The following is a 53707-nucleotide window of genomic DNA, read 5'->3' on the forward strand; positions in this document are numbered from 1 at the left end:
GTTGTCCCGCTGGAATTCCTGCGCGGCCATCAGGAACTCCTCCGCGCGCTCGCGTTCCACGAGATACGACAGATTGGCCACCCATCCGGAACTGTCGGGCCCGGGCGCCGAGGCCGCCGCCGTGTCCGCCAGCGCCCGGTGCACCTGCTCGCGGTCGAGCTCCTCGCGCCGGCGCACCGCCGCGACGATCAGCTCACCCAGGCGCAGCTTCTCCTCCTGGCTCCCGCCGCCGGCGGCCTGCTGGGCGGCGCCCATGGCCCGCAGCTCGGGGTCGTCGGCCAGGACCTGGTGCAGCACCGCCTCCTCGTCGTGCTCGGCCTTCACGTTGTACTCGGCCTTGCCGTCGACCGCGTCGAGCCGCTCCAGATAGTGCTCCTCACGGTCGGCGAGCGCCGCGGCCACCGTCTCGTCGTCGGCCGACACGCCGCCGAACCGCAGGGGCAGCACGGTCCCCGCCGCAGCCGCCTCAGTCAGGACGTGCTGATGCGCGAGCAGGTCCCGGCGCTTGGGCCGCAGACCCTCCGGCGCGTCGCTGACCAGGGCGGCGAGCCTGCCCCGGCCGAGCACCCGCACCGGCCGGGGCGGATCGCCGACGCCGCCGGTCCTGGAGGCGCGTTCCAGCTCGGGGGAGTTGCGGGCGATCCCGTAGACGTACGTGTTCACTCCTGCTCCTCCTTCCGGCGGGCGCCGCCGCTGCGCCTGGCCCGTGGCCTGGACTCCTTCTCCTCGTCGTCGTCGCTGCCGCCGCCGAAGACGTCCGAGATGCTCTGCGCCGCTCCGGCGAGGGCGCCCTTGGACTTGCCGCGGGCCCCCGACTCGGTGATCTCGCCCACCAGATCGGGCAGCCCCGGGTCCTTGCGGTTCCCCGCCTCCAGGTCGAGGCGGTTGCACGCCTCCGCGAACCGCAGATACGTGTCGACGCTCGCGACGACGACGCGCACATCGATCTTCAGGATCTCGATGCCGACCAGTGAGACTCGGACGAACGCGTCGATCACGAGCCCGCGGTCGAGTACGAGTTCCAGCACGTCGTAGAGTCCGGAAGTTCCGCGGCTGCCCGCGCTTTGCTGTGCCGGGACAACGGTCATTGCTGTGATGCCCTCCCTGTGTCGAGCCCTGTGTCGTCGAGCGCTGCTTGTCGAACGGTGTGTTGTCGAGCGGTGTGTGCGGGGGCGCCGGCTGTCTCCTCGGCGCGCGCCGGTACGTGAGCCGGGCACAGTGGCCGGACTCAGGAGGAGGGGCGGTCCGCCCGTCCGCGTTCGTAACGCCGCGTCCGCCGGTAGGACGTCAGTTCGCCGTCGCTGTCGACCTCGACCTCGTAGGAGGCGAGGAGACTTGTCGTGTCGGGGACGCGGGCCAGCTCGAGCACTTCCACCACGAGCTGCCAGCCGTCCGGTGTTCGGGCGAACGACGACACACTTTCCGCGGCCATTCCCGTCAGCTCCGCGAGCTGCTCCCGGGCGGTGCGGAGCACGTCGACCGATCTGATACTCCGGCGCCGGCGCTGCGATGCGCCGTCGGTGTCGTGGGTGTTGTCGATGGTGTCGATGCCTTCGTCGGGTTCGTTGGGTTCGTTGGGTTCGTTGTGTCGGCTCTCTGCGGTACGTCCCATGGTTGCCTCAGGGCGCGGGTATCCGGAGCCGTCGCTCCCAAACCCCGACCGGTCACAGAGAGTATTTATTACTGTTCATCCTTAAACAGTTATTCGTCCCGATATGCACCAATGCAGTGCCGGACCAGGGGTACCCGCACGGAGACAAGATCGGCATCGTCTGACGCAGGAGGAGTCTTGAGTGACATCTACGGCCCCGACCGCAGGGACCAGAACAAGACCGCGGCAACAGCGAGCGCAGCGCAGGAGAAGGCGGCGCAGGGTACGGAGGTGGTCACGGAGCACGCCTCGAGCGTGGCAGGCACCGCCAAACAGCAGGCGGCGGGAGTGGCCGGCGAGGCCCGCTCCCAGGCCAGGGATCTGGCGGGCCAGGTAAGCGGTCAACTGCGCGACCAGGCACAGTCCCAGACCCACACGCTGGCGGCCAACCTCCAGCGGGTCTCCGACGACCTGAGGCAGATGAGCGACCACGCCCGGGAGGGATCCGCGGCGGCCAATGCCGTGCGCCAGGTGGCGGACGGCGGCGGCCGAGTGGCCTCCCGGCTCGAGGAGCGGGGGCCCGAAGGGCTGCTCAGCGACCTCGAGGGCTTCGCCAGGCGCCGGCCCGGCGTGTTCCTGGCGGGTGCCGCGCTGGCAGGCTTCGCCGTCGCCCGCGCCGGCAAGGGCGTCAGCGCCGCCGGCTCCGACGGCGGCGGCCGGAGCGATTCCGGATCGGAGCCGTACGGCGGCGACCGCCCGGCGCAGCGCCTCGCACCGGCCGGCACGGCCGCCGGCGACACCCGTTCCGAATCGTCCCGCGCCGGATTCGGACAGCCGGATCCCCAGGACACGTACGGACAGTCGCAGCCGCCGCACTACACCCCCGGCAGCACCCGCGGGGAGCCCGGGCCGGTGACGCCGCACACCCCGCCCGCGTACCCGCGCAGCCGGGACGACGGAATCCCGCCGGTACAAGGGAGTTGAGCCGTGGCCACCATCTATACGGACAAGGCGCCGCCAGCGACGGACCGCCGGACGCGGCCGGGCAGCCCGGTCGAACCGGAGTCCGTCCAGCCGTCCGCCGGCGAACCGACGGTCGGTGAACTGGTCGGCGAGATCAGCAAGGACGTGTCACGACTCGTCCAGGAAGAGATCCAGCTGGCCAAGGCGGAGATGAAGGAGGAGGCGACGAAGGCGGGCAAGGCCTCCGGCATGCTCGCCGGCGCGGGCTACGCGGGGCACCTCGTGCTCCTGCTGGGCAGTCTGACGGTCGTCTTCGCGCTCGCCAACGTCATGGACTGGGCCTGGGCGGCACTGATCGTGACCGCAGTCTGGGCCGTGGTGGGCACGGTGCTCTTCGTCCGCGGCCGCAAGCAGATGCGGAATGTGAACCTCAAACCCGAGCAGACCGTCGAAACCCTGAAGGAGGACGCCCGATGGGTACGCAACCCGACGAGCTGAGAAGCGAAGTGGAACACACCCGGGCACATCTGGCCCGCAATGTGGACCTCCTGGCCGACCGGGTGGCACCCCGCAGGATCGCCCGCCGGAAGGCCGATTCGGCCCAACAACGACTCAGGGGCATCAAGGAGCACATGATGGGCTCGGCCAAGGAAACCAGGAGCGGCATGTCCTCGACCGCGCACAGTGTCGCGGACACCGCGGGACAGGGCGCCGACGAGATGAGCGAGAAGGCGAAGGCCACAGCGGGCAGGGCGAAGGACACCGCGACCGGCAAGGCCAAGGACACCGCGGGCAGGGCCAGGGAGACCGCCGGCCAGCTCGGCAGCACCGCTCAGCAGGCGCCCGCCCGGATGAAGCAGCGCACCCAGGGCAGCCCGCTCGCCGCAGGCGTCATGGCCTTCGGCGCGGGCATGCTGGCAGCGGCGTTCCTGCCGTCGTCGAAGGCGGAGGAACGTGTCGGTGAGCAGCTGCGCGAGCACTCGGGCGAGCTCCTCGAACCGGTCAAGCAGACCGCCCAGGAAGTGCAGGAAGGGTTGCGGGGCCCGGCCAACGAGGCCGTGGAGGCTGTCAGGTCGGCGGCGCAGGACGCGGCGCGGACGACGAAGGACGAGACCCGCAGCGCCGGGCAGGACACGGCTCAGGACTTGCGCGCGGTGGGCAAGGACGAGACCCAGCGGCGCGAACCGTAGTCGTACGCGTACACGGGCCCGTCCCCCAGGGCGCTCGTACGGAACGGCCGGCCGTTGTCGTCGATCCGTACGGTGCCGGTCCTTCCGCCACTGGACCACCGCAGCTCCAGGTGCCAGTCGCAGTCGCACGTGACGGCACTGCCCGCGACCAGCAGCACCTCGGGGTCCGCGGCCGAGATCCGGTACGGGAAGGAGACGGCGGGGATCGGCTCACCGGCATCGTTGCCCGCCTTCGGGCGGGCAACGGGCCGTGGCGTGTCCAGGTTTACGTCGAACAGACGGGGCGTCAGCGACCCGCCGCATCCGTTGTCCATGCGGTACGCGGCGCGCTGCTCAGGGGCCCGCCGCTCGGTGACGCGTACATGGAGCGATTCGAGCACCACGGCCCGGCGGCCGTTGCCCTGCAGCGTGATCCGGACCTGGGTGTCCGCCCCGTGCACCGAACCCAGCGACCGGGCCCACCGCTCGGCGTCGGCCGCGGCCGGCGGCGCCGGGACACGAGCAGGGTCGCGGCGCACGAGGTAGATGTGGCCGCAGTTGTTCTGCCAGACGTGATCGTCGGTGACCCAGGTGAAGGGCGCCGCCTCCGCGGGCGGGGGCGGGGACGAGGGCGCGCCGGGCGTGCGCGGGGTGGTGAAGCCCCCGAAGTCGAGCAGCAGGGCGAGGGCGACGACGGCAGCGCCCAGGGCGGCGGCATACGCGGGGCGACGGCTGCGCCGTAACGGGGGCGGTGGTGGCGCGGTGACGGCGGTGTGCCCGGCCCGCTCAGCCTCCATCGGGCGGGAGCCTGCCGGATCGCCCCCGGCCGCGGCGGCTTCCGTCCCACCGGCGACGCCGTCCGCGAACGAGTCGCCCGCGTCTGTGTCCCCGGCGCCCGCGCCCGTCGTGCCCGCCCTCCCCCCGCGTTCCTGGCGCTCGTTCCGCTCCGCGTCGGCCAGGACCCACAGCCGGTGCAGGGCCACCAGTTCCTCGCCCCGGCACCCGCAGAGCCCGGCGAGGCGCTCGACGGGAGCGAACTCCGTCGGAAGCGTCCGCCCCGAGCAGTACCGGTGCAGCGTCGACGCGCCGACACCCGCCCGGCGCGCCAGCGAGCCGTACGTCCGTCCCGAAGCCTCCCGCAGCTCGCTCAGCCTCCGTGCGAACGCCTGCCCCGCCGTGTCCCTCGGCCCTTCCACCACTCCCGCTCCTCCCCGCCGCCCGTTTCAGGAAGCGTTTCACCCCACTCGACAAAGCCCACGTCAACGGGGGTGGAATGGTTCCACCGTCCCCCGACGGCCGTCGGTCCTTGCAACCGCCCCGTACGCGGCGCACGCTGGCGACCGATCAGCAAGGGAACCACCGGCAACGGACCGACCAGGGGGAAACACCTGCCATGAAGCACATCCGCACCGCCGCCGTGACGACCGCGGCCGTGGCCATGACCGTCGCGTCGCTCACGGCGACCTCGGCCACCGCCGCATCCGCCCCGGCGTTCCTCTCCGCGTCCGAACTGCCCGCGTCCTCGACTCCGTGGACCGCCGACCCGGTCCGGCCGGGCCCACCCGAGTACTCCATGTGCACGGAGGGGGTCGCTCCGCCGGCCAGGACCCGGCACCGCGAATTCAGGACCGAGCTGGACACCACCGCCCGCCAGACGACCACGGTCGCGCCCACCGTGGCCAAGGCCAGGGCCCTCGCCGCCCAGCTCCGCCGCTCGGTCGCGACCTGCCTGGAGCGGCTGGAGGCCCAGTATCCGGACATCGAGGGGGAGACGCTCCACCACGGCGTGATCGACGTCGAGGAGGGCGCCCACGTCTACAGCATCGACACGGCCCATCCCGAGGTCGGCGCGACGGACATCGCGCTCCTCGCGGTCGGCCGTGACGGCCGCACCGTGACCGTCGTCGAATGGGGCCGGCTGGGCGACCTCGACGGCGCTCCGCTGGCGGGCTTCAAGCAGACCGCCCGTACCGCCGTCGCCAAGCTCCACTGAACCCGGCTCCCGGACCGGTCGCACCGCCCCGGGTCCTGCCCCCGCACCACGGGGGTTGGGGCAGGACCCGGACCGGTGGTGCGGCACGACACGACGCTGCCCGGCCGGTCGGCACTCCCACGGGAGTGGCGACCGGCCGGGCAGCGTTTCCGGCCGGCTACTTCGACGGGTAGATGTCGCCGCCGCCCATGCTGCTCTCCTGCTCGCTCTGCGACTCCAGTCGCTGCGCCTTGTCCTGCAGCCGCTTGCGCTCCTGCGGGTCCGTGGCACGCTCCGCGGCCTGCTTCAACTCCTGCGCCTTCTCGCGCATCTGACGGGCACGGCCGCCGGACTCACCTGCAACGCTCATGATCATCGCTCCTTGCGGTAACTCGGAAGAGCGGGCCCGACCAGCGAACCAGCGACCGGCGGAAACCGCATCCCGTAGCGTCACTCACCGTGACCGCCGCGCGTCCGCACCGTCTCCGGCAGGTCGCCCGATGGGCCCAGCGACGGGCGCGCTGCGCCGGAGGGAACGGCTCGGTGTGACAATCTCGCCCCGCTGCGCTTTCTGCGGAAGGAGAGGGACCATGCGCCGCTTGACGTGGCTTCGGCCGTCCCGAGCCGCCCTGCTGCCGGTGTGCGGGGCGGCGGTGCTCGCCGCCGTGGTCACGGTGGCGTGGCCGGAGCCGGACGGGCCGCGGAAGACGGGCCCGGACGGCACCGCCGTCGCCGACCGGGGCCCCGCCGACACCGCGGACTCGCCGCCACCGGCCGCCGGGCGTGCCGTCAGGAACGACGCGGCGAGGATCGCCGACCTGGTGAACGCCGAACGCGTCAAGGCGGGTTGTGCCCGGCTGTCGGTGGACCCGAGGCTGGAGAAGGCGGCCCGCGCCCACGCCGACGACATGGCCGCCCGCGGCTACTACCGGCACACCGGCCCTGACGGCCGCGACGGCGGTGACCGGATGACAGCCGCCGGCTACGCCTGGAGCCGGTGGGCGGAGAACATCCACAAGGGCCCCACGGACCCCTCGGCCGTCGTCACCGGCTGGCTGCGCAGCCCCGCCCACCGCGACGCCGTCCTGGACTGCCGCTTCAAGGACGTGGGCATCGGCGTGAAGCACGGGCCCGGCGGCCCCTGGTGGGTCCAGGACCTGGGCTCGCGCCGAGGGGGTCGATAGCCGGGGGGATCAACAGCGGCGCTCAGTAGTAGCCCTTCTGCCCGTCGAGCAGCTCCCGCATCGTGTCCATGTGACCCGCGTGCCGGGACGTCTCCTCGACCATGTGGATCAGCATCCAGCGCAACGACGCGGCGCCGGAACGGAAGTCGGGATGCCGTCCGGCCTCGTCGAGCGAGTGCGCGGCGATGATCTCGTTCGAGACGGCACACTGCCGCGCGTACTCGTCGAGCAGCCGCGCGAGCGGAATGCCGTCGACCCGCATGTCCGCGTCCTCGGGCTCCTTGGTGAACTGCGGTCCTTCTGCCGGGCCGCCCAGGAAGAGGACCTCGAACCAGGTGTGCTCCACCCAGCGGAGATGGGACACCACACCGGCCATGGTCATCTGCGGCGACGACGGCAGCACGGAACGGTGGGCGTCCTCCTCGGACAGCCCTTCACACTTGTAGTGGACGATCGCGCGCTGCAGGTCCAGCCATCCGACGAGCTGGGTGCGCTCATCCGCGGTGAACGGCGGTCGTATGCGGGGTGGCAGCGTCATGGGCGCCGACGGTACCGGTCCGGGCGTCGTCGGCGCACCTCTTTTCCGGTCGCCCCGGGGAGGCGGCGACGACGCCGCCCGCGGCCTTCGCCCGGCCGGTGCCCGTCCCACGGGAGCGGTCGGCGGCGGTGCCCACGGCGACGGCGTTCGCGGTGACGATCACGGCGACCGCCGGCCACGACGCCGGGTCGAGGTGCTGGCCGAGCACGACCGTGCCGATCAGCGCCGCGAAGACCGGATTGACGCTCATTGAAGATGCACGTGGACGACTGGCTCGGCACCATCGCCACCGGCCGCTGCGTCGGTGTCCCCCCGCAGGCGACCGCCGCGCAGTACCGCCGCGACGGCATCACCTACCGGCCCCTGCGCGACGCCGGCCCCGTCCCCGTCCACCTCATCTGGCGCCGGCACGACCCCCATCCCGCGACCCACGCCGCCGTCGCCCTGCTCGCGGAGCTGTACGCCAAGAACGGCTGACGCGCGCGGCCCTGCGCGAGCGAGGGGCGTGCGGCGTCGTCACAACGACGCTGCACGCCCCTCGGTCAGTGGGCCCGGTCGCGCCGCCTCACGGCGCGATCTCGATCAGCAGGTCACCGGCCTCCACCTGCTGGACCTCGCCGATGGCGACCCGCCGCACCGTGCCGGCGCTCTGCGCCGTGATGGACGCCTCCATCTTCATCGCCTCGATGGTGGCCACGGTCTGACCCGCGCTCACCGACGCGCCCTCCGCGACCTGGAGGGTGACCACGCCCGCGAACGGCGCCGCCACGTGACGGTCGTTGCCGCGGTCCGCCTTCTCCGCCGCCTTCACCGTCGTCGCGACGGAGTTGTCGCGCACCGACACCGGGCGCATCTGGCCGTTCATCCGGGTCAGCACGGTGCGGAACCCGCGCTCGTCGGCCTCGGAGATGGCCTCCAGCTCGATGATCAGCGTCACGCCCGGCTCCAGGGTGACGGTGTGCTCGCTGTCCGGCTCGAGCCCGTAGAAGAAGTCCTTCGTCGACAGCACCGAGGTGTCGCCGTAGTGCTCCCGGTGGGACTCGAACGACTTCGCGGGGCCGGGGAACAGCAGCCGGTTGAGAGTGGAGCGCCGCTCGTCGCGCAGGCCCCGCAGGTCGTCCTCGGACAGCCGCGGCGGCTCGGCCTGGGGCGGCCGCGCCTCCAGCGCCCGGCTGCGGAACGGCTCCGGCCAGCCGCCGGGCGGGTCGCCCAGCTCGCCGCGGAGGAAGCCGATGACCGAGTCCGGTACGTCGAACTTCTCCGGCGACGACTCGAAGGCGTCCGCCGAGACACCGGCGCCCACCAGGTGCAGCGCGAGATCGCCCACGACCTTCGACGACGGCGTCACCTTCACCAGACGGCCCAGCATCCGGTCCGCCGCCGCGTAGTACTCCTCGACCAGTTCGAACCGGTCGCCCAGGCCGAGCGCGATGGCCTGCTGCCGCAGGTTCGACAACTGGCCGCCGGGGATCTCGTGGTGGTAGACACGGCCGGTCGGCGAGGCGAGCCCCGACTCGAACGGCCGGTACACCTTCCGCACCGCCTCCCAGTAGGGCTCCAGGTCGCCCACGGCCTGCAGGGACAGACCGGTCTCCCGCTCGGTGTGGTCGGTGGCCGCGACCAGCGCCGACAGCGACGGCTGGCTGGTCGTGCCCGCCATCGACGCCACCGCGGCGTCCACGGCGTCGACGCCGGCATCGATCGCCGCGATCAGGGTGGCGAGCTGGCCGCCCGCCGTGTCGTGCGTGTGCAGGTGCACGGGCAGGTCGAACCGCTCCCGGAGCGCCGTCACCAGCGTGCGCGCGGCGTGCGGACGCAGCAGGCCCGCCATGTCCTTGATGGCCAGGACATGGGCCCCGGCCTCCACGATCTGCTCGGCCAGCCGCAGGTAGTAGTCCAGCGTGTAGAGCTGCTCCGCCGGGTTCGACAGGTCGGCCGTGTAGCAGAGCGCGACCTCGGCCAGCGACGTCCCCGTGGCCCGTACGGCGTCGATCGCGGGACGCATCTGCGAGACGTCGTTCAGCGCGTCGAAGATCCGGAAGACGTCCATGCCGGTGGCTGCGGCCTCGGCCACGAACGCGTCGGTCACCTCCGTCGGATAGGGCGTGTAACCCACCGTGTTGCGGCCCCGCAGCAGCATCTGCGTGCAGACGTTGGGCACGGCCTCGCGCAGCGCGGCGAGCCGCTCCCACGGGTCCTCCGCGAGGAACCGCAGCGCCACGTCGTAGGTGGCGCCGCCCCAGCACTCGAGGCTGAGCAACTGCGGTGCGGTACGGGCCACATGGGGCGCCACGGCGAGCAGGTCCCGGGTGCGCACCCGGGTCGCCAGCAGCGACTGGTGGGCGTCGCGGAAGGTGGTGTCCGTGACGGCGACGGCGGTCTGGGCCCGCAGCTCCTCGGCGAACCGCTGGGGTCCGAGGGCGGCCAGCCGCTGCCGGGAACCGTCGGCCGGCGGTGCCGTGAGGTCGGTGGCGGGCAGCTTGTCCGCCGGCTCCACGACCGAAGGCCGCGGCCCGTGCGGACGGTTGACGGTCGTCTCCGCGAGGTGGCCGAGGATGCGGCTGCCGCGGTCGGCCGGCGGCCGGGTCCGCAGCAGGTGCGGCCGCTCGTCGATGAACGACGTGGTCACCCGGCCGGCCTGGAAGTCGGGGTCGTCCAGCACGGCGCCGAGGAACGGCAGGTTGGTCGCCACGCCCCGGATGCGGAACTCGGCGATGGCCCGCCGGGCCCGCCGGACGGCGTTCGTGTGGTCGTGCCCCTCGCAGGTCAGCTTGACCAGCAGGGAGTCGAAGTGGGCGGAGACCGACGCGCCGGTGTGCACCGTACCGCCGTCGAGCCGTACGCCGGGGCCGCCGGGGGAGCGGTAGGCCGCGATGGTCCCGGTGTCGGGCCGGAAGCCGTTGGTCGGGTCCTCGGTGGTGATCCGGCACTGCAGCGCCGCACCCGTCAGCGTGATGCTGTCCTGCGTCAGGTTCAGTTCGGGCAGCGTCATGCCGGAGGCGATACGCAGCTGCGCGATCACCAGGTCGCGTCCGGTGACCTGTTCGGTGACCGTGTGCTCGACCTGGATGCGCGGGTTCATCTCGATGAAGACGTGGTTGCCGCGCCCGTCGACGAGGAATTCCACCGTGCCGGCGTTGACGTAGCCGATGTGCCGGGCGAACGCGACGGCGTCGGCGCAGATGCGCTCCCGCAGCGCGGGATCGAGGTTGGGCGCCGGGGCGATCTCGACGACCTTCTGGTGACGCCGCTGCACCGAGCAGTCCCGCTCGTAGAGATGCACGACGTTGCCGTCGGCGTCGGCCAGGATCTGCACCTCGATGTGCCGGGCGTCGATCACGGCCTGCTCGAGGAACACCGTCGCGTCGCCGAAGGCGGAGCGCGCCTCGCGCATCGCGGCCTCCGCGGCCTCCCGCAGGTCGGCGGGCTGCTCGACCCGCCGCATCCCGCGGCCGCCGCCGCCCGCGACCGCCTTGACGAACACGGGGAAGCCGATGTCGTCGGCCGCGCGCACCAGTTCGTCCACGTCGTCCGTGGGAGCCGACGACTTCAGTACCGGGACGCCGGCCTCACGAGCGGCCGCCACCGCCCGGGCCTTGTTGCCGGTCAGGTGCAGTACCGACGCCGGCGGCCCCACGAAGGTGATGCCGGCCTCCTCGCACGCGGCGGCCAGCTGCGGGTTCTCGGACAGGAACCCGTAGCCGGGGTACACGGCGTCGGCTCCCGCACGGCGCGCGGCCTTCACGATCTCTTCCACGGAGAGGTACGCGCGCACCGGATGGCCGGGCTCGCCGATCCGGTACGCCTCGTCCGCCTTCGCCCTGTGCAGCGAGTTCCGGTCTTCGTGCGGGAACACGGCCACCGTCGAGACACCGAGCTCGAATGCCGCTCGGAAGGCCCGGATCGCGATCTCACCGCGGTTGGCGACCAGTAGTTTGCCGAACATCTCGCTCCGTCTCTGTGGTGGCCGCACGGATGCCCGGGCGACCGCTGTGTGACATGGGAACGCTCCGTTGCGCTCAGCGTAGGGCCCTGGCTACCAGGAACAATGCCCGGGCAGCCAGGGCGTGCGTCACTTTTCCTGAGATCGGTTCGATCACGGCGCCTTTCCCGAGAGCGGTTCGGTCACGGCGCCCGGTGCGGGCGGGCGCCGGTGTCAGCTCCCCGTCGCTCCGGCGGTGGGACGCGGTCCGTCCTGCGGCGCGCGCCCGTCCGGAACCAGACCCTCGGCGACGAGGCCGGCGAGGACCGCTTCGCCGAGGGCGTGCACGGCGGACTGGGGCCGGACCATCACCGTGAACTCCTTGATCAGCCCGGCGTCGTCGAACTGGAGCAGGTCCATGCCGTGGATCTGCCGGCCGTTCACGGTCGCGCGGAAGAGCAGGACCTCCGACGGCGACACGGTCCCGTCGGCGCCCGTCTCGGCCGTGCCGGTGCAGTGCCCGACGTAACGGAAGTCCTCGAAGGTACGCAGCAGCACCCCGAAGAGGCCCAGCACCATCGGTTTGCCCTCGAAGGGCGTGAACTTCACGGGGCTGTAGAGGCGGACGTCGTCGGTGAACAGGCCGTCCAGGGCGGCCGGGTCGCGGCTGTCGACGGCGGCGCGGAAGCGGTCCGCTGCGGTCACGGCATCTCCTTCGTAGTCCTACATCTGCGTAGTCATCGATATGACTAGTAAGATTCATGAGTATCATCCTCGGTGTGCCTGTGGACAGAGGCAGAGCGGACCGAGGCAGCGAGGAGGCGATGGGATGGCACTGCGCCACGCCGCGCTGGCGGCGCTGCTCGACGAGGAGTTGAGCGGCTACCAGTTGGCGAAGTCGTTCGACCTGGGGGTGGCCAACTTCTGGCACGCCCAGCCGCAGCAGCTCTACGCCGAACTGGCCCGGCTCGAGAAGGCCGGACTGGTCACCGGCCGGGAGGTGGTGCAGGACAACCGCCCCAACAAGCGCCTGTTCAAGGTCACCGACGCCGGTCTGGCCGAGCTGGAGCAGTTCACGGCCGCCGCCGCCAGACCCTCCTACATCCGCGAGGACCTGCTGGTGATGGTCCAGGCCGCCGACCACGTCGACACGGGGAACCTGATCGCGCAGCTCACCGAACGCGCGATCTTCGCCCGGGCGAAGATCGAGCTGTTCGAGCGGCTGCTGCACACGATGCGGGGCGAGCGCACCGAGGACGAATTCCTGCGCCACGGCAGGCCCGTCGGCCCCTATCTGACCTGTCTGCGCGGCCTCGCCTTCGAGGAGGGCAACCGCGACTGGTGCGAACGCGCGGCCCGGGTCCTGCGGGAGAGGCGGTCCGCCCATGACCGGCACTGAGCCGCGATTCCTGCGGTACGTGGCCCTCGGCGACAGCCAGACCGAGGGCATGGGCGACGGCGACGACACGACCGGCCTGCGCGGCTGGGCCGACCGGCTCGCCGAGCACCTCGCACCGCATAACCCCGGCCTGCGGTACGCCAACCTGGCCGTCCGCGGCCGCCTGGCCGGGCAGGTCCGCACCGAGCAGCTCGGCCCCGCGCTCGCCCTGGGCCCCGACCTGGCCACCGTGGTCGCCGGGGTCAACGACCTGCTGCGGCCGCGGTTCGACGCCGACGAGGCCGCAGGCCACCTGGAGGCCATGTTCGCCGCGCTCACCGCGCAGGGCGCCCTGGTCGCCACGCTGACCTTCCCCGACCTGGCGCGGATCACCCCGCTCGCCCGCCCGCTCGGCCCCCGCGTCACCGCTCTCAACGACCGCATACGGCAGGCCGCCCGGCGGCACGGGGTCGTCGTCGCCGAGACCGGCCACCATCCCGTCGTCACCGACCCCCGCCTGTGGAGCGCCGACCGGCTGCACGCAGGGCCCCTCGGCCATGAGCGGATCGCCGCCGCGGTCGCGCACGCCCTCGACCTGCCCGGCAGTGACCTCTCCTGGACGCACCCGCTGCCCCCGGCGGGGACCGCCGCCCCCACCGGACGGCACGCCGTCGCCGTCGAACTGCGCTGGGCCGCCGCGTTCCTCGGGCCGTGGCTTCGCCGGCGTGTGCGCGGTCGCTCGTCCGGCGACGGCCGCACCGCCAAGAGGCCGCACCTGCTGCCCGTGGGGACACCTGGCCACGCCCGCGGGGCCGCCTCGCCGACCGGGCACGCCTGACTAGCGGTCGCCGTCCTCGGGGGAGACGCCGGGCCGGCGCAGGGTCGAGATCACCTCGTTGTCGGAGACCTGGGCGAACTCCTCGTACCACTCACCGACGGACCAGAAGACGTCCGGCCGGTGCAGGCACACCAGGTCGTCGGCCTCCGCCCGCACCGCCGCTGCCGCGTCACGGGCGCACACGGGCACGGCCAGCACCAGATGGGCCGGGCCCTGCGCGCGCGGGTGACGCAGCGCGGCGCGTGCGGTGACCCCGGTGGCGAGCCCGTCGTCGACGACGATCACGCTGCGTCCCGCCACCGCCGGAGCGGGCCGGCCGTGGCGGTACACGTCTTCACGGCGGCGCAGTTCCGCCCGCTCGAGGGCGACGTCGTCGGCCAGGTCCGCCGCGGAGAGGTTCAGCATCCGGAGGGACTCGTCGTCGAAGAGCGGGGGCTCGTCTCCCGCGATCGCGCCGATCCCCGTCTCCGGGCTGCCGGGCGCGCCGATCTTGCGGACCACCACGATGTCCAGGGGAGCGCCGAGAGCACGGGCGACCTCGGCCGCCACCGGCACACCGCCGCGCGGCAGGGCCAGAACGAGGGGATCGATCAGGTCCCGGTGCGCGGCCCACTCGACGAGTCGGGCCGCCAACTGCCGGCCCGCGTGCCGGTGATCGAGGAAGCGCATCGGCTTCGCCTCCCTTCAGCGGTCCGCATGTCGACACCCGGTCGGGTCTCCGAGCCGGGGTGTCGCAAACGTCCGCCGGTGTGGGCCGGTGTTACGTGGTGGGGCGCTGCCGGTCGCCGCCGCGCCGGCGCAGCCGGTCGGTGTGGCGGGTGACGGAGTCGACGCGGGCGGCGAGGTCGGGGTGGCGCGTCTCAAGGTGGGGGTGGGCATCGATGAGGGGGCGGAGGAGGGCGGCGGGGTCGTTGTCGCCGAGCGCTTCGGCCAGGGGTGCGCGGGAGGTGGTGGGCAGGTCCGTGAGCGTGGTGATCTGGCCGGCGAGCTGGCGCAGGTCCGAGGCGTTGCTCCGGGCCCAGGCTGTGACCGTGCGGTCGGCGGCGCGGCGGTCCCTGGTGGCCTGCACGCGCTGTTCGCCGGTGGTGCCCGCGTCGCCGGGGCGCAGCCGCAGATAGCGGCGCTCTGCGGCCTGGCGGCTGGCCACGCCGAGGGGCGGGGCGAGCTCGGCCCAGCTGGCGCCCGCCTCGCGTGCCGCCTCGATGAGGCCCGGCTCCCACCCGGCCAGCTGGTCGCGCACCTGCCGCAGCAGGAGCAGCGCGGCCAGCGCCTGCCGGGAACTGGCCTGCTCCGGCGGCGGTTCCTGTCCGGGCCGCGGGGCCTGGGCGGCGCGCACGGCCTCGTCGATGGCCGTCAGCGCCGCCGCCGCGGCGAGGAACGAGGCGGGGGTCGGCCCGGGCTCGCGGGGCTGCTCGGCTGCGTTCACGGGAGTCCCTTCGCGGTACGTCGTCCTTCGATGCCGTCGTCTTCCTGATGACACCTTGCCCGTCATCCTTTAGGTGACGCTTCGGTTGTCATCGTTTGGATGACATGCTACAACGGAGTCAGGTGCAGCGCATTGGCAGTAACTGCCTGAACCGACTGGAGGTGTTTTCGCGATGTTGATGCGCACCGACCCCTTCCGCGAGATCGACCGCCTCACCCAGCAGCTCCTGGGGACCAGTGGCACGTGGTCGAGGCCCTCGGCGATGCCGATGGACGCCTACCGGGAGGGCGACGAATATGTGATCGCTCTCGACCTTCCCGGTGTCACGAGCGATGCGATCGACATCGACGTCGAACGCAACATGCTGACCGTCAAGGCCGAGCGCCGGCCGGTCACGAAGGCCGACGACGTCCAGATGGAACTGTCCGAACGGCCCCTGGGCGTGTTCTCCCGCCAGGTGATGCTGGCCGACACCCTGGACACGGAACACATCAAGGCCGACTACGAGTCGGGTGTCCTGACACTCCGGATCCCGATCGCCGAGCGTGCCAAGCCCCGCAAGATCACCATCGGCGGGGAGGCCGGCCGCAAGGAGATCAGCGGCTGACCGCGCCCGCCCGCGCCGTGGCGGAGGACGGGAACCGGTTCCCCCTCCCGTCCCGCCCTCCGCCCTCCGGCCGGGAGAGGAAGGGGCTTCGATGACGATGCGATGGGACGTGTTCCTCGAACAGGTGCAGGAACGCGGTGAGTACACCACACGCCAGGAGGCGGAACGGGCGGCACGCACCGTGCTCGCCCTGCTGGGCGCGCACCTGGTGGGCGACGTGCGGGCCCGGCTGGCCGCCCGGCTCCCGGAGACCTTCGCGCTGATCCTGCTCAACCCGCTGCAGGCCGCCGAACCGCTGTCACCCGAGCGGTTCGTCCGTGCCACCGCGGCATGGATCGACGGTGCCACCGAACAGACCGCGACGTGGGACGTCAGCGCCGTGCTGAGCGTGACCGCCGACGCCGCGGGCGAAGAGCTGACCCGCCGCATGCTGCTCCAACTGCCCCCGGGCTACGACCTCCTCTTCGGCCGCCCCGCACACGACGACCGGCCCGGTCCGGTCCGCGGGTGACCGATGTCCGGCCGGGTGCCGCGCGCCCGGCCGGCGGCGGCCCGGCACGCGTGACCGCCGACGAGTCCGGCACCCGTGACGAGAACGATCCACGACGACGAAACCCCGCGACGAGAACAACCCGCGACGACCAACACCCGCGACGACCAAGTCCGCGACGAGCAACACCGCGACGAGAAAGGCAGACATCCGACCATGCTCACCCAGCAGGGACCGACCCCGACGACGCCGGGCATGACGTTCGACCAGATGCTGGAACGAGTCCGCTACGAAGGCGCCTACCCGACGCGTGAGCGGGCCGAGGACACCGTTCGCGCCGTGCTGGCCGCACTCGGGCGTCAGATCACCGGGGACGAGCGCGTCGACCTGGCTGCCTGCCTCCCGCTCGAGGCCGCCCGCGCCTTCACCTCCCAGATCCCCGCCACGCAGCCACTCACCGGCTGGGGCTTCGTCAAGGACCTCGCCACCCGCATCGGCGGCACCCCGGCCACCGCGCGCTGGGACACCGGAGCCGTCCTCCACGTCGTCACGCAGCTCGCCGGCCCCCGCCTCATCGACCGTGTCCTGGCGCAACTGCCCGGCGGGTACGGCCTGCTGTTCGGCCGCGCCGAACTCACCCGGGCCGCCTGACCGGCCGGCCGGCCCCGCGCCGTCGGTGGAGCACCGCTGACCTGCCGCCGCACCTTCGGCCGAGCGACCACTCGGGCGAAGGTGCGGCGACAGGTGTACGGGCCGGCACGGGGCCGGCGGTGGTTCAGTTACGGGGCGCCTGGTACAGCCCGCGGCCGGCACGGTGTGCGCGGGACGTGGCGACGAGGCGGTCGAGGGTGCTGCGCACGGTGTTGATGCTGCCGGTGGAGTCGTCACGGCCCAGCGCCTGGGCGACGTCACGCGCACGCAGCGGTGTGTCGGCGTTGCGGGTCAGGACGGCGACCACCTGGTCGGTCAGCCCGGAGGCGTCCGCCAGGGCGGGGGCCGCGGTGTCCTGGCTCTTCGCCGGGGCCTTCTTCTTGTCCTGCGCGGGGGCAGCCTTCTTGGCCTGGGCCTGCTTCCCCGCCTTCTTGGCCTGCGGCTGCTTGGCCGCCGCCGTCTTCGCCGGGCGCTTGCCCGCCGCCTTCGCGGTGCGCGCCACCGGCTTGGCCTTCTGCTCTTCCTTCTGTTCGGCCGGCTCCTCGGGCGCGGGAGCCGCCACGGGTTCTTCCGCGGGCAGCGGCTCGGACACCGGCTCCTCCGCGACCGCCGGCGGCGAGTCGATCACGGTGGCAACGACGCTCTCCGCCTCACGGGGCGCCGGAATGGGAGTGGCGGACAGCGCCTGCAGCGCGGCGAGGGCGCCGCGCACCGACTCGAGTCGCTCGGTGACCGAGGCGAGTTCCTTCTCGAGCGTCTGCTGGTACTCCTCCAGCTGCGGCAACTCCGCCTGGAGCAGCGCGGTCGCCTCGGTGATGCTGCCTGCCGGGTTGGTCGAAGACGTCATGTTGATCTCCCGAATTGCGGGGCCGCACCCGCGGTTGGATGTGGTTGCTGTGATGCAACGGTACTGCCCTTGCGTTGTCATTGGTGCCGAAGACGGCGCGAGGAACCCCTCGACCACCTGCCGATGTCGGCCGAACCCCCTGCAACGAAGGGCTCCTCCCCGGCGAGGTGGGCGCGTAGGGTCGCGGTGTGACGCACACCGAACCGCGTGGCGATCTGCGCCCACCGAGTCTCAACACCGATGAGAAAACAACGCTGTTGGCCTTCCTGGACTACCTACGGGAGTCCGTCGCCGCCAAGGCTTCCGGCCTCTCGGAGACGGTGGCCCGCACCGCCGGAGTCCCGTCCGGAACCAGCATCCTCGGCCTGGTCAAACACTTGACCGCCGTGGAGTTCAACTGGTTCACCCACGCCTACGCCGGCACCGATGCCCCGCTGCGGGACGACGAGGCCCGGCCTGACGACGACGAGACCGTCGAAAGTCTGCTCGCCGCCTACCGGCGGGCGGTCGAGGAGTCCAACGCAATCATCGACGCCTGCGAGGACTTGGACGGACCGGGAGCCCGGTCGCTGCGTGAGACACCGCCACCGTCGATGCGTTGGGTCCTGGTACACATGATCGAGGAGACCGCCCGCCATGCCGGCCACGCCGACATCCTCCGCGAGCAGATCGACGGATCCGTCGGACGGTGACGCCGCTCAGGCACCACCGCCCGGGCCCGGTCAGACCTTCGCGCCACCGGCGAGACCCGCCTGCACCGGCTGCGACGGCAGCCCGAGTGCGGTCCGGATACGCACCTCCTGCTCCCTGCCCGCGGTCTTCTCCACCTCACGAGCGTGCCGGCCGAACGCCTCGGCGTTCTCGGCGCGCGAGGCCCGCTCCCAGTGCACGGAGCCTGCGGCCAGCCGAGCGGCGAGTTCCGACGCGACCGCGCCCACCTCCGGCGGCAGGCCGGCCTCCCGCAACCGCGACGCGGTCGCCTCCTGGGCCTCCGCCATCCGGCCCGCCCACTCCCGCGCCGTGGCCAGGTCCTCGGCAGGGCTCTTCCGCGGAGCGTCCAGCAGTACGAGATGGCGGGGCTTCTGCGCGGTCAGATAGGCGACCTGATCCGGAGTGAGAGCGGAGCCGTCGTTGCGGAGCGAGGCCGTGAGGCTGCCCTGTGGCCGGCCCGCCCAGCACAACACCGAACGGACGCCGCGGTCCCACCCGGACCGGTCGGGCTGGTAGAAGAACGTCTGGAGGCGCCCGTACTCGTAAGGGTCCATCGCATAGTCGAGCAGCAGACCCGCGCACCGCTCCCGCGAGGTGGCCGACATCTCCGTGAATCCCGGGTACCCCTCGCGGTCCGGCAGCCGGAACGACCCGAACGCCTCGGCGACGTGGGGTTCGTCGCACCGCTTGCGCGTCGCGCTGACGTCGCTCAGCGACTCGCGGTCCTGCCGCAGCAGCCCCGATCCCGGGTCGAAGCAGTCGCCCACCGTCAGGTCGAAGACGGTCATGGGCCGGCCCGCGACGGTTGGACGGCTGCCGTCCCAGTCGCCGGTGCTGCCGGCCCATACGGAGAAATGGACCAACCCCGAGGCCATGACACCGGCCGCCAGGACGACCACGCCCGAGACGGTGACTCCCGCTGTCGCGAAACCCTGGCCGCGCCGGTTCCGCCGGCGCATCCGCACCAGGGCGGCGATGCCGAGAACGAGGGCCAGCGGCGCGGGCACCACCAGCAGCGCCAGCACGAAGGACGCCAGCGCGAGTCGGCTCAGCGGGGGAGGGGGCGGCGGCGGGGGCACGGGCACGGTGTCACCCGCGCCGAACGGGTCATACGGGTGTCGGTACGGGGGCGGCATGGTCACGAGCAAGTCCCTTTCCGTCGGCGCCCCTGGCCGGGGCCGCTTGCGAAGCGACAGAAGGGGCGCCCTGACCGGACCTGACCGCGCACCGGCCCCCGGACACGGAGCACCGGCCCCGGACACGGAGCACCGGCCGCGGCACGGAACGCCGGTCGCACCGCCGAGCCGCCGGCCCGCCTGTCTGCGGGGCCCACAGTGGCACACGGCGCACACCGGAGACATTGCACGATCCCGGAAGCCTTTACGCCCCGTTGATGCCGAGCCGCCCGCTCTGGCCCCGCCTTGCCGGCACCGGACGCCGATTCTCCGCAGGGCGTCCCGGGCAGGGCGCCTGCCCGGGTGGCAACAGCCCACGATGGACAGGACGCTGGGGAGCGTCGTAGGTTCGTCCGCGCCGGTTGCCGAGTCCCGGCAAGCAGGACCACCAGATGACGGCGGCATCCGGGGCTCCCCGCGACGGTGTGGGGTCCATGTAGAGTCAGCCGCGGAGTGCCGGGAAGTCTGGTCGGCGAACATGGGACAGATGTCTTAGCTGATCGGGGGATTCTCGTCATGGTGCTCGTAGCTGTCTTCGGAGTGGCGCTGCTCATCGCCGTACTCCTGTCCGGGCTCGCGGCCCGCACGATCCTCTCCACCTCTTTCCTCTTCCTCGTCGGCGGGGCGCTCGTCAGCGACGGCTTCTTCGGCCTGATCCACATCACGGCCGACAGCGCCATCGTCTCGGTCACGGCGGACCTCGCCCTGTTCGCGGTGCTGTTCACCGATGGAATGCACGTCTCATTCCCCAAGCTGCGCGCCAACTGGAAGCACCCGGCGCGTGCGTTGGGGCTGGGCATGCCGCTCGCCCTGGTCGGCGTGGCGCTGATCACGCACTTCCTGGTGGGTCTCGACTGGACGACGTCCTTCCTCGTCGGCGCAGTGCTGGCCCCCACCGACCCGGTGTTCGCCTCCGCGATCATCGGCCGCAAGGAAGTGCCCTCGAGGCTGCGTCAGTTGCTGAACGTGGAGAGCGGCATCAATGACGGGCTCGCACTGCCCATCGTCCTGATCCTCATCGCCGCCGCCGGCCCCACCGCGGGGCACGCCGAGTCGTCGCTCGGCATGATCGGCCTCGAGCTCGGTCTCGGCCTCGCCTTCGGCATCGTCCTGCCGCTGCTCGTCGTCGGACTTCTGCGGTTCAAGCTGCTCGGCGCGGAGCCCAAGCTCCAGCCGCTGCTGCTGCTGGCCATCGGCGTCATCCTGTACGGGCTGTGCCACCTCACGCACGCGAACCCCTACCTCGCGGCGTTCTCGGCGGGAGCCGTCCTCACGGCAGCCGCGCCGACCGAGGCGAAGTCCGCGTTCGAACCGCTCGGCGAGCAGCTCGCGGAACTCGCCAAGTTCGCGGCCCTCCTGGTCTTCGGCGCCCTGCTGACCCCGCAGCTCTTCGGCGACCTCTCCGTCGGCGGCTACGTCGTGGTGTTCCTGGCGATCGTCCTGATCCGGCCCGCGTCCATGCTGGTCTCGCTGCTCGGGACACGGTTCGACCGCCGGGAGCGGCTCGTCGCCGCCTGGTTCGGCCCCAAGGGCTTCGCCTCGGTCGTCTACGGACTTCTCGTGCTCCAGGCCGGTATCCCGCAGGGCGAGGAGGCGTACACCCTGATCGCCGTCTGCATCGCGGCCTCGATCATCGCCCACAGCAGCACCGACGTCCCGATCGCCCGCCTCTTCCACGTCGAGGACGTCGCGGGAATCCCCGGCGAGAAGGACGAGACCGCGGAGCGCGCCGACAGTGGGGCCGAGTCGAAGCGGTCCTGACACACCCGTCTGCCCGACCCGGCTCCGGCCTCCGGAGCCGGGCCCACGGCAACGGGCCGGGGACAACCCGGTCCGCCGCCGGGGCCCCGAGACGAACGGCCCCGACCGGCCCGGCCGTTCCACCGAGAGTGCCCGGCGCCAGACGAGCGGTCGGCCGCGACGGAACCGGACGGGCGGCCGGTGCAGTGGAGGTTCGCCGCCGGCGGCCCGTGCCGGTCGCCGCCGGTGCGCCGGTTCTGCCTGGTCAGAACTGGTACACCCTCGCCGGCTTCATCTGGGAGGAGGGCGGAGAACTCGCCGAGAAGGACGGTGACCGGTGGAAGGGCTCGCTCGACAGCCCGGAAGCCCTCCGCGGCATGGACTTCTACCAGCGGCTCCAGGCACTGGGCAAGGGCCCCAAGGATTCCGACGAGGCCAAGCCGCCGCAGGCGGACGTATTCGCCAAGGGGGACGTCGCCCAGATCATCGCCGTTCCCGGCGGCGCCAGGATCGTGGAACAGGCCAATCCGGCCCTCGCGGGCAAGCTCGGCTTCTTCCCGATCCCCGGCGCCACGGCGGGCACCCCCGGAGCCACCTTCACCGGCGGTTCCGATCTGATCATTCCCGTCGCCTCCGCCCCCCCGGACGCGGCCTACCAAGTGGTCAAGTCGCTCGCCGGGGAGAAGTGGCAGCGGGACCTGGCCAGGACCATGAGCTATGTGCCCAACCGGACGTCGCTGGCCGACGCCCTGGCGGACGACGAGGGCACCGCCGCCATGGCCGCGGCGGCCGCGCAAGGGCGTGCGACGCCCAACTCCCCGCAGTGGGCCGCCGTCGAGGCCACCAACCCGATCAAGGAGTACATGACCGCGGTGCTGACCGGAAGCGACCGGAAGCAGGCCGCGAAGGACGCCTCCGACGCCATCAGCAAGACGCTCAACTCATGAGCCGGGCCCGGCCGGGACGGGAGCCGGGGACGAGAGCATGACGCACCCCGCCACCCGCCCCGGCACGGCGGCCGGCCCGGTCGCGACAGCGACGACCCCCGCCTCCGCGCCGGCCCCTCAGCTGGCCGGACGCCGACGTTCCGTTGCCGGCGCTCTGTGGCCCTATCTGCTCATCGCACCCGCGGTCGTCGGCTTCGTCCTCCTGCTGGCCTACCCCCTTGTCCGCAATCTGCTGATCTCCCTCCAGCACTACGGGATGGCCGAACTGATCCGGGGAGGCGCGGGCTTCGCCGGTCTGGAGAACTACCGGGAGATCCTGCGCGACAGCGAATTCTGGCAGGTCACCCGGCGCACGCTGTGGTGGACCGCGATCAACGTCGTACTCATCATGGTGATCGGCACCGCCGTCGCGCTGATGCTCCAGCGGCTGGGCAGGCGGATGCGGACCCTGGTCCTGAGCGGCCTGGTGCTCGCCTGGGCCAGCCCCGTCATCGCCACGACCACCGTGTTCCAGTGGCTTTTCTCGTCCCGGCTGGGAGTGGTCAACTGGCTGCTGGTGAGGCTGGGGTTCGACTCCTTCCAGGACTACTCCTGGCTGGCGCACGGGCCGGCGGCCTTCACCGTACTGGTCCTGCTCGTCGTATGGCAGTCGGTGCCGTTCGTCGCCATCACCCTGCACTCCGCGCTGACCACGATTCCCACCGAACTCTTCGAATCGGCCCGGATCGACGGCGCCGGCGGCTGGCGCATCTTCCGCTCGATCACCCTGCCTCTCCTCAGACCGATCTTCGGACTCGTCCTGAGCCTCGAAGTCATCTGGGTCTTCCGGTGCTTCGCCCAGATCTGGGCCGTCACCAGGGGCGGGCCCGGCGGAGCGACCACCACCCTGCCGGTCTACTCCTACCAGGTGGCCCGGTCACTGCACCGCTACGACCTCGGAGCCGCCGCGGCGACCGTCACCGTACTCATCCTGATCACCGTGCTGATCTGGTACTTCCGTCAGATGTTCCGGCAGGAGGCCGAACTGTGAGCCCCGTCCCTGCATCCACGTCCGGCATGCTGAGACGGCTGCCCCTGAACGCGGGCGCGCTGATCGTCTTCGTGCTCTGCGTCTTTCCCGTGTACTGGATGGTCCTCACCGCCTTCAAACGCACCCCCGACATCCAGGCCGAGTCGTCCGTCTTCCTGCCCACCTCGCTGACGCTGGAGCACTTCTCCGCAGCCGTGGACGCCGACGGATTCTGGTCGTTCTGGCGCAACAGCCTCCTCGTCACCGCCGGCTGTGTGCTGCTGGCCCTCGTGGTCGCCCTCGGCTCGGCCTTCGCGGTGGCGCGGTTGCGCTGGAAGGGCCGCCGCGGCTTCGTCCTGATGGTGTTCATCGCCCAGGTCGCGCCCTGGGAGGCGCTGCTCATCCCCATGTACGTCATCGCACGCGACACCGACATGCTCGACCGGCTCGCCACCCTCACCCTCGTCTACTTCATGATCACCCTGCCGTTCACCATCGTCACCCTGCGGAGCTTCCTCACCGCGATCCCCAGGGAACTGGAGGAAGCCGCCCAGGTGGACGGCTGCACCCGCGCGGCCGCGTTCCGCAGGGTCACCTTCCCCCTCCTCGCGCCCGGCCTGCTCGCCACCTCGCTCTTCGGCTTCATCACGGCCTGGAACGAGTTCGCCTTCGCCAACATGCTGATCATCAAGAACCAGGACGACCGCACCCTCCCGGTCTGGCTCTCCTCGTTCTCGAACGTCTTCGGCACCGACTGGGGCGCCACCATGGCCGCCTCCACGCTCTTCGCGCTGCCCGTCCTCATCCTCTTCCTGGTGCTCCAGCGCCGGGTCACCACCGGCCTGGCCGGCGGCGCGGTCAAGGGATAGGAGACACCGTGTTCCCACCGAGCACAGCCCCCGGGCTGGTCCCGAACCCCTCGAAACTCAGCCTGTCCGCCGGGACTTTCACCCTCGACGACACGACGGCGATCCGGGCCACCCCGGGGGCCGGGCCCGCGGCCGCCCTGCTGCGCACCCTGCTGGCCCCCGCGACCGGTCTGCCACTGCCCCTCGCCCCGGACGGCCGGATCGTGCTCATCCTCGACCCCGGCCTCACCGGCCTCGGCGCCGAAGGCTACGGCCTGACCGTCAGCGGCGAAACGGTGCTGCTCCGCGCCGCGGGCGCCGCCGGACTGCGCCACGGTGTCCAGACCATCCGGCAGCTCCTGCCCGTCGCCGCCCTCGGGACGGCACCGGTACGCGGGGTGCGGTGGTCCGTCCCCTGCGTCGAGATCACGGACGTGCCCCGGTACGCCTGGCGCGGCGCGATGCTCGACGTGGCCCGCCACTTCCAGCCCGTCTCCTTCCTGCGGCGCTTCACCGACCTGCTCGCCCTGCACAAACTCAACGTGCTGCACCTTCATCTGACGGACGACCAGGGCTGGCGGATGCCCGTCGCGGCGTACCCCCGGCTCACGGAGGTCGCCGGGGTGCCGCACGGCGGCGCGTACAGCCGCGAGGAGTTGGCCGACCTGGTGGCGTACGCCGCCGACCGGGGCGTCACCGTCGTACCGGAGATCGAGATGCCGGGCCACGCGCGCGCCGCCCTGGCCGCCTACCCGCACCTCGGCAACTTCCCCGAGCGGCGACTGGACGTGTGGAAGAGCTGGGGAGTGTGCGACACCGTCCTCGGCGTCACCGACGATGCCCTCGACTTCTGCCGCACCGTACTGGACGAGGTCATGGACCTCTTCCCCTCGCCCTACATCCACGTCGGTGGCGACGAGTGCCCGACCACAGAGTGGCACCGCTCACCCACCGCCCTGCGGCGCGTGGTGGCGGAAGGGCTGGAGAGCCCCGACGCGCTCCACGGCTGGTTCATGGAGCGCATCGGGAACTTCCTGACCGGGCGCGGGAGGCGGCCGCTGGGGTGGACCGAGACCGGTCGCGACCTGCCCGCGTCCTTCACCGTCCTGGCCTGGCGCGACGAGGATCACGGGCTGGCCGCGGCCTGCCGCGGCCAGCCCGTGATCATGACGCCGCACCGCTCCACATACCTCGGCTACCCGCAGTCCGCCCACCCCGACGAACCGCCCGGCCAGGCGGGCGGCGCGGTCGACCTGCCGACCGTGTACGCCACCGAACCCGCACCCGCCCACTGGGAACCGGCGACCGCCGCACGGGTGCTCGGCACCCAGGCGCAGTTGTGGACCGAGTACGTCCCCACCGCGGCGCACGCCGAGTACCTCGCCTTCCCCCGGCTGTGCGCACTGGCCGACACCGCCTGGTCCGGCGGCCGCGACTGGGCCGGATTCCAGGCACGGCTGCACCACCACAGAACCCGGCTCGACGCTCTCGGAGTACCGAGCCGTCCCTCCGCGATCCTTCGTCCTGAGAGGACCACCAGGTGACCAGCATCAGCACGAGCAGAGAAGCGCGCACCACACGGATACGCACGGCCCTGGCCGCCGCAGCCGTCGTGGCCGGCCTCGGCTGCGCCACCCTGACGGCGGGACCCGCTGCCGCCGCCGGCGAGTCGCTGACCGTCCAGTACCGGCAGAGCGCCACCGGCAGCGACCAGGCCGAACCCTGGTTCAAGGCCGTCAACACCGGCACCGTCCCGGTCTCCCTCAGCCAGGTCAAGATCCGGTACTACTTCAAGGCCGACGCCGGCGCCTCGTACACCTTCGCCTGTTCCTGGGCCGTCAAGGGCTGCGCCAACATCACCGGCACCTTCGGCACCCTCGCCCGGCCGACCGCCACCGCCGACTGCTACCTGGAGATCGGCTTCACCAACGGCGCCGGAACCCTCGCGCCCGGCGCCGACACCGGCCACATGCAGCTGCGCTTCCACCGCTCCAACTGGCAGCCGCTGAACCAGAACGACGACTACTCCTTCGGCCCCACCCAGACGTCGTACGGCAACTGGTCCAAGGTGACCGCCAGTCTCGGTGGCACGCCGGTGTGGGGCACGGCGCCCGAGGGCAACGACCCGGGGCCCGGTCCGGACCCGACCGATCCGCCGACCGATCAGCCGGCCGGGGGCGCCACGCTCTTCGACGACTTCAACTACACCTCGCACACCGACCCGGCGATCGGCGCCCACGGCTGGAGCGTGCGGTCCAACGCGGGCGTGCCGGGCGTGCCGGGCGCGACCTGGGCGGCGCAGAACGTCACCTTCGCCAAGGAGGGGACCAACTCGATCATGAACCTGGAGACCTCGACGGCAGGCACGCCCGAGTCCACGAAACACACCGAAGTCCTCACCCAGGCGACGAAGTTCAAGAACGGCACCTACGCGGCCCGGGTGCGGTTCTCCGACGCGCCGAGGTCGGGCCCCGACGGCGACCGCGTCGTGCAGACGTTCTTCACCATCAACGACCTCAAGGCCCCGATGGCCGACGACTACGCCGAGTACGACTTCGAGTACCTGCCCAACGGCGGCTGGGGCGAGCCCGCCAACATCCTCTACACCACATCGTGGGAGACCTACCGGCCCGACCCGTGGGAGGCCGTCAACCAGCACTCGGAGTCACGCACCAGCTACGCCGGCTGGCACGACCTCGTCGTCACCATCAACGACAGCAACATCACCTACTACGTCGACGGCCAGGAGTTCGGCCGTCATGACGCCCGCTACCTGCCGGAACGGCCGATGTCCATCAACTTCAACCAATGGCTCATCGACCTCGCGGGCCAGACGAGCACCACGCCGCGCGCCTACGACCAGAAGGTCGACTACGTGCTGCACGTCAAGGACCAGGTGCTGACTCCGGCCCAGGTCGCCACGAAGATCGCCGCCTACCGGGCGGCAGGCACCACCTTCGAGGACACGGTGCCCGCAGGTCAGTGACGGGCCGGCGGCGGGCGGCCGCCGCCTGTGCGTCCGCCCGCCGCGCCCGCGTACGGCCGTCTGGATGAAGGGTGTGGTCAGCGCTGGTACAGGCCGACGATGGTGCCGCTGGCGAGCTGCTGCTTGTCCACCGCCCGGTGGACGTCGTCGGCGGTCGCTCCGTCGGGGAGGTCCACCGGCTCAGGCAGGGCGTACAGGCGGAAGAAGTACCGGTGCGCCTCGTCGCCGACGGGCGGCTGGGGGCCGCCCCAGCGGGCGTCGCCGTAGCCGTTGGTCCGCTCCGTGCCGCCCGCCGGCACCTGTCCGGCGTCCACCGTGCCGTCGGCCGGGTCGATGCCGGTGACGAGCCAGTGGAGGAAGGTGCCGCTGGGCGCGTCGGGATCCTCGCACAGCAGGAGCAGTTCGGCGGTGCCGTCGGGCACCCCGGACCAGGTCAGCGGCGGAGAGACGTCTTCGCCGTCACGTGCGTAGCGCTGCGGGATCAGCGCATGGTCGCTGAACGCCGCACTGTTGAGTTCGATTCCAGCCATGTCCCAGCCGTACCGCACGCCCGTGCGGCCCGCACGCCGGGTGTCGTGCCGTCGCGTGTTCGGCGGTTCGCCGCCCGGGTACCCGGGCGGCGAACCGCCTGCGTACCCGAGGAATGAGAGCGATGACCGTACCCGAGGAGAACCGGCCCAAGACCAGCACGACCGACGACGTGATCACCCGTCCGGACAAGATGGAGGACGAGAACAGGAAGAAGGAAGAGGCGGAGCGTGAAGCCCCCGACACTTCGGGCCGCACCATGCGCGAAGCGATGGAGGAGGCGGGGGTCAAGCCGGAGGACTACGAGTCGTAGCCGGTCCGCCCGGCACGCATCCCGATCGATCCGAAGAGATGGCCATGGCTCACACAGATGTCCCGGCCGTGCTGTCGGCGATCAAGGACGTCGACTTTTCCGGCCGCGAAGGAGGACCTCCTCGATGCGGCCCGCAGGTCTTCCGCCTCGGAGGAGGTGCTGAAGGCGCTGCGGGGCATTCCACCGGAGCGGTACGGCAACCAGGACGATGTGGCCCGCTCCGTCCGGGTGGACGCCGATTCCGACCTGGGCCTCACCGCTGCCCAACGCGCGGAGCAGGCACGCCAGGGCGGCAAACCGGGCATGTCCCAGCATCTTCGCGATGCGCCGAAGACACCGCTCCAGGAGGAGCTGGGGGACTGACTCCCGGCGGACCGATGCACGACACGCCCGGCCCTGGCCGCCGACGCCCGGGGCCGGGGCCGCTGTGCCGAATCAGCCGAGCCGGATCAGCCGACGTACCGGCGGGCAGTGGAGTGCCGCTGCACCCTCTCGAGGAGCATCAGGCGCTGTTCGACGGCGGGCGGCACGACGCGCCTTTCACGGATCACCCACGGAAGGCCCGCGAGGGCCGCGCCGAAGGCGCGCAGCGACGCGCGGTCGCGGGGGACCGTACGGGCGAGGAACAGTGTGCGGCGGAGCGCGGACGGCACCGGGCGGCGCAGCCAACAGAACCACAGGGTGTTGCGCAGACCGTCGATCCGTCGCGTCGTGGCGTCACGCGCCTTCGAGGGCGCGTGGTGCACGGTCATGCTCTCCTCGTAGCAGAGCCACCAGCCGAGCGCCGTGAGGTCCGTGGCCAGCAGTTCTTCCTCGCCGCCCAGCCACAGCCGCTCGCTGAATCCGCCCGCCGCCTCGAACGCGCCGGTCCGCAGCATGGTGGCCCCCGCCAGGAAGGAACCCAACGCGGGTCCGGGGAGCCACGCGGGCCCCGTGAGTGGCGAGTCGCGGAACTCGGCCACGATGGGATCCTCCGTGCCGCCCGGCTCCACGACGATACGGGCGGTCACCGCGGCCAGATGCTCATGACGGTCCAGCAGCTCCTGCCCCCGCGCGATGGACCCCGGCTCCCACCAGCAGTCGTCGTCGCAGAAGGCGACGTAAGGGGTGCGCACGTGCCGCACCGCGAGGTTGCGGCCCACGGCGCCGAGATTGCGGCCGGGCGTGAGGAGCAGTACGTCCGGGTGCAGCCGGCGGACCGCTTCGGCGGTGCCGTCGGTCGAGCCGTTGTCGGTCACGATCACGGGCGGCCGCTCCGGCAGCCGCGCCAGTTCGCCGAGGGTGCGCAGCAGCTCGTCACGCCGGTTGTGGGTGATCACGACCACGGTGGTGCGTACACCGGTCACGGCCGGGCCCCCTGCAGATCGAGTTGCCGTGCCGCGCTCTCCACGCAGGCCGGGAGCGGAGCGCGGGCCCGGAGCGCGGCGGGCAGTCTGCGCAGCAGGTGGCCGAGCTCCCCGCGTGCGTCGGGGTCGCGGCGCACCGCGCCGAGCAGTGCGGCGGTGTGCCGCAGGGCCACCGGCACCGGGCGGCGCAGCCACGCGGTCAGCGCGGCGTTGCGGAGCATCACGGCCGGCCGGCCCGCGCGCACCCCGCGGGTCGGGCAGTGCACGGCGACCAGTTCGGGAACGTGGCACACGCCCCACCCGCGGGCGGACAGGTCGTAGGCGAGCAGTGTTTCCTCGCCGCCGAAGAACAGCACGGGGTGGTAGCCGCCGGCGTCGAGGAAGGCCTCGCGCCGGGCCACGGCTCCGCAGGCCAGGAAGCCGAGCACGGGGCGGCCTGGCAGGTCCGGCGCCTGGGCGAGGGGGGAGCCGGCCAGCGCGGCGTTGAGGGGGTCGGTGCCGCCCTCCGTCCCGACCCGGATCCGGGCGGCGAGCAGCCCCAGCCGCGGATACGCGTCGAGCAGCTCCTCCGCGGCGGCGATCGAGCCCGGTTCCCACCACGAGTCGTCGTCGCTGAACGCGACGTAAGGCGTCGTGGCACGGCGCACGCCGAGATTGCGGCCGAGCGCGCCGAGGTTGCGGCCCGGGCTGAGGAGCACGTTGTCCGGGTGGTGGCGGCGGACCGCCTCCGCGGTTCCGTCGCGCGACCCGTTGTCGACGACGATCACCACGGGGCGTTCCGGCAGCGCGGCCAGGTGATCGAGGGTCCGCAGGAGCTGGTCCCGCCGGTCACGGGTGATGACGACGACGCTGGTGCGGGGCTGAACGCTCATACGGCAGGACCTCCATGAACGGCCACACTTTCCCCCGGTCGTCGCCGCCCTTCCTCTCCGTCGGCCACGGCCGGGCTTCCCGCTACCTTGCTGCAGGTGCCCAGCCGTCGTCCCGCGACACGTCGGCGTTCACCCGGGACACGCCGGCGGTCCATGGCGGCCATCGGTGTGGCCGTGGCGGCACGCGGTGCGGTTCCGGGCCCGGCGCGGGTAGGTGTCTTCCCATGGACGTGACCCCATCGAATTGCAGAAGGCCCTCGGCGGCGTCGGCTACCCCGCCGACAAGAAGCAGATCCTGGACCAGGCGAAGCAGCACGGCGCCGACCAGAAGATCATGAAGGCGCTCGACGCCCTGCCGGAGAAGAGTTACGACTCGCCGGCCGATGTGAACAAGGAAGTGAGCAAGGAGTGACCACGGGAGCGACCACGGGAGTGACCGCGCACGGACAGCGGCCACCGGCGGCCCGCCGGTGACACGGCCGTTCGCCCGGCCCGGCCGTTCCGGCATCGCGGAAAGGACAGTGTGGTGATCGACGAGGCTCTGGTGCGGGAACTGCTGGACTCCACCGAGGACGACGCCGCCCTGGTCGTGCTGGCAGGCAAGGGACGGGTCGCCGGCCCGGCCGAGCTGGACAGCGACGCCTTCCGCGGCGCGGCCGTGCTGGTGTCACGGGCGGAGCTCGTCGACCGGCTGGGCACCTCGACACCCGCGCAGGACGACGTCGCCCGGCTGGCGGCATCGTTGCGTGACGCCGTAGGCAAACTCGGAGCCTGAAAGGCCGCGGCGGCCGACTCGGCAGGGCCAGGGGCCCGGCTTCCCCGTCCGGGAAGCCGGGCCCCTGGCGTCGTCACCGGGAACCGGGAGGTCCGTCAGGCCGCAGCCGCGATGGTGGCCGCGCTGATGGCGATGTCGATGCGGGCGTGGATGACCAGGCGCGGGCTGCCGATGCCGGCGTTCGCCTCCAGCAGGCGGCGGGCCGGGGCTCGGTGGGTCGCGACGGACATCAGCGTGCCGAGACGGCCGCACAGGCGGTGCGCGCGCAGGACCGCGGTCACCGAAGCGCTGGTGGCGGCCGGGTCGTCGAGGATGATCACGACCGGGGCCGGTCTGTAGGCCCGCACCAGGCTGCAGATCCGGGTGGCGAGCTCGGTCCGGCGGGCGGCGCCGGGGTCTTGGTGGACGGTGACGACGAGAACACCGCACTCCAGCACGTGGGACAGCATCACGGCCTCCGATCGAGCTCGCCCTTGGGCTCCGCTGGAGGGAAGGTGCCCGGGAGAGCGCCCACGACGCGTCTCCGCCGCACCGAGTACCGCACGCGTCCCGGTAGTCGTGCGACGGGGCGGCACCGAACGGCACGGTGCGTATGAGGAGTGAGCTCTGGGGTAGGCGGGTCGGCAGACGACGTTCGAGAGTTCCGGGACGGAAGGAGACAGCTGATGTTGATGGCTCACCCCGCGGTTCTGCGGAACCTTGTCGAGCAGTACGACACGTTGCGCATCCTGCACGCCGAGAACGGCAGCGCGGAGGTGCGGCAGCGGATGGACGACATCGCCTACACACTGTGCGTGTCGACCGGCACACGCGATGTCGACGCCGCCCTGATCGCGGCCCGCCACCGGTTGCCCGGCGCCCGGCCCGAGGACGACTCGCTGCTCCCCGCTTGACCCGCGCGGCGGGCGGAGCCATCAATGGACCATGACCAAGTCATCGCAGACGATGCCGGTCTTCGACAGCCTGGACACACTCACCAGGCTGGTCACCGGCCGACGCGGTCTCTATGTGCGCTGGTCGCGCGGACCGGAGCAGGACCTGCGGGACGTCTCGAGCACCGATGACCTGACCGGTGTCCCGCTGCCGGGTCTGTCGGCCAGCCCGCTCGACATGGAGGAGTGGTGGGGCGAGCGATCCCCGCACGTCTGGGTCGCGCGGCGGCTGCACGACTACTGCCATCTGCCCCGCGTCAAGGGCGCCGGCACCCGGCCGTGGGTCCTGCACGGCACCGAGGCGGCCCGCGGCCCCGACAACGAACCCCTCGTGAAGGACATCGAACCTCTCGGCTGGATCGCGAACCACGTCATCGCCGAGGCCACCGAGGTGGTCACCTCCCAGTCCGGCGACTGGGGCCCCATGGACCGCGACGGCGCCGCCTGAGGCCCGTGTACCGGTCCAGAAACCCCATGACACGGAGGAGCCCCGACTGGTTGGGGGGAACCAGCCGGGGCGGTAGGTGGTGGCGGAGGGCGGTCGCCTCTCGGCGAGTGGCTCCATGGGGCTTCAGCCGAACGATCTTCCCCATGGGCTGTGGGTGAGGCCCGGGGACACTGTCCCCCCTCGCAGCCACGTATAGGTGAACGGTCAACCTCGTGAGGATGTTCCGCCCATTCCATGTCAGGCGGTGTGATCCGGGGCGCATCGGTCAGAGCTGTCACGCGAGGCTCGCACCATGGGCGTCACTGAAGTTCGCTGAAGCGTTCCGTCTGGCGGGTGCGGCCGGCGACGATGATGGTGTCGTCGGCGCGGACGACGGTGTCGGCGGTGGCGTAGGTGAAGCCCTCGCCGGGGCGTTTGATGGCGACGACGGTTACGCCGTAGCGGCTGCGGACGGTGCTGTCGGCGAGGCGCTTGCCGATGACGTCCGTGGGCGGTTCGGTCTTGACCATGGCGAAGTCGTCCTCGAACTCGATGTAGTCGAGCATGCGGCCGCGGACCAGGTGGGCGACGCGCTGACCCATGTCGTGCTCGGGGTAGACGACGTGGTGGACCCCGATCTGGGTGAGGATGCGGCCGTGGGCCTCGCTGATGGCCTTGGCCCAGACGTCCTCGATGCCGAAGGACACCAGCAGGGAGGCGGTCAGGATGCTGGCCTCCAGGTCGGTGCCGATGGCGACGACGGCACGGCTGAACTCGTGGACGGCCAGCTGACGCAGTACGTCCTCCTTGGTGGAGTCCGCGCGCACCACATGGGTGAGGGAGCCCGAGAGCTGCTGGACGAGTTCGGCGTCCTCGTCGATGCCGAGGACTTCGGTGTGCTCGTCGACGAGTTCGAGGGCCAGCGCCCGTCCGAAGCGGCCCAGGCCGATGACCACGACGGAGTCGCTCTGGGCGATACGGCGTGCTCTGGGGCTGCGGTTCCTAGCCAATGACGGGTCGCTCCTCGGGAAGGTCGTACATGCGGACGCGCTGGCGCAGGGCGAGCGCGGAGGCCACGGTGATGGGCCCGAGCCGGCCGATGAACATCAGCGCGGTCAGCAGGATCTGTTCGGTGGCGGGCAGGTCGGCCGTGATGCCGGTGGACAGTCCGACGGTGGCGAACGCGGACACGACCTCGAACAGGGACCGGTCGAGATTGAAGTCGGTGAAGACCATGAAGACCACCGTGGAGCCCACGACGGCGGCCACGGCGAGCAGGACCACCGTCAGTGCCTGGCGCTGGGTGTCGCCGTGCAGGCGCCGGTGGAAGATGTTGACCGCGCTCTCGCCGCGCACCTCCGCGTATATGACGAAGAAGAGCACGGCGAACGTGGTGACCTTGATGCCGCCGGCGGTGCCCGCGCTGGCCCCGCCGACGAACATCAGGACGTCCATGCCCAGCCAGCTGGCCGGGTTCATCTGACCGGTGTCGACGCTGTTGAAACCCGCCGTACGGGGCATGACGCCCTGGAAGAAGCCCGCGAGCAGCTTGCCCGGCGTGTCCAGCGGCCCCAGGGTCCCCGGGTTGGTCCATTCGATCGCGGTGATGAACACACTGCCGCCGACGAGGAAGACGCAACTGGCCCACACTACGATCTTGGTGTGCAGCGACCAGGACCGCGGCCTGCGCCAGCGGCGTCGCAGCTCGAACAGGACCGGGAAGCCCAGGCCGCCGGCGATGACGGCGGCCGCGATCGGCAGGCAGATCCACGGGTCGGTGACGAAACCCATCAGGCTGTCGGAGTACAGGGCGAAGCCGGCGTTGTTGAAGGCCGAGACCGCATGGAAGACGCCCAGCCACAACGCCCGCGGCCACGAGGTGTCGTAGCCGAGGCCGAAACGCAGTGAGAGCGCCAGCGCCGTGACCGCTTCCAGCAGCAGGCTGACCTTGACCACGCCGGCGACGACCGACCGGACCTCGCCCAGCCCCAGAGTCTTGGTCTCGGCCGCCGCGGTCAGCCGCGCGCGCAGTCCCATCCGGCGGGAGACGAGCACCACGAGCAGGGAGGCGAACGTCATGATGCCCAGCCCGCCGAGCTGGATGAGGCACAGGATCACGACCTGTCCGAACCCGCTCCAGTACGTGGGGGTGTCGACCACGACCAGCCCCGTCACGCACACCGCCGACACCGAGGTGAACAGCGCCTCGAGCAGGTTCGCGCCACCGGGGCCGCTCTTGGCCACGGGAAGCGTCAACAGGCCGGTCCCCACCAGGATCGCCGTGGCGAATCCGGCCACGACGACCTGAGCCGGATGCCGGGGGCGGGGCAACCGCGGGTTCACCACCGAGACTCCACGATGCCGCCCGGGTACATTTCGATCACTCGCACGGGACGACGATAGCCACCGGGTCACGGCCCTGACGCCTTCCATACGCGAGCGCCGCACTCCTATACGCAGCCCTGACGCGCGGCCCCGCCCAGGGCGCCGACCGGGGCCTACCGTTGCGGCGTGACCGTTTCGCGCCGGCAGCCCGCAGAAGTGACCTCGGCGCGGTGACCTCGGCAGACCGGTGCCCAGAACGTCCGGGGGAAGTGGCGACGATGGCTGACAACGACAGTGGCGTCCGGCGCACCGTGCTGGCGCTCACACTGATCGCGACGGCGCTGCTCGTCTGCGGCTTCCTCGCCGACTCGGTGTGGATTCTCGGGGTCGGCGTATGGATGGTGATCGTCGCGTTTCTGATCGAGATGATCTATCGCCCCGGCCGTCCCTCGGGCGGCGGGTGACGGGTGAGGGGAGGCGTTGCGCCTTCTCAGGCCGGGCCGGGGCGGTCGGTGCCGGTCGCCGCGGACAGACCGGCGCGGGCCAGGGCCTCGCGCAGCTCGGCCACGGCCGGCGCACCGTCGGTCGTGCCGTCCGTGTGGCGGTAGATCCGGCAGGACACGCTGGGCCGGGCGCCCGGCGCGGCGAACGGGTCGGCGCCGTCGACCAGGACCGTCGGCGAGCCGGTCATCCGCCACTCGGCGGCTCCCGCCTCGTCGGACACCGCGACCCACTCCACGGGCACGTTCCGGCCGTTCAGGGCGTCGGCGATGCGGTGGCGTGCCACCTGGGCGTTCGGGCAGTCGGGGACGGTCAGTACCGTGATCCGCGGCTTCGTCGTGTGCTGGTCCTCATTCATTCCGCACCTTCCATTTCTTCGTCGGCCGTCCGCGGCTACTTGGGCGGCAGGCCCGCGGCGAACGCGTGGCCCTGGTCGATCCAGGCGTCGAGAGCCTCGTCCTCGGCCAGGGCGGATGCGGCGACGACGACCCAGCCGCGCATGGGACGGCCGGTGAAGTCGAAGGCGCGTGCCTCGGGCCGGGCGAGGGCGGCGTCGGTGGCATCGGGTCCGACCCGCACCATCAGGTCCTCACCGATGACTCCCACCGCCATGTTCCCCTCGTGCAGGAACGCCAGGCCACCGAACATGCGCCGCTCGGCGATCGCCGGGTTGCCGCCCAGCCGGGCACGGATCCGTTCGGCCAGTCCTTCGTCGTACGTCATGACAGCCCTCGCCTCGTGACGGAGGTGTGTGCACTGCGGGAGTCCGCGCACTGCTCCCCATTGTGAGCACCGCTCCATCCAGGCATCGGGCTCGCCCGCAGGCAAGCGGACCCGCACCCCGCACCGCCCCGCACACGGCATGTGTCAAGCCTGCCGGTCTACCGGCGCGTAGGTAAGGGCGGTCACATACCTGCCCCTGCCACGCGGCCTAGCGTCGGCGGCGAGAGCGGGAAACACCCCCGCGACGGGAAGGGACGATCACCATGACCACTGCAGCACATGTATCCCCCAAGGCTGCGGCCGTTCCGCTCCATGCCGGCTGGGGCGCCGCGGCAGGACTGGTCGGCGGCATCGGCATGGGCATCTGGATGTCGGTGTCCCGGCCCATGACGGACACCGCGATGATCACGATGGTCGCGGGTCTCCTCGGCTCCACCAACGCCTTCGCGGGGTGGCTGATCCACCTGGCCATCGCGCTGTTCGCCGGCATCACCTTCGGCGTACTGCTCGGGCAGTTCGCGCAGCGTCTCGCGCCCGCCGTCGTCCTCGGCCTCGTCTACAGCGCCGTGTGGTGGATCGTCGGCGCTCTGTGGATCATGCCGGCCAACATGGGCATGCCCGTCTTCGAATGGAACGACGTCACGGCGTCCAGCCTCGGCGCCCACCTCGTCTTCGGTCTGCTGGCCGGAGCCACTTTCTCGTCCATTGCCGGGATGGCGGGCACGCGGACCGGCCGGGCCGCGGGATGACGCCGGTACCGTCGGCGTCGACACCCGGTCCCGGCTCACCGTCCCGGGGTGCTGATCCTGTGCTCGGCACCCCGGACGACTACTGTCTGCCCGGCAGCGCGGGCGCGCTGGCCGGCCCGGCGTGGGGCGCCGCGCCTCCGCCCTGGGCACCGGGACGACGGGAGGAGCCACACCGTATGGACCACTCCGGTGACGACGACGAGAAGACGTGGTGCGTCTCCGAGGTCGACATCTTCCGTGACCTGAGCGAGACGGAGATGGACGCCATCTCGGCCGCCGCCCCGATGAAGACCTACGGCGCGGGCGAGCTGCTGTACTCACCGGCCCAGGCCTCCGAAGTCCTGTTCATCCTCAAGAAGGGCCGCGTCCGCATCTTCCGTGTGTCCGCCGACGGCCGCGCGCTGACCTGCGCGATCATCAGCCCGGGCACCATCTTCGGCGAGATGGTGCTGCTGGGTCAGCGGATGTACGACAACTTCGCCGAAGCCCTCGACGACGTCACCGTCTGCGTCATGAGCCGCGCCGACGTGCACCGCTTCCTGCTGGCCGACGCACGGATCTCCGCCCGTATCACCGAGATCCTCGGCCGCCGGCTGACCGACCTCGAACGGCGCCTGTCCGACAGTGTCTTCAAGTCCGTGCCGCAGCGCATCGCCACCACGTTGCTCACGCTGGCCGCCGACACCCGGCCCCGCGTACTGGGTGCCCGGAGCCGGCAGATCGCCCTCACCCATCAGCAGATCGCCGCTCTGGCCGGCACGTCGCGGGAGACCACCACCAAGGTCCTGCGCGACTTCGCCGACCGGCAGCTGATCCGGCTCGCCCGGGGGCGCATCACCGTCCTCGACCCCGAGCGGCTCGCGGACCACGCGGGCTGACGTCATGGAACCGTAAGCACCTTCCCGCCCCGCAACGGCCGCCGTCCGGCCTAGAGTTCAGCCGACCCCGATCACAGGAGCTGTCCTTACATGCTGCGCGCCCGTCTGTTCCTCCCCGCCGTGCTGGCCACCACCGCGCTCGCCCTCGCCGGCTGCGGCACCGAGGAGCCCGCCGCTGCCGGTGGCACCGAGAAGTCCGCTACGCCCGGGGCAGCCGGTACGGCCTCGCCCGACGCCTCCGCGCCGGCCGAGGCCGGGTCCGACGCGACAGCGGTCCCCGACACGCTGCGGTTCACCGGAACGACCGTCGACGGCCGGCCGTTCGACGCGGCGACCCTGGCGGGCAAGCCCGCCGTGCTGTGGTTCTGGGCCCCCTGGTGCCCCACCTGCAAGGGACAGGGACCCGAAACCGCCAAGGTCGCCGCCGAGTTCGAGGGCCGGGCGAACGTGGTCGGGGTGGCCGGACTCGACAAGCCGCAAGCCATGAAGGACTTCGTCGCCGACACGAAGGTCGGCGCGTTCCCGAACCTGTCCGACGAGGCCGGCGACATCTGGAAGAAGTTCGAGATCACCGAGCAGAGCGTCTATGTGATCCTCGACAAGGACGGCAAGGCCGTCTTCACCGGCAGCCTCCCCGGCGGCAAGGGTCTTGCCGACAAAGTCCGCCCGCTCGTCGGCTGATCCGGAATGACCGACCTGCCCCTCGCCCTCGCGCTGACCGCGGGCATGCTCGCCGCGGTCAACCCCTGCGGCTTCGCGCTGCTCCCCGCGTATCTGTCCCTGCTCGTCCTCGGTGACGATTCCCCCACCCGGGCGGCCGCCGTCACCCGCGCGCTCGCGGCCACCGCCGCCATGACCGCCGGGTTCGCCGCCGTCTTCGCCCTCTTCGGGCTCGCCATCGCCCCGGTCGCGGGCCAGGTGCAGCAGCATCTGCCCTGGTTCACCATCGCCTTCGGACTCCTGCTCGCCCTGGCCGGCGCCTGGCTCGTGTCCGGCCGCGACCTGCCCGCCCTGCTCCCCAAACTCCGCCGCGCCCCGAACGTCAGCCGCTCCGCGCCGTCGATGGCCCTGTTCGGCGCCGCCTACGCCGTCGCCTCCCTCGGCTGCACCATCGCCCCGTTCCTCGCGATCGTCGTCTCCGCCTTCCGCAGCGGCTCCACCGTCGACGGCATCGCCCTCTTCACCGCGTACGCGGCCGGCATGGGCCTGGTCGTCGGCGCCGCCGCGCTGTCCGTCGCGCTCACCCGCACCGCCCGGGTCGCCGGTCTGCGCCGCCTCGGCTCGCTCGCCTCCCGCATCGGCGGAGGGCTGCTCCTCCTCGTCGGCGCGTATGTCGCCTACTACGGCTGGTACGAGATCCGCGCCCAGCGCGCACCCGTCACCGGGGACCCGGTCATCGAGGCCGCCGGCGCGATCCAGCGGGCCCTGGCGGACGCCCTGGGCGCCGTCGGGCCCGTGGCCGTCGGCGTCTTCCTCGCCGCGCTGCTGGTTGGGGGCGTACTGCTCCGCCGCCGGCGTCCCCCTGTTGCGAGCCAGGATGCCGCCGAGGCCGAGGCCGGGCCACGCTCCGCCGCCGAGACCGCGCCCGAGCGCGAGGCGGACCTGAAGCCGCAGGCCGGCCCCGGCACCGAGGCCGCCCACGAGCCCCGGCCCGAGCGCGACCGTGACCCCGACGGCGCTCCTGCCTCGTAACGAGCGGCCGGCCGCAGCCCGGGCCGTGCCGGCCCGGGCAGGGAGGGTGTGACGCACCTCACGGTCGCGAACGTACCTACTGGTCGGTATGGTCAAGGGGTTCATGGACGACAGGAGGCCTCATGTCTGCGACCAACCGCCAGATCCGCCTGGCAGCCCGCCCCGTGGGTGATGTGAAACCAGAGGACTGGGAACACGTCTCCGCACCCGCGGAGGCGCCCGGCCCCGGCCAGTTCGCGGGCAGGACGCGCGTCATCTCGCTGGACCCCGCGATGCGCGGCTGGCTCGACGACCGCCCGTCCTACCTCCCGCCCGTCGGGCTCGGTGACGTGATGCGCGCCGGGTCGGTCATCGAGGTGACCGCCTCCAACCACCCCGACTTCCAGCCCGGTGACCACGTCGTGGGCACCTTCGGCGTCCAGGAGCACGTCGTCTCCGACGGCAAGGGCGCGCTGAAGATCGACACCTCGCTCGCGCCGCCCTCGACCTACCTCGGCGCCCTCGGCATGCCCGGCATGACCGCGTACTTCGGACTGCTGGACGTCGGCGCCCTCAAGGAGGGCGAGACCGTCGTCGTCTCCGGCGCGGCCGGCGCCGTCGGCACCATGGTCGGCCAGATCGCCAAGGTGAAGGGCTGCCGCGTCGTCGGCATCGCCGGCGGACCCGAGAAGTGCAGGCTGCTCACCGAGGAGCTGGGCTTCGACGAGGCGATCGACTACCGGGCCGGCGATGTGAAGCGCGCACTGCGCGAGCACACTCCCGACGGCATCGACGTCTACTTCGACAACGTCGGAGGGGACATCCTCGACGCCGCGCTCACCCGGCTGGCCATGAACGCCCGCGTCGTGATCTGCGGCGCGATCAGCCAGTACAACAACTCGACCCCGGTCAAGGGCCCGTCGAACTACATGACACTGCTGGTGCGCCGCGCCCGCATGGAGGGCTTCGTGGTCTTCGACTACGCCAAGCGCTACGCGCAGGCCGGGCGGGAGATCGCCGGCTGGATCGGCGAGGGCCGGCTCAAGGTCAAGGAGCACGTGGTGAAGGGCTCGGTGGACGACTTCCCCGAGACGCTGCAGATGCTCTTCCGCGGCGAGAACGTCGGCAAGCTCGTGCTGGAGCTGGCGTGAGCGCCGGGGGCGGGGCCGCCACGAGCGCCCAGGAAACGGCGCCGCTGCACGGCAAGGTCGCGATCGTCACGGGCGGTGCCAGCGGACTGGGCCGGGCCACCGCGCTGGCGCTGGCGGCGGCGGGGGCCGAGGTCGTCGTCGCCGACCTCGACGTGGACGGCGGCCGCGAGGCGGCCGACATGGTCGGCGGGAGCTTCCGGCCCTGCGACGTCTCCGACCTCGACGCGAACCGCGCGCTGGTGGACTTCGCCGTCGAGCGCCACGGCGGTGTCGACATCGCCTTTCTGAACGCGGGCGTGTCGACGGGCTGCGGCGTCGGTGACGACTTCGACCTGGCACGCTACCGCCGCGCCATGGGCGCCAACCTCGACGGTGTCGTCTTCGGCGCCCACGCGGTCCTGCCGGCCCTGCGGGCGCGGGGCGGCGGTTCGATCGTGGCGACCGCGTCCCTGGCCGGTCTGGCCTCGGTACCGCTCGACCCGCTGTACGGGGCGAACAAGCACGCCGTCGTCGGTCTCGCCCGTTCGCTCGGGCCGGCGCTGGCCCCCGAGGGCATCCGGTTCAACGCGATCTGCCCGGGCTACGCGGAGTCGCGCATCATCGACCCGCTGCGCGGCATGCTCTCCGAGCAGGGCATGCCGGTCATCCCGGCCGAGGTCGTCGCCGACACCGTGCTGCGCATCGTCACCGGCGACGCCGCCGGGGAGTGCTGGTTCGTCCAGGCGGGCCGCGAGCCGGAGCCGTTCCGCTTCCGGAACGTACCGGGACCGGGGCAGCCGGCGTACGCCTGACGCACTCTGCCCGACCGGGGGTGCACACCGGGCACCGGGGCAGGATCGCGTGAACACGCGCGTCCTGCCCGGGTCGGCGGGCACCACTGCTCCGTCGGAATGAAATCGGGCGAAACTGGCGTAGGCCGGACCGTGCCGGTTACTCGGCCGGCATGTCCAGTAAATACAGCAGCGAACACAGCGGTGAGCACGAAGACGACGCGCGCCGGGCCGGCCGCGGCGAGCGGGACGCGGGTCCCGGTCGGCAGGCCGACCGGGACACGCCCGACAGCCCCGCGGCGCTGGGCAAGGCGTCCTGGCCGGCGGTCCTGAAGCGCACGCTCAAGGAGTTCAAACAGGACGAGCTGACCGACCGGGCGGCGGGCCTCACGTACTACGGCATTCTCGCGCTGTTCCCGGCCCTGCTGGTGCTGATCTCACTGCTCGGGATCGCCGGCAGATCGGCCACGCAGACCGTCCTGGACAACATCCAGAAACTCGCACCCGGCGCGGCCCGCGACGTGCTCACCAACGCGGTGAACCAGTTGCAGGGCAGCGCGGGCGTCGGCTCCGTCCTCGCGATCGTCGGCCTGCTGGGCGCTCTCTGGTCGGCCTCCGGCTACGTCGCGGCGTTCATCCGGACCTCCAACGCCGTCTACGACCTGCCCGAGGGCAGGCCGGTGTGGAAGGTGCTTCCGGTACGCGTCGGCCTGACCCTGGCGCTGATGATCCTGGCCACCGTGAGCGCGCTGATCGTCGTCCTCACCGGCGGCCTCGCCCGCCAGCTCGGCACCGCCCTGGGCATCGGCGACACCGCTCTGACGGTGTGGTCGATCGCCAAGTGGCCCGTACTGGTGCTGCTCGTGACGATCATGCTGGCGCTCCTCTACTGGGCGGCGCCCAACGCCAAGGGCCGCGGCTTCAAGTTCGTGTCCCTGGGCAGCCTCCTGGCCCTGCTGATCTGGCTGGTCGCCTCCGCCGGCTTCGCGTTCTACGTGGCCAACTTCGGTTCCTACAACAAGACCTACGGCACCCTGGCCGGCGTCATCATCTTCCTGGTGTGGCTGTGGATCACCAACCTGGCGGTCCTGCTGGGCCTGGAGTTCGACGCGGAGATGGCCAGGGAACGGGCCATCATCGGCGGGCACCCGCGCCTGGAGGAGCCGTACGTCGAGCCCCGGGACACCCGCAAGTGGAGCGATGAGGACCGCAGGGCCATGGGACGCACCGGTCCCGGTACCGATCCGGGTACCGCGGACCGCCGCTCAGGCTGACCGGACGGGCGGCCGTCGCCACCGGCGACACCCGACGCCACCAGGGGACTTCGGCAGAGGAGGACGGGAAAGCATGGACAGGTCACCAGGAACCACGGCCCCTCACCGGGACGAATCGGTGGGGGAGCTGGTCAAGCAGGCGTCCGACCAGATCTCTCAGCTGGTGCGCCAGGAAATGCGCCTGGCGCAGGCGGAGATGAAGCAGAAGGGCAAGCGGTTCGGTCTGGGCGGGGGTCTGTTCGGCGGCGCCGGACTCGTCGCCTTCCTCGGACTGCAGGCCCTCGTCGCGACCGCCGTCATCGCGCTCGATCTCGTCTGGCCGCTGTGGCTGTCCGCCCTCGTGGTCACGGCCGTGCTGTTCGCGGTGGCCGGGGTGCTCGCCGTCGCCGGCAGGAAGCAGATCAAGCAGGGCACCCCGCCCGCGCCCCAACAGGCGGTCGACAACGTCAAGGCCGACATCGCCCAGATCAAGGAGAGCGCACACCGATGACCGACAACGCCCCCCGCGGACACGACCCCACCCCCGACGAGCTGCGCGAGCAGGCCCGGGCCACCCGCGAAGAGCTCGCACACACGGTCGAGGCACTCGCCGCCAAGGCGGACGTCAAGGCCCAGGTCCAGCAGAAGGCGTCCGAGACCAGGGCGCAGACCCGGCGGAAGGCCGCAGAGGCCAAACGCCAGGTCCACGACACGACGGCGCACGCGCTGCAAACGGCACGCGACAAGACGCCAGAACCGGTACGCGAGAAGGCCACACACGCGGCCACCGCGGCGAACGAGCACCGCGGCCTGATGCTCGCCGCTCTGGCGGCGGCCGCCTTCGTCACCGTGCTCCTGTGCAGGAAGCGGTGCGGACGATGAAAACCTCCAAGGCCGTCTACAGGCCCGTCGGCATGGCGATGGGCGCGGTGAGCGGCATGGTCGCCGGCGCTCTGTTCAAACAGATCTGGAAGAAGACGGGCCACGACGAGGACGCCCCCAAGTCCACCGACCCGGACCGCAACTGGCGCGAAGTACTGCTCGCCGCCACGGTCCAGGGCGCTGTCTTCGCCGCGGTCAAGGCCGCCGTCGACCGCGCCGGCGCCACCGTCGTCCACCGCCTCTCGGGCGCGTGGCCCGGCTGACTGCGCGGTAGGGCCCCTCGGCGGTACATTGGGGGCACGCCTGTCCGAGTGGGCGGGGGCGGTCGAGGGCGGGGAACAGTGGGCGTTGTGCAGAGGCGGTCGGCGCGGTCCGTCCGTACCGTCACCGGGGGTTGTGCCGCATGACCGTGCTGCGGCACACCGTGACCGTCGTCGCCCTGGAGCCGCACCGGGTCGAGGAGTTCGCCGGGCTGATGCTCGATTTCGCCGAATCCACCCGGGAGCGCGGGGAGGAGATCGTGCTGGAGGACGGGCGGCCGGTCGTGGACGTGCGGTTGGTCGAGGGGCGGCATCTGCACCCCGGTGCTCGGTACGAGCTCTCCGAGGACGGCGCCGCGGACACGCAGACGGTGCTCGTACGCGAGTGGCGGCGCGGTGACGTGATCACCGTGGAACAATTGCTGCTTTCCGACGGCATGACGGCACGGACGGTTCTGCGGCTGCACAGCCCCGACCTGCCGCTGCTGGTGGAGGCCGAGGGGCAGATGCAAGGGCCGGAGGGGTCGGAGTCGCTGCGCCGCGGGTCAGGAGACGCGCGGCTCGATCTGGCCGCGTGGTGGGCGGCGGTCCGGCTCGCGCCCGGGGCCCCGTCGGCAGCGCCCACCCCGGCGACGGTACGGCTGAAGCACCGCCTGTGCGAGGCGCGGCTGGATCTCCGGCCTCGCCGGGCCGGGAGTGGTCGGTGGCAGGTGGATGTCGCGGTCACCGTGCGCGGGCGGTGGCTGCTGCGGCCCGTGGTCGCTGTCGCCCTGATGGTCGCCGGGCGCCGGGTGCGCCGGGGCTTCCGGTCCGCGGTGGAGGAGGCGGCCGACGGATGGAACCGGGAGATCGGCGAACTGCTGGCGCTCGGCCCGGAGGACATCCGGGCCGAACTGGCGAGGCAGGCCACCGAGCGGCCTCCGCAGGAGAACCCGCAGGAACCGACGGGCGCCGGTCCCGCGTACTGAGTCCGAGTAGCAGCCCACGTCGCAGCCTGGTCGCGCGATTCAGTCGGTCCGGTCCGTGGGCTCGGGGTCGGGGAGCGTGCCGCCGGTCTCCAGGAGGGTCTTCAGGCTCGAGAGGAGGGCCGGCCAGCCTTCCTGGACCATGTCCCTCACGGTGCTGCCGGGGTCGAAACCGTCGTGGACGACGGTGAGCTTGACCGTTTCGCCGTGGGGCTCGAGGTCGAACGTGACCTTCGACCTCCGCTCGGCGGAGATCCTGGCGAGGGTCTCGTCGTCCACTTTGGCGGCCTCCGCCCACTGGGGGGTGAAGGTGTGCCAGGTGTAGGACAGCCGCCGGTAGGGGTCGGATTCGAGGACCACCTGCTCCGGGTCGACGGACTTGATCCCCTGGCCTTCCCAGGTCATGGGCGATCCCGTCCGCCAGTCGGTCGCGAACTCCATGCCCCAGTAGCGGCGGGTGAACGCCGGGTCGGTCAGGCCCTGCCAGAGCTTCTCTGGCGTGGTCCTGATGTAGGTGGTGTAGACGAACGCGTTGCTGTCCATGGCGGTGCTCTCCAGTGTCTGCTTCAGCTCGGCGAGTGCGTGCGCCCGCTCCCGGTCGTAGCGGCTCATCCAGCGCTCGGCGATGGCATTGATCGGCTCGGCGTTGAGGTAGTGCAGCTTCTCCCGGCCCCGCCGGACGGTGGTGACCAGGTTGGCCGCCTCCAGCAGGGACAGGTGCTTGCTGACCGACTGACGGGCCATGTCCAGCTCCGAGCACAGCTCCCGCAGGGTCTGGCCGTTGCGGGCGTTGAGGCTGTCCAGCAGCCTTCTGCGGCCGGCGTCGGCCAGCGCCTTGAAGACCTCGTCCATGTGCGACTCCTCCGACATGCAGCCAATCGGTTGCATAAAACGATAGGCAGCCCTCCGGCTGCATGTCAATCGGACGATCCGGCGAGGCGGCAGGTCGGTGGCCGGGGTGATCGAGCGCGCGTCGGCGTCCCTCCATCTGCGCACAGGAACGTGGTCTTCGCTCACCGAGAACAGGGCGAGGGTCCAGCGAGGTCCTGCCGGCGAGGGGCGCGGTTCGTCGGCGAGCCGCCGAAGTGCATTCGGGTGAACTGCCTTCTCGTCGGATGCGACGTATTGGTGTGCACTCCACTCGAATACCGCCCCGAGTCGGCAACTCCGGTCGCAGAGAACGCTTTTGGGGATTCCTGACCACCCGATCCGGCAATGTCTGTGACCAATAGTCAATAAAACGTCGGGAGAGTACTGATTGGGGCATCTCGCCATGGGCACTCGCGGTGTCGTAAGAGACCCCCACAACAACCTGAGGGAAAGGAGCAGTCATGGCTGCGTCCAACAACTCCGGTAACTTCGCCGACGATCCGCAGCGTGCTTCGGAGGCCGGTCAGAGGGGTGGCCGTGAGAGCGGCGGGAACTTCGCCAATGACCCGCAGCGCGCGTCCGAGGCCGGTCAGAAGGGTGGCCGCGAGAGCGGCGGCGGGCGCCAGTAGGCGGACGTCGGTTGCAGCGGTCTCTCCGCAACGCCCCTGTGCCGGGGGTCCTGGTCTCAGTACCAGGGCCCCCGGCCCGCGTTCGCGCGCGGGGACTGCGGCGGTCAGGCGATGTCCGGCCCCCGCAGCAGCAGTTGTGCGACAGCCGCGCCCGCGACCACGATCGCGGCCCGGAACGGCCACCGGCTGCAGACCGGCCATGGCACGGCCGTGGCCGAGACGGCCACGACGCCGGCAGCCGCCGCCAGCCCCCAGCCCGTCGCCCCGACCGGCCCCGGCGGTCCTGCCACGACGACGCCCATGGCTGCCAGCATCACGAGCGGAGCCAGCCACCGGCACGCAGCCCGGCCCAGACGCTGCGGCAGGCCCCGTACACCGGACGCGAGATCGTCGTCGATGTCGGGAAGCACATTGACGACGTGTGCCCCCACGCCCAGCAGCGCCCCTCCCGCCACCGCCCACCAGGCGGGCCAGGCCGGCGACGGCAGGCCGAGAGTGACGAAGGCCGGCAGTGAGCCGAAGGCGACGGCGTACGGCAGTGGTGAAAGCACCGTGTGCTTGAACCACAGGTTGTAGGCCCACGCGGTGGCCACCATCCCCAGATGCGCCGCTCCGGCGGCGACGCCGCTGAGCAGGGACAGCGGTACGCACAGCGCCAGCGCCGCACCGGCCGCGACGGCGATCGTGCGCGGCGACAGTTCCCCGGTCGCCACGGGCTTGTCGCGGCGCCCGCAGAGCGTGTCGCGCCGCGCGTCGGCCGCGTCGTTGCACCAGCCCACCGACAACTGGCCGGCCAGCACCGCCGCGGCCACCGCGGCAGCGCCCGCGGACCCCCGCCCGGCCGTCACGGCCAGCGCGGTGGCGAATCCCGTGACGGCGAGCGCCGGTCCCAGGTGGCAGGAGCGCCACAGCGCGGGGACACGGTGTGTCGGGAGGGGAAGGGCGTCGACGGGGTGTAGAGACACAAAGGCAAGATAATCAGTCATTCAAAACAAGAAGGGCATTACCGGCATGCGTGTTCCTGTGGTGGTCGACGATGCCCCTTCCCCGCCCGCGCCGACCGATCCGACCGAACCGTCCGACGCGCCCGACGCGCCCGACCTGCCGGACCGCACCGACGCGACCGGCGCGGCCACCACGATCCTCGCGGTCCGCACCGCGCTGCCGCCGCACCGCTACACCCAGGACGACCTCACCGAACTGATCGGCGACCTCTGCCTCGCGCCGGGCGCCGAGCGCGCCCTCCTGCGCCGCCTCCACGCGTCCGCCGGGGTGCGCACCCGGCATCTCGCCCTGCCGATCGAGCGGTACGCCGGCCTCGGCGACTTCGGGCAGTCCAACGACGCGTGGATGGCCGCCGGACTCGACCTCGCGGAGCAGGCCCTCACGGGCGCGCTCAAGGAGGCCGGGCTCGAACCGCACGACGTCGATCTGCTGGTGTGCACCTCCATCACCGGCATCGCCGCCCCGTCGCTCGACGCCCGGCTGGCCGGACGCGTGGGGCTGCGGCCGGACGTCAAGCGGGTCCCCGTGTTCGGCCTCGGGTGCGTGGCCGGCGCCGCCGGCCTCGCCCGGCTGCACGACTACCTGCGCGGCCACCCCGACGACACCGCCGTGCTCCTCACCGTAGAACTGTGCTCGCTGACGCTCCAGCAGCGCGACGACTCCCACGCGAACCTCGTCGCCGGCGCCCTGTTCGGTGACGGCGCGGCAGCCGTCGTCGCACGCGGCCGCCGCACCACCGGCTGCGACGGAGCCGGGCCGACGGTGGTCGCCACCCGCAGCCATCTGTATCCGGACACCGAACAACTCCTCGGCTGGAACATCGGCGCCAGCGGATTCCGCATCGTGCTCGGCGCCGGCGTGCCCGGCATCGTGCGCGGCCACTTCGGCGCCGGGCTGCGGGACTTCCTGGCCGACCACAGCCTCACCACCGACGACATCGGGACCTGGGTGTGCCATCCCGGAGGACCCAAGGTGCTGTCCGCCGTGACCGAGGTCCTCGGGCTGCGCGACAGCGCCCTGGACACCGCGTGGAACTCGCTCGCGACGGTGGGCAACATGTCGTCCGCCTCCGTACTGCACATCCTGCAGAACACCCGGGACGACCGTCGCCCCCCGCCCGGCACCTGGGGCCTGCTGCTCGCGATGGGCCCGGGATTCTGCTCCGAACTCGTCCTGCTGCGTTGGTGAGTGGTCCACATGCCCTGGTACACGCTTCTCGTCCTCGCCGTCGCGCTGGAACGCGTCGCCGAACTCGTCGTCGCCCGGCGCAACGCCGCCTGGACCCTCGCCCGCTCCGGCGTGGAGCACGGCCGCGGTCACTATCCGGTCATGGTCGTCCTGCACACCGGCCTGCTGGTCTGCTGCCTGCTCGAACCCGTGCTCGCCCACCGGCCGTTCCTGCCCGCACTCGGGTGGCCCATGCTGACGCTGGTCCTTCTCGCCCAGGCCCTGCGCTGGTGGTGCATCACCACACTCGGGCGGTACTGGAACACCCGCGTCATCGTCGTCCCCGGCACCCGGCTGATCGCCGTCGGACCGTACCGGTTCCTGCGCCACCCCAACTACGTCGCCGTCGTCGTGGAGATCGCCGCGCTGCCGCTCGTGCACTCGGCGTGGCTCACCGCGGCGGTGTTCACCGCGGCCAACGCGGTACTGCTCACAGTCCGTATCCGCTGCGAGAACGCCGCGCTCACCTCACAGGCGGTGCCCGCGTGACCGCCGCCTCGACCCTGGCGGTGCCCGGGTGAGCGGCCGTCACGACCTGCTCGTCGTCGGAGGCGGTCCCGCCGGCCTCGCGACCGCGCTCCACGCGGCCCGTGCCGGTTTCGACACCGTCGTGGCGGAGCCGCGCCCCGCACCCGTCGACAAGGCCTGCGGCGAGGGTCTGATGCCGGGCGCCGTGCGGATCCTCGCCGCGCTCGGCGTGGACGTCCCCGGCCATCCGATCGAGGGCATCCGCTACGTCCAGGGACGCTGCCGCGCCCAGGCGCACTTCCGGTACGGCCACGGCCTCGGGGTGCGCCGCACCAGTCTGCACGGCGCCCTGCACCGGGCCGTCGGCGAGGCCGGCGTCCCCGTGGTTCCGCTGCGGGTCGGGGAGGTGCGGCATGACGCCACGGGTGTGTTCGTCCCCGGTACGGGGCTGCGCGCCCGGTGGCTGGTCGCCGCGGACGGCCTGCACTCGCCGCTGCGCCGCTCCCTGGGCCTGGTCGTCCCCTCCCGCGGGGCACCCCGGTACGGGCTGCGCCGCCACTATGCCGTGCCCCCGTGGTCCTCCTGCGTCGAGGTGCACTGGGGCCCGCACGGCGAGGCCTACGTCACCCCGCTCGGACCGGACCTCGTCGGCATCGCGCTGCTGACCGCGCGACGTGTCCCCTTCGAGACCCAACTGGCCGATTTTCCCGACCTGTTGGCCCGCCTGGCACCGGAAGCGGCCGTCACCGCGGTGCGGGGCGCGGGGCCCCTGCGACAGAAGGCGCGCACCAGACTCCACGGACGAGTGCTCCTCGTCGGAGACGCCGCCGGGTACATCGACGCGCTGACCGGCGAGGGGCTCTCCCTGGCCCTCACGGGCGCCGAGGCTCTGGTCGGCAATCTGCGCCGCGGTACGCCGGGCCGCTACGAGACCGACTGGAACCGGGCGACCCGCCGCCACCGGCTGCTGACGGAACTCCTGCTGCGCGCCCGGCAGCGGCCCGCCCTCGCACCGCTCATCGTGCCCGCGGCCGAACGACTGCCACGCGTCTTCGCCGCAGCGGTCAACGCCCTGGCGTGAGCCGCCCCGGACGGCGGCGCCGGCGCACGGTCGCCGTCGAGCGTTCACACCGAACGGGGGCAGGCACCAGCCAGGGGCCCACAGGCCCGCCCCAGTGCGTCGCACCGCGTGCTGCGTGAGGCTGAACGCACAGAAAGCGCACCGTACTTGGGGGAAATTCGTGATGGTCTCCAACGCAACACCGCCGCGCAGTGGCACCCGGCACCGCGGCAGCCTCCGGGCTCCGTTGGCAGCCCTCTGCTGCGGACTCCTGCTGAGCGGTCCGGCCGTCGCCACCGCCGCCACTCCGTCAGCCGCCGCCGCACCCACCGCCACCACGTCCGAGCCCAGGCGCAGGCCCGGCACCACCGGCACGGCCGGGGCACCCTGGTCTCCGCCGAGAAGCTGTACACGCTCACGACCCCGCGCGCCGTGGCCGCCGAGCTGGCCGCCGCCGGGTTCGGGGACGACACCGTCCGCAACGGTGTCGTCGCGTACCGGCTGGTCTACCGGACCGTCGACGCGCACGGCAGGCCCACCACGGCGAGCGGGCTGTTCGTGCTTCCGTTCAACCGCGAGAAGCGGCTGCGGGCGGTCTCCTTCGCGCACGGCACCGGCAGCCACAAGGACGACTCCCCGTCCATGCGGCGCGGCGAGTTCGTGTCCGCGCCGGTGATCGCGTACGCGGCGGCCGGCGCGGCAGGGGTCGCGCCCGACTATCTGGGGATGGGCGAGGGGCCCGGCCCGCACCCCTGGATGGACATCGGCTCCGAGACGACGGCGTCCCTGGACATGCTGCGGGCCGCCCGCGCCTTCGCGCCCCGCACCGGGCACGTCCTGGAGCGGGAGGTCATGGTCACCGGCTTCTCGCAGGGCGCGTCCGCGGCGCTGGGGCTCGGCAGGGCGCTGGAGGCGGGTGAGGACCGCTGGTTCAGGCTGGGCGCGCTGGCGCCGGTCAGCGGCGCGTACGACTTCGGCGGCGCGGAGCTGCCCGCGCTGCTCGCAGGCAGGCTCGAACCCAAGTCCAGTGTGGTGTACGCGGCGTACACCCCGGTGGCGTTCAACCGGCTCCACCACCTCTACGACAGCCCCGACGAGGTCTTCCGGGCCCCGTACGACACCACCGTCGAGGCGCTCTTCGACGGCGCCCACACAGGGGAGCAGCTGATGCGGGGCACCCCGGACGAGCTGGACGACCTGCTGACCGAGCACGGCCGCGACCTGCTCGCGCGCCCCACGTGGCCGCTGGCGGAGGCGCTGCGCACCACCGACGCCGTATGCACCGACTGGACGCCCCGCGCACCGGTCCGGCTCTACATGGCGACCGGGGACGAGCAGGCGGCCACCGACAACACCGAGCACTGCCGGGCGGCGCTGCTCGGGAACGGCGTCGACGCGCCCGTAGTCGATCTCGGCGACGTCGACTACCAAGGCTTCCGTCACCTGGGTTCCAACGTCGCGGCCACGACCGAAATCGTGCGCTGGTTGGACGAGTTGCGCCGGCGCTGACGGGAAACCCGCGGGCCTGTCCGCAGCGTCCGCGGTGCGGAGCCGCCGCTTCCGGCGCCGGACGTAATCGCGCATCCGAGCGAGCGGCGTCAAGCCCCTAGGCAGCCACGGAAATGGCCGGTACCTTGCGCCCCTGTCCGCCGCCACATGCGGCATGGCGACAGCTCATCAAGGGGGCACTTTGCGCGACTTCAGCCTTCCGCCGCTGGTGGAAACCCTGGCGACGGGGAGCCTCGCGGACTCGGTCTACGACGTGGCCGAGCGCGACCCGCAGCTGTTACAGCTCTCCCGGCGCAGCAGCGCCCCGGGCGGCGACGAATGGCTCCCCGTGACCGCGTCCGAATTCCGCGACGAGGTCATGGGGTTGGCGAAGGGGCTGCTGGCCGAAGGCATACAACTCGGGGAACGGGTCGCCGTGATGGCCCGGACGCGCTACGAGTGGACCCTGTTCAGCTATGCGCTGTGGTCGATCGGCGCCCAGATCGTGCCCGTCTACCCCACCTCCTCGGCGGACCAGGTCCGTTGGATCCTGTCCAGCGCCCAGGTGGTGGCCGTCGTGGTCGAGCACGAGGACCAGGCCATGACCGTGGGAGCGGCCTGCGACGGGCTGACGCGGCTCCGCTCGATGTGGCAGCTCGACTCGGGGTGCGTGCAGCGGCTGACGGAGCGCGGCGCGCAGGTGCCGGACTCCATGGTGCACCGCCACCGCCGGGCGGTGGGGCCCCAGTCGGTCGCCGCGATCACCTACACCTCGGGCACCACCGGGCGGCCCAGGGGCTGTGTGATCACCCATGCGAACCTCGCGGCCGAGTGCGACACCCTGTACGCGGGCTGGAAGCACATCCTCGCCGAGCCGGGGGAACAGCCCCGCATCCTCGCCTTTCTGCCGCTGTCCCACATCTACGGCCTGATGGTGCAGGTGGTCTGCATACGGGGCGGCATCCGGCTGGGACACCAGCCCGACCTCGCGCCCGACGCACTGCTGCCCGCCCTCGTGTCCTTCCGGCCCACCTACATCTTCGCCGTGCCGTACATCTTCGAGAAGATCTTCCAGAAGGCGCGCCGGGCGGCCGAGGAGGCCGGGCGGGGGGAGATGTTCGACAAGGCCGTGGACACGGCGGTGCGTTACGCCGAGGAGGTCGAGCGGCGGGACATGGGAGAAGGACCGGGCCCGGGACGGATGCTCAGGGCCAGGCACGCGGTCTTCGACCGGCTGGTGTACCGGCGGCTGCGGGCCGTGCTGGGCGGCTGCGTCCGGCACGCCACCTCGGGCGGGTCGACGCTCGACCGGGAACTGGGTCTGTTCTTCGACGGTGCCGGGATCACCGTCCACGACGGCTACGGGCTCACGGAGTCCACCGCCGCGATCACCAGCCAGCCGCCGGGCCGCCCCCGGTTCGGCACCGTCGGCAGGCCCCTGCCGGGCTGCTCCGTACACATCGCACCGGACGGGGAGATCTGGGTCCGCGGCCCCGTCGTCTTCGCCGGCTACCACGACGACCCGGTGGCCACCGAGTCCGTACTGCGCGACGGCTGGCTCGCGACCGGCGACGTGGGCTGGCTCGACGACGGCTTCCTGGTGATCACCGGACGCAAGAAGGACGTCATCATCACCAGCGGCGGGAAGAGCGTCAGCCCCCGGATCCTCGAGGACCGGCTGCGCAGGCATCCGCTCATCTCCCAGTGCCTCGTCGTCGGCGACAACCGGCCGTTCATCGCGGCCCTGATCACGCTGGACCCGGAGGCGTCGACGCACTGGTACGAACTGCGCGGGAAGCAACTGTCGCACCCGCAGGCCGTGGTGATCGACAAGGAGCTCCATGCGGAGATCCAGCGGGCCGTGACGATGGCGAACAGCGCGGTGTCGCGGGCCGAGTCGATCCGGGCGTTCCGGATACTGCCGAACGAGTTCACCATGGACGACGGCCTGATGACGCCCTCCCTCAAACTGCGGCGGGGCGCGATCGTGAAGGCGTACGCGGCGGACATCGAGGAGCTGTACTCGTCCTGAACGGTCCTGGCCCCAGGGTGTTCAGCCTGAGGCGGCGAGCCGGTCGACAAGCTGGATCACGTCGGCGTCGCCGCCCCATTTGCCCTTGTGAAGGGCCTCGCTGAGGCGCCGGCGAAGGTCACGGGCCTTTGGTGCTTCCATGTGCCGCGCGCGTACGGACCGGTCAGTGTGCTGGGGCCTGCCGGCCGGTCCGGTCCTTGGGGTCCCGTTCGTCCAGGAGCCGTGCGGTCTGCTCGGACACCGGCGCCGCCAGCAGCGCGGTGACCAGGTCGACCAGCCTGCTGGTGAACAGCCGGTCGTCCCTGCGCGGGCGGGCGGCGGCGCGGGCCGCGAGTTCGGCGTGGCAGAAGCGCATGGCGGTGAAGCGGGTGTGGAGCACCGAGGTGGAGTCGGGGGTCAGCAGGGGCTCCACCAGGCGGCGCCACGCGAGGATGGTCGAGCCTTCCGTCACCACGAGCTCGACGCGGGGTTCTGGCCGGTTGAGCAGTTCGCCCACGATCTGCAGGAACTCGCGGCCACCGTCGGGGTCGGCGAGTTTCGCGGCGGCCGGCAGCACCAGTGCGGAGGCGAGGGAGCGCAGATCGTCCGTCCCGCCGTCCTCGTACTGCTGCAACA

General features: G+C 71.9%; 64 protein-coding genes and 2 pseudogenes (2 of these 66 running past the window's edge). 42 read left to right on the forward strand and 24 right to left on the reverse strand.

The features are described 5' to 3' along the window. The 3 genes from ACWD01_RS07435 to ACWD01_RS07445 all read right to left on the reverse strand — a co-directional run. On the reverse strand, positions 1-663 hold the 5' portion of the coding sequence (locus tag ACWD01_RS07435; protein ID WP_451159054.1) for a GvpL/GvpF family gas vesicle protein. Its footprint begins 57 nt before the window's first position; 663 of the gene's 720 nt are visible here — the first part of the coding sequence; it begins with the start codon at positions 661-663; its stop codon lies beyond the left edge, outside the window. Next, positions 660-1088: a gas vesicle structural protein GvpA gene (locus tag ACWD01_RS07440; RefSeq protein ID WP_451159056.1), complete on the reverse strand. Its 429-nt coding sequence runs from the start codon at positions 1086-1088 to the stop codon at positions 660-662. Before ACWD01_RS07440 ends, ACWD01_RS07435 begins: the two co-directional genes overlap by 4 nt. Before the next feature lie 140 nt (positions 1089-1228). Next, positions 1229-1612, reverse strand: a complete 384-nt coding sequence (locus ACWD01_RS07445; RefSeq protein ID WP_451159058.1) for a gas vesicle protein GvpO — start codon at positions 1610-1612, stop codon at positions 1229-1231. Between the two features lie 177 nt (positions 1613-1789). Between ACWD01_RS07445 and ACWD01_RS07450 the strand changes: the two genes are divergently transcribed. The 3 genes from ACWD01_RS07450 to ACWD01_RS07460 are packed head-to-tail and all read left to right on the forward strand — an operon-like array spanning position 1790 to position 3744. Next, positions 1790-2575, forward strand: coding sequence for a hypothetical protein (locus ACWD01_RS07450; RefSeq protein WP_451159060.1), 786 nt, complete (start codon positions 1790-1792; stop codon positions 2573-2575). 3 nt (positions 2576-2578) lie between these two features. Further along, positions 2579-3052, forward strand: a complete 474-nt coding sequence (locus tag ACWD01_RS07455; RefSeq protein WP_451159062.1) for a phage holin family protein — start codon at positions 2579-2581, stop codon at positions 3050-3052. After that, a complete protein-coding gene (locus tag ACWD01_RS07460; RefSeq protein WP_451159064.1) occupies positions 3028-3744 on the forward strand; it encodes a DUF3618 domain-containing protein in 717 nt (238 codons plus the stop codon). Before ACWD01_RS07455 ends, ACWD01_RS07460 begins: the two co-directional genes overlap by 25 nt. Here ACWD01_RS07460 and ACWD01_RS07465 read toward each other — a convergent pair. Then, entirely contained in the window at positions 3693-4919 is a 1227-nt protein-coding gene (locus tag ACWD01_RS07465; protein ID WP_451159066.1) for a helix-turn-helix domain-containing protein, read from the reverse strand. The genes ACWD01_RS07460 and ACWD01_RS07465 overlap by 52 nt on opposite strands. Positions 4920-5116: 197 nt before the next feature. Here ACWD01_RS07465 and ACWD01_RS07470 point away from each other — a divergent pair, with 197 nt between their 5' ends. After that, a complete protein-coding gene (locus ACWD01_RS07470) occupies positions 5117-5716 on the forward strand; it encodes a hypothetical protein (protein ID WP_451159068.1) in 600 nt (199 codons plus the stop codon). Between the two features lie 157 nt (positions 5717-5873). On the opposite strand, the gene ACWD01_RS07475 is transcribed toward ACWD01_RS07470, so the two are convergent. After that, positions 5874-6065: a DUF6381 family protein gene (locus ACWD01_RS07475; RefSeq protein WP_451159070.1), complete on the reverse strand. Its 192-nt coding sequence runs from the start codon at positions 6063-6065 to the stop codon at positions 5874-5876. 220 nt (positions 6066-6285) lie between these two features. Here ACWD01_RS07475 and ACWD01_RS07480 point away from each other — a divergent pair, with 220 nt between their 5' ends. Beyond that, positions 6286-6879 carry a CAP domain-containing protein gene (locus tag ACWD01_RS07480; protein WP_451159072.1) on the forward strand — a complete coding sequence of 198 codons (594 nt, stop codon included), beginning with the start codon at positions 6286-6288 and terminating at the stop codon, positions 6877-6879. 22 nt (positions 6880-6901) lie between these two features. Here the strand turns inward: ACWD01_RS07480 and ACWD01_RS07485 are convergent, their stop codons facing one another. Beyond that, on the reverse strand, positions 6902-7417 hold the full coding sequence (locus ACWD01_RS07485; protein ID WP_451159074.1) for a DinB family protein: 516 nt from the start codon (positions 7415-7417) through the stop codon (positions 6902-6904). A 121-nt stretch (positions 7418-7538) separates the two neighbouring features. Then, positions 7539-7667: pseudogene (locus tag ACWD01_RS07490) on the reverse strand (EamA family transporter); the annotation flags it as partial. Between the two features lie 11 nt (positions 7668-7678). On the opposite strand from ACWD01_RS07490, the pseudogene ACWD01_RS07495 reads away from it, so the two are divergent. Beyond that, a pseudogene (locus ACWD01_RS07495) lies at positions 7679-7894 on the forward strand (LysR family transcriptional regulator); the annotation flags it as partial. An 88-nt stretch (positions 7895-7982) separates the two neighbouring features. Here the strand turns inward: ACWD01_RS07495 and ACWD01_RS07500 are convergent. Further along, the gene (locus ACWD01_RS07500) at positions 7983-11363 is read right to left on the reverse strand and encodes a pyruvate carboxylase (protein WP_451159076.1); all 3381 of its coding nucleotides are present in this window, start codon (positions 11361-11363) and stop codon (positions 7983-7985) included. 210 nt (positions 11364-11573) lie between these two features. Continuing rightward, a complete protein-coding gene (locus ACWD01_RS07505; protein WP_451159078.1) occupies positions 11574-12044 on the reverse strand; it encodes a nuclear transport factor 2 family protein in 471 nt (156 codons plus the stop codon). 124 nt (positions 12045-12168) lie between these two features. Here ACWD01_RS07505 and ACWD01_RS07510 point away from each other — a divergent pair, with 124 nt between their 5' ends. Both ACWD01_RS07510 and ACWD01_RS07515 read left to right on the forward strand, forming a co-directional pair. Beyond that, positions 12169-12738 carry a PadR family transcriptional regulator gene (locus tag ACWD01_RS07510; protein ID WP_451159080.1) on the forward strand — a complete coding sequence of 190 codons (570 nt, stop codon included), beginning with the start codon at positions 12169-12171 and terminating at the stop codon, positions 12736-12738. Further along, positions 12725-13555, forward strand: a complete 831-nt coding sequence (locus tag ACWD01_RS07515; RefSeq protein ID WP_451159082.1) for an SGNH/GDSL hydrolase family protein — start codon at positions 12725-12727, stop codon at positions 13553-13555. The genes ACWD01_RS07510 and ACWD01_RS07515 overlap by 14 nt, the downstream gene beginning before the upstream one ends. Here ACWD01_RS07515 and ACWD01_RS07520 read toward each other — a convergent pair whose 3' ends face one another. Both ACWD01_RS07520 and ACWD01_RS07525 read right to left on the reverse strand, forming a co-directional pair. After that, positions 13556-14224 carry a phosphoribosyltransferase gene (locus tag ACWD01_RS07520; protein ID WP_451159084.1) on the reverse strand — a complete coding sequence of 223 codons (669 nt, stop codon included), beginning with the start codon at positions 14222-14224 and terminating at the stop codon, positions 13556-13558. Positions 14225-14315: 91 nt separating this feature from the next. Then, complete coding sequence (locus tag ACWD01_RS07525) at positions 14316-14981, reverse strand: type III effector protein (RefSeq protein WP_451159086.1); 666 nt, start codon at positions 14979-14981, stop codon at positions 14316-14318. Between the two features lie 172 nt (positions 14982-15153). On the opposite strand from ACWD01_RS07525, the gene ACWD01_RS07530 reads away from it, so the two are divergent. The 3 genes from ACWD01_RS07530 (at position 15154) to ACWD01_RS07540 (ending at position 16729) form a co-directional block, all read left to right on the forward strand. Then, positions 15154-15588: an Hsp20/alpha crystallin family protein gene (locus ACWD01_RS07530; protein ID WP_451159088.1), complete on the forward strand. Its 435-nt coding sequence runs from the start codon at positions 15154-15156 to the stop codon at positions 15586-15588. A gap of 91 nt (positions 15589-15679) precedes the next feature. Next, on the forward strand, positions 15680-16099 hold the full coding sequence (locus ACWD01_RS07535) for a DUF2267 domain-containing protein (RefSeq protein WP_451159090.1): 420 nt from the start codon (positions 15680-15682) through the stop codon (positions 16097-16099). 234 nt (positions 16100-16333) lie between these two features. Further along, on the forward strand, positions 16334-16729 hold the full coding sequence (locus ACWD01_RS07540; protein WP_451159395.1) for a DUF2267 domain-containing protein: 396 nt from the start codon (positions 16334-16336) through the stop codon (positions 16727-16729). A 124-nt stretch (positions 16730-16853) separates the two neighbouring features. Here the strand turns inward: ACWD01_RS07540 and ACWD01_RS07545 are convergent, their stop codons facing one another. Beyond that, positions 16854-17576, reverse strand: coding sequence for a hypothetical protein (locus tag ACWD01_RS07545; protein ID WP_451159092.1), 723 nt, complete (start codon positions 17574-17576; stop codon positions 16854-16856). A 188-nt stretch (positions 17577-17764) separates the two neighbouring features. On the opposite strand from ACWD01_RS07545, the gene ACWD01_RS07550 reads away from it, so the two are divergent. After that, on the forward strand, positions 17765-18268 hold the full coding sequence (locus tag ACWD01_RS07550) for a DinB family protein (protein ID WP_451159094.1): 504 nt from the start codon (positions 17765-17767) through the stop codon (positions 18266-18268). A gap of 30 nt (positions 18269-18298) precedes the next feature. Here ACWD01_RS07550 and ACWD01_RS07555 read toward each other — a convergent pair whose 3' ends face one another. Further along, a complete protein-coding gene (locus ACWD01_RS07555; RefSeq protein WP_451159397.1) occupies positions 18299-19423 on the reverse strand; it encodes a DUF4190 domain-containing protein in 1125 nt (374 codons plus the stop codon). Between the two features lie 555 nt (positions 19424-19978). Here ACWD01_RS07555 and ACWD01_RS07560 point away from each other — a divergent pair. From ACWD01_RS07560 to ACWD01_RS07585, 6 genes are all read left to right on the forward strand, one after another. Then, positions 19979-21223, forward strand: a complete 1245-nt coding sequence (locus ACWD01_RS07560; RefSeq protein WP_451159096.1) for a cation:proton antiporter — start codon at positions 19979-19981, stop codon at positions 21221-21223. Between the two features lie 185 nt (positions 21224-21408). After that, positions 21409-22149: an extracellular solute-binding protein gene (locus ACWD01_RS07565; RefSeq protein WP_451159098.1), complete on the forward strand. Its 741-nt coding sequence runs from the start codon at positions 21409-21411 to the stop codon at positions 22147-22149. A gap of 37 nt (positions 22150-22186) precedes the next feature. After that, entirely contained in the window at positions 22187-23179 is a 993-nt protein-coding gene (locus ACWD01_RS07570) for a carbohydrate ABC transporter permease (protein WP_451159100.1), read from the forward strand. A 26-nt stretch (positions 23180-23205) separates the two neighbouring features. Further along, entirely contained in the window at positions 23206-24027 is an 822-nt protein-coding gene (locus tag ACWD01_RS07575) for a carbohydrate ABC transporter permease (RefSeq protein ID WP_451159399.1), read from the forward strand. An 8-nt stretch (positions 24028-24035) separates the two neighbouring features. Beyond that, entirely contained in the window at positions 24036-25550 is a 1515-nt protein-coding gene (locus tag ACWD01_RS07580; RefSeq protein ID WP_451159102.1) for a beta-N-acetylhexosaminidase, read from the forward strand. Beyond that, the gene (locus tag ACWD01_RS07585) at positions 25547-26992 is read left to right on the forward strand and encodes a cellulose binding domain-containing protein (RefSeq protein WP_451159104.1); all 1446 of its coding nucleotides are present in this window, start codon (positions 25547-25549) and stop codon (positions 26990-26992) included. Before ACWD01_RS07580 ends, ACWD01_RS07585 begins: the two co-directional genes overlap by 4 nt. A 77-nt stretch (positions 26993-27069) precedes the next feature. On the opposite strand, the gene ACWD01_RS07590 is transcribed toward ACWD01_RS07585, so the two are convergent. Next, a complete protein-coding gene (locus tag ACWD01_RS07590) occupies positions 27070-27522 on the reverse strand; it encodes a YbhB/YbcL family Raf kinase inhibitor-like protein (RefSeq protein WP_451159106.1) in 453 nt (150 codons plus the stop codon). A gap of 122 nt (positions 27523-27644) precedes the next feature. Between ACWD01_RS07590 and ACWD01_RS07595 the strand changes: the two genes are divergently transcribed. Then, complete coding sequence (locus tag ACWD01_RS07595; RefSeq protein WP_451159108.1) at positions 27645-27833, forward strand: hypothetical protein; 189 nt, start codon at positions 27645-27647, stop codon at positions 27831-27833. Positions 27834-27890: 57 nt separating this feature from the next. Further along, the gene (locus ACWD01_RS07600; RefSeq protein ID WP_451159110.1) at positions 27891-28196 is read left to right on the forward strand and encodes a DUF2795 domain-containing protein; all 306 of its coding nucleotides are present in this window, start codon (positions 27891-27893) and stop codon (positions 28194-28196) included. 86 nt (positions 28197-28282) lie between these two features. Here the strand turns inward: ACWD01_RS07600 and ACWD01_RS07605 are convergent, their stop codons facing one another. Continuing rightward, positions 28283-29179 (reverse strand): glycosyltransferase family 2 protein, encoded by an 897-nt coding sequence (locus ACWD01_RS07605; protein WP_451159112.1) that lies wholly within the window; start codon positions 29177-29179, stop codon positions 28283-28285. Next, complete coding sequence (locus ACWD01_RS07610) at positions 29176-30051, reverse strand: glycosyltransferase family 2 protein (RefSeq protein ID WP_451159114.1); 876 nt, start codon at positions 30049-30051, stop codon at positions 29176-29178. The genes ACWD01_RS07605 and ACWD01_RS07610 overlap by 4 nt, the downstream gene beginning before the upstream one ends. 244 nt (positions 30052-30295) lie before the next feature. On the opposite strand from ACWD01_RS07610, the gene ACWD01_RS07615 reads away from it, so the two are divergent. Both ACWD01_RS07615 and ACWD01_RS07620 read left to right on the forward strand, forming a co-directional pair. Further along, complete coding sequence (locus ACWD01_RS07615) at positions 30296-30463, forward strand: DUF2795 domain-containing protein (protein ID WP_451159116.1); 168 nt, start codon at positions 30296-30298, stop codon at positions 30461-30463. A 114-nt stretch (positions 30464-30577) separates the two neighbouring features. Continuing rightward, on the forward strand, positions 30578-30826 hold the full coding sequence (locus ACWD01_RS07620) for a hypothetical protein (RefSeq protein WP_451159117.1): 249 nt from the start codon (positions 30578-30580) through the stop codon (positions 30824-30826). A 95-nt stretch (positions 30827-30921) separates the two neighbouring features. Here ACWD01_RS07620 and ACWD01_RS07625 read toward each other — a convergent pair whose 3' ends face one another. Continuing rightward, entirely contained in the window at positions 30922-31275 is a 354-nt protein-coding gene (locus tag ACWD01_RS07625) for a hypothetical protein (protein WP_451159119.1), read from the reverse strand. 216 nt (positions 31276-31491) lie between these two features. On the opposite strand from ACWD01_RS07625, the gene ACWD01_RS07630 reads away from it, so the two are divergent. Beyond that, complete coding sequence (locus tag ACWD01_RS07630; protein ID WP_356899647.1) at positions 31492-31719, forward strand: DUF5133 domain-containing protein; 228 nt, start codon at positions 31492-31494, stop codon at positions 31717-31719. Positions 31720-31750: 31 nt separating this feature from the next. Next, positions 31751-32206 (forward strand): DUF6098 family protein, encoded by a 456-nt coding sequence (locus ACWD01_RS07635; protein ID WP_451159121.1) that lies wholly within the window; start codon positions 31751-31753, stop codon positions 32204-32206. Positions 32207-32505: 299 nt separating this feature from the next. Here the strand turns inward: ACWD01_RS07635 and ACWD01_RS07640 are convergent, their stop codons facing one another. Continuing rightward, positions 32506-33195 (reverse strand): potassium channel family protein, encoded by a 690-nt coding sequence (locus tag ACWD01_RS07640; protein WP_451159123.1) that lies wholly within the window; start codon positions 33193-33195, stop codon positions 32506-32508. Then, positions 33188-34528 (reverse strand): TrkH family potassium uptake protein, encoded by a 1341-nt coding sequence (locus ACWD01_RS07645; protein ID WP_451159125.1) that lies wholly within the window; start codon positions 34526-34528, stop codon positions 33188-33190. Before ACWD01_RS07645 ends, ACWD01_RS07640 begins: the two co-directional genes overlap by 8 nt. 260 nt (positions 34529-34788) lie before the next feature. Here ACWD01_RS07645 and ACWD01_RS07650 point away from each other — a divergent pair, with 260 nt between their 5' ends. Next, positions 34789-34974 carry a hypothetical protein gene (locus ACWD01_RS07650; RefSeq protein WP_451159127.1) on the forward strand — a complete coding sequence of 62 codons (186 nt, stop codon included), beginning with the start codon at positions 34789-34791 and terminating at the stop codon, positions 34972-34974. Between the two features lie 26 nt (positions 34975-35000). Here ACWD01_RS07650 and ACWD01_RS07655 read toward each other — a convergent pair whose 3' ends face one another. Both ACWD01_RS07655 and ACWD01_RS07660 read right to left on the reverse strand, forming a co-directional pair. Further along, on the reverse strand, positions 35001-35369 hold the full coding sequence (locus tag ACWD01_RS07655) for a hypothetical protein (RefSeq protein ID WP_451159129.1): 369 nt from the start codon (positions 35367-35369) through the stop codon (positions 35001-35003). A 35-nt stretch (positions 35370-35404) separates the two neighbouring features. Next, a complete protein-coding gene (locus ACWD01_RS07660) occupies positions 35405-35734 on the reverse strand; it encodes a TfoX/Sxy family protein (protein ID WP_451159131.1) in 330 nt (109 codons plus the stop codon). 263 nt (positions 35735-35997) lie between these two features. Here ACWD01_RS07660 and ACWD01_RS07665 point away from each other — a divergent pair, with 263 nt between their 5' ends. The 11 genes from ACWD01_RS07665 to ACWD01_RS07715 all read left to right on the forward strand — a co-directional run bounded on the left by ACWD01_RS07665 (position 35998) and on the right by ACWD01_RS07715 (position 44316). Continuing rightward, positions 35998-36483, forward strand: coding sequence for a hypothetical protein (locus ACWD01_RS07665; protein WP_451159133.1), 486 nt, complete (start codon positions 35998-36000; stop codon positions 36481-36483). A 176-nt stretch (positions 36484-36659) separates the two neighbouring features. After that, the gene (locus ACWD01_RS07670; RefSeq protein ID WP_451159135.1) at positions 36660-37361 is read left to right on the forward strand and encodes a Crp/Fnr family transcriptional regulator; all 702 of its coding nucleotides are present in this window, start codon (positions 36660-36662) and stop codon (positions 37359-37361) included. A gap of 90 nt (positions 37362-37451) precedes the next feature. After that, a complete protein-coding gene (locus ACWD01_RS07675) occupies positions 37452-38042 on the forward strand; it encodes a redoxin domain-containing protein (protein WP_451159137.1) in 591 nt (196 codons plus the stop codon). Positions 38043-38048: 6 nt separating this feature from the next. Next, complete coding sequence (locus ACWD01_RS07680; RefSeq protein WP_451159139.1) at positions 38049-39053, forward strand: cytochrome c biogenesis CcdA family protein; 1005 nt, start codon at positions 38049-38051, stop codon at positions 39051-39053. A 122-nt stretch (positions 39054-39175) separates the two neighbouring features. Then, positions 39176-40183 carry an NADP-dependent oxidoreductase gene (locus tag ACWD01_RS07685; RefSeq protein ID WP_451159141.1) on the forward strand — a complete coding sequence of 336 codons (1008 nt, stop codon included), beginning with the start codon at positions 39176-39178 and terminating at the stop codon, positions 40181-40183. Beyond that, complete coding sequence (locus ACWD01_RS07690; protein ID WP_451159143.1) at positions 40180-40974, forward strand: SDR family NAD(P)-dependent oxidoreductase; 795 nt, start codon at positions 40180-40182, stop codon at positions 40972-40974. The genes ACWD01_RS07685 and ACWD01_RS07690 overlap by 4 nt, the downstream gene beginning before the upstream one ends. A gap of 152 nt (positions 40975-41126) precedes the next feature. Then, positions 41127-42227, forward strand: a complete 1101-nt coding sequence (locus tag ACWD01_RS07695) for a YihY/virulence factor BrkB family protein (protein ID WP_451159145.1) — start codon at positions 41127-41129, stop codon at positions 42225-42227. Between the two features lie 73 nt (positions 42228-42300). Beyond that, on the forward strand, positions 42301-42717 hold the full coding sequence (locus ACWD01_RS07700; RefSeq protein ID WP_451159147.1) for a phage holin family protein: 417 nt from the start codon (positions 42301-42303) through the stop codon (positions 42715-42717). Continuing rightward, a complete protein-coding gene (locus ACWD01_RS07705) occupies positions 42714-43088 on the forward strand; it encodes a DUF3618 domain-containing protein (RefSeq protein WP_451159149.1) in 375 nt (124 codons plus the stop codon). The genes ACWD01_RS07700 and ACWD01_RS07705 overlap by 4 nt, the downstream gene beginning before the upstream one ends. Further along, positions 43085-43351 carry a DUF4235 domain-containing protein gene (locus ACWD01_RS07710; RefSeq protein ID WP_451159151.1) on the forward strand — a complete coding sequence of 89 codons (267 nt, stop codon included), beginning with the start codon at positions 43085-43087 and terminating at the stop codon, positions 43349-43351. Before ACWD01_RS07705 ends, ACWD01_RS07710 begins: the two co-directional genes overlap by 4 nt. Positions 43352-43491: 140 nt before the next feature. Further along, complete coding sequence (locus ACWD01_RS07715; protein ID WP_451159153.1) at positions 43492-44316, forward strand: hypothetical protein; 825 nt, start codon at positions 43492-43494, stop codon at positions 44314-44316. A gap of 39 nt (positions 44317-44355) precedes the next feature. Here the strand turns inward: ACWD01_RS07715 and ACWD01_RS07720 are convergent, their stop codons facing one another. Beyond that, positions 44356-45165 (reverse strand): ArsR/SmtB family transcription factor, encoded by an 810-nt coding sequence (locus ACWD01_RS07720; RefSeq protein ID WP_451159155.1) that lies wholly within the window; start codon positions 45163-45165, stop codon positions 44356-44358. A gap of 479 nt (positions 45166-45644) precedes the next feature. On the opposite strand from ACWD01_RS07720, the gene ACWD01_RS07725 reads away from it, so the two are divergent. Beyond that, positions 45645-45812, forward strand: coding sequence for a general stress protein (locus tag ACWD01_RS07725; RefSeq protein ID WP_451159157.1), 168 nt, complete (start codon positions 45645-45647; stop codon positions 45810-45812). Between the two features lie 104 nt (positions 45813-45916). Here the strand turns inward: ACWD01_RS07725 and ACWD01_RS07730 are convergent, their stop codons facing one another. Beyond that, positions 45917-46777, reverse strand: a complete 861-nt coding sequence (locus ACWD01_RS07730) for a UbiA family prenyltransferase (RefSeq protein ID WP_451159159.1) — start codon at positions 46775-46777, stop codon at positions 45917-45919. 46 nt (positions 46778-46823) lie between these two features. Between ACWD01_RS07730 and ACWD01_RS07735 the strand changes: the two genes are divergently transcribed. The 5 genes from ACWD01_RS07735 (at position 46824) to ACWD01_RS07755 (ending at position 53092) form a co-directional block, all read left to right on the forward strand. Next, complete coding sequence (locus tag ACWD01_RS07735) at positions 46824-48005, forward strand: type III polyketide synthase (RefSeq protein ID WP_451159161.1); 1182 nt, start codon at positions 46824-46826, stop codon at positions 48003-48005. A gap of 9 nt (positions 48006-48014) precedes the next feature. Beyond that, the gene (locus ACWD01_RS07740; RefSeq protein WP_451159163.1) at positions 48015-48533 is read left to right on the forward strand and encodes an isoprenylcysteine carboxyl methyltransferase family protein; all 519 of its coding nucleotides are present in this window, start codon (positions 48015-48017) and stop codon (positions 48531-48533) included. 28 nt (positions 48534-48561) lie between these two features. Continuing rightward, positions 48562-49593 (forward strand): NAD(P)/FAD-dependent oxidoreductase, encoded by a 1032-nt coding sequence (locus ACWD01_RS07745; protein WP_451159165.1) that lies wholly within the window; start codon positions 48562-48564, stop codon positions 49591-49593. 411 nt (positions 49594-50004) lie between these two features. Beyond that, the gene (locus ACWD01_RS07750; RefSeq protein WP_451159167.1) at positions 50005-51081 is read left to right on the forward strand and encodes a lipase; all 1077 of its coding nucleotides are present in this window, start codon (positions 50005-50007) and stop codon (positions 51079-51081) included. Between the two features lie 181 nt (positions 51082-51262). Further along, positions 51263-53092 carry an AMP-dependent synthetase/ligase gene (locus tag ACWD01_RS07755; protein WP_451159169.1) on the forward strand — a complete coding sequence of 610 codons (1830 nt, stop codon included), beginning with the start codon at positions 51263-51265 and terminating at the stop codon, positions 53090-53092. 163 nt (positions 53093-53255) lie between these two features. Here the strand turns inward: ACWD01_RS07755 and ACWD01_RS07760 are convergent, their stop codons facing one another. Next, positions 53256-53707: the 3' portion of a TetR/AcrR family transcriptional regulator gene (locus ACWD01_RS07760; protein WP_451159171.1), read on the reverse strand. It continues 259 nt past the right edge of the window; only the last 452 of its 711 coding nucleotides appear in the window; its start codon lies off the right edge, out of view — the gene reads right to left on this strand; it ends in the stop codon at positions 53256-53258.

It is taken from the genome of Streptomyces sp. NPDC002835 (genome assembly GCF_053591995.1).

Bases quoted from the DNA above. Each gene is read 5' to 3' on its own strand.
- ACWD01_RS07440 (WP_451159056.1), bottom strand. From the start codon at position 1,088: ATGACCGTTGTCCCGGCACAGCAAAGCGCGGGCAGCCGCGGAACTTCC.
- ACWD01_RS07445 (WP_451159058.1), bottom strand. From the start codon at position 1,612: ATGGGACGTACCGCAGAGAGCCGACACAACGAACCCAACGAACCCAAC.
- ACWD01_RS07460 (WP_451159064.1), top strand. From the start codon at position 3,028: ATGGGTACGCAACCCGACGAGCTGAGAAGCGAAGTGGAACACACCCGG.
- ACWD01_RS07470 (WP_451159068.1), top strand. From the start codon at position 5,117: ATGAAGCACATCCGCACCGCCGCCGTGACGACCGCGGCCGTGGCCATG.
- ACWD01_RS07475 (WP_451159070.1), bottom strand. From the start codon at position 6,065: ATGAGCGTTGCAGGTGAGTCCGGCGGCCGTGCCCGTCAGATGCGCGAG.
- ACWD01_RS07480 (WP_451159072.1), top strand. From the start codon at position 6,286: ATGCGCCGCTTGACGTGGCTTCGGCCGTCCCGAGCCGCCCTGCTGCCG.
- ACWD01_RS07485 (WP_451159074.1), bottom strand. From the start codon at position 7,417: ATGACGCTGCCACCCCGCATACGACCGCCGTTCACCGCGGATGAGCGC.
- ACWD01_RS07500 (WP_451159076.1), bottom strand. From the start codon at position 11,363: ATGTTCGGCAAACTACTGGTCGCCAACCGCGGTGAGATCGCGATCCGG.
- ACWD01_RS07510 (WP_451159080.1), top strand. From the start codon at position 12,169: ATGGCACTGCGCCACGCCGCGCTGGCGGCGCTGCTCGACGAGGAGTTG.
- ACWD01_RS07515 (WP_451159082.1), top strand. From the start codon at position 12,725: ATGACCGGCACTGAGCCGCGATTCCTGCGGTACGTGGCCCTCGGCGAC.
- ACWD01_RS07520 (WP_451159084.1), bottom strand. From the start codon at position 14,224: ATGCGCTTCCTCGATCACCGGCACGCGGGCCGGCAGTTGGCGGCCCGA.
- ACWD01_RS07530 (WP_451159088.1), top strand. From the start codon at position 15,154: ATGTTGATGCGCACCGACCCCTTCCGCGAGATCGACCGCCTCACCCAG.
- ACWD01_RS07535 (WP_451159090.1), top strand. From the start codon at position 15,680: ATGACGATGCGATGGGACGTGTTCCTCGAACAGGTGCAGGAACGCGGT.
- ACWD01_RS07540 (WP_451159395.1), top strand. From the start codon at position 16,334: ATGACGTTCGACCAGATGCTGGAACGAGTCCGCTACGAAGGCGCCTAC.
- ACWD01_RS07545 (WP_451159092.1), bottom strand. From the start codon at position 17,576: ATGACGTCTTCGACCAACCCGGCAGGCAGCATCACCGAGGCGACCGCG.
- ACWD01_RS07555 (WP_451159397.1), bottom strand. From the start codon at position 19,423: ATGCCGCCCCCGTACCGACACCCGTATGACCCGTTCGGCGCGGGTGAC.
- ACWD01_RS07560 (WP_451159096.1), top strand. From the start codon at position 19,979: ATGGTGCTCGTAGCTGTCTTCGGAGTGGCGCTGCTCATCGCCGTACTC.
- ACWD01_RS07570 (WP_451159100.1), top strand. From the start codon at position 22,187: ATGACGCACCCCGCCACCCGCCCCGGCACGGCGGCCGGCCCGGTCGCG.
- ACWD01_RS07575 (WP_451159399.1), top strand. From the start codon at position 23,206: ATGCTGAGACGGCTGCCCCTGAACGCGGGCGCGCTGATCGTCTTCGTG.
- ACWD01_RS07590 (WP_451159106.1), bottom strand. From the start codon at position 27,522: ATGGCTGGAATCGAACTCAACAGTGCGGCGTTCAGCGACCATGCGCTG.
- ACWD01_RS07595 (WP_451159108.1), top strand. From the start codon at position 27,645: ATGACCGTACCCGAGGAGAACCGGCCCAAGACCAGCACGACCGACGAC.
- ACWD01_RS07600 (WP_451159110.1), top strand. From the start codon at position 27,891: ATGTCCCGGCCGTGCTGTCGGCGATCAAGGACGTCGACTTTTCCGGCC.
- ACWD01_RS07610 (WP_451159114.1), bottom strand. From the start codon at position 30,051: ATGAGCGTTCAGCCCCGCACCAGCGTCGTCGTCATCACCCGTGACCGG.
- ACWD01_RS07625 (WP_451159119.1), bottom strand. From the start codon at position 31,275: ATGCTGTCCCACGTGCTGGAGTGCGGTGTTCTCGTCGTCACCGTCCAC.
- ACWD01_RS07630 (WP_356899647.1), top strand. From the start codon at position 31,492: ATGTTGATGGCTCACCCCGCGGTTCTGCGGAACCTTGTCGAGCAGTAC.
- ACWD01_RS07635 (WP_451159121.1), top strand. From the start codon at position 31,751: ATGACCAAGTCATCGCAGACGATGCCGGTCTTCGACAGCCTGGACACA.
- ACWD01_RS07650 (WP_451159127.1), top strand. From the start codon at position 34,789: ATGGCTGACAACGACAGTGGCGTCCGGCGCACCGTGCTGGCGCTCACA.
- ACWD01_RS07655 (WP_451159129.1), bottom strand. From the start codon at position 35,369: ATGAATGAGGACCAGCACACGACGAAGCCGCGGATCACGGTACTGACC.
- ACWD01_RS07660 (WP_451159131.1), bottom strand. From the start codon at position 35,734: ATGACGTACGACGAAGGACTGGCCGAACGGATCCGTGCCCGGCTGGGC.
- ACWD01_RS07665 (WP_451159133.1), top strand. From the start codon at position 35,998: ATGACCACTGCAGCACATGTATCCCCCAAGGCTGCGGCCGTTCCGCTC.
- ACWD01_RS07670 (WP_451159135.1), top strand. From the start codon at position 36,660: ATGGACCACTCCGGTGACGACGACGAGAAGACGTGGTGCGTCTCCGAG.
- ACWD01_RS07675 (WP_451159137.1), top strand. From the start codon at position 37,452: ATGCTGCGCGCCCGTCTGTTCCTCCCCGCCGTGCTGGCCACCACCGCG.
- ACWD01_RS07680 (WP_451159139.1), top strand. From the start codon at position 38,049: ATGACCGACCTGCCCCTCGCCCTCGCGCTGACCGCGGGCATGCTCGCC.
- ACWD01_RS07685 (WP_451159141.1), top strand. From the start codon at position 39,176: ATGTCTGCGACCAACCGCCAGATCCGCCTGGCAGCCCGCCCCGTGGGT.
- ACWD01_RS07695 (WP_451159145.1), top strand. From the start codon at position 41,127: ATGTCCAGTAAATACAGCAGCGAACACAGCGGTGAGCACGAAGACGAC.
- ACWD01_RS07700 (WP_451159147.1), top strand. From the start codon at position 42,301: ATGGACAGGTCACCAGGAACCACGGCCCCTCACCGGGACGAATCGGTG.
- ACWD01_RS07705 (WP_451159149.1), top strand. From the start codon at position 42,714: ATGACCGACAACGCCCCCCGCGGACACGACCCCACCCCCGACGAGCTG.
- ACWD01_RS07710 (WP_451159151.1), top strand. From the start codon at position 43,085: ATGAAAACCTCCAAGGCCGTCTACAGGCCCGTCGGCATGGCGATGGGC.
- ACWD01_RS07715 (WP_451159153.1), top strand. From the start codon at position 43,492: ATGACCGTGCTGCGGCACACCGTGACCGTCGTCGCCCTGGAGCCGCAC.
- ACWD01_RS07720 (WP_451159155.1), bottom strand. From the start codon at position 45,165: ATGGACGAGGTCTTCAAGGCGCTGGCCGACGCCGGCCGCAGAAGGCTG.
- ACWD01_RS07725 (WP_451159157.1), top strand. From the start codon at position 45,645: ATGGCTGCGTCCAACAACTCCGGTAACTTCGCCGACGATCCGCAGCGT.
- ACWD01_RS07735 (WP_451159161.1), top strand. From the start codon at position 46,824: ATGCGTGTTCCTGTGGTGGTCGACGATGCCCCTTCCCCGCCCGCGCCG.
- ACWD01_RS07740 (WP_451159163.1), top strand. From the start codon at position 48,015: ATGCCCTGGTACACGCTTCTCGTCCTCGCCGTCGCGCTGGAACGCGTC.